This is a genomic window from Paenibacillus sp. S25, from assembly GCF_019454085.1.
GTDB classification, from domain to species: Bacteria; Bacillota; Bacilli; order Paenibacillales; family Paenibacillaceae; genus Paenibacillus; species Paenibacillus polymyxa_B.
This window is the reverse complement of record NZ_CP073683.1, coordinates 2,607,672-2,665,342: the sequence shown is the minus strand read 5'-3', so window position 1 is coordinate 2,665,342 and position 57,671 is coordinate 2,607,672. Positions and strand designations below refer to the sequence as shown.

Genomic DNA, 57,671 nt, shown 5'->3' with positions numbered 1-57,671 from the left:
AGTCCTTTGTATCATATGTAATGATGAGATCAGGATCATACTTCATAATTTCCTCAGTTTCCCACTTTTCAATATTGGGGATGTCGTTAAACTTATCGTAAAAAGGCATCGTTTCTTGTTTCCACCCCATTACTGCGGCCGGTTTAATTCCTAATGTAAATACATCGCCAACATACCAGTTCACTACTACCCGTTGAGGATTAGCGGGTACCTTCACATCTCCTTTTACCGTAGAGACTGTACGCGTATCAGAATCACTACTTACCTCTTCCTTCGTGGACGACGCGGGTTTAGCAGATGAATCAGAGGAACTGCCAGCATTCCCACAACCTGAAATAACGAAAATCACTACGAATAATGCACATAAAATCATGTGAAACTTCTTGTTCATCATACGATGCATGTTGTAAATCTCCTTTGAAATATAGTAAGTGCAGAACATCCTTAAAATTAGTGATATTGATAATCATTATCACTAATATAAAAGTGTAAATTTTATATTAGTGATTGTCAACTGTTTCTTTATTTTTTTGTTTTACTTTAATGGGTTCTCCAGTGCTCCCCTTCGATTCGCTTCATGCCATTCCTGATAGATTCCTCCAATTTCATAAAATGCTTTGTTCATTGCAGTTGTCAGTTCCTTCGTGATCTCTTTGGTATATTTTAAATGAGTATTTATGTTATCCACTTTATATTTGCGAAGCAGATTCAGATGAGCAATGATGTGAATTGTATCTTCGATGATCCAATAAATCACATCCTCTTCCTCTTTCGTAAGCTTGTTCAGCATCTGTATGCCTCTTTCATACATCTGGAGCGTATAACCCCGCTTGCCCACTTGCACATACGGGCTCAGATCATCATAAAAATCCGTACGGAAAGGTCGTCTTACATATTGCTCATACTGCTCTTCATATATTGAAGTTTGTTCAAGCAGTTTAATAGTCATATCTATGAGTTCTTGTTCGCTATATATTTTTTTCATCAGATTTTCCCTTCCCTTTCTCTACTAAATAAATTCAAGTCGTAATCATGTTAGATCACAAGTGATGCAATAAGAAGTCAAACTCTTTTTTTACCAACCATTAACAATTCTGTTTGATGCAAACGATAATTAGAATAGAGGGAATTCCCTCAAAATATCCAACTGAAGGAGACAGGCGAATGAATAGAGTATGGACGAAAGCATCGGCTATTCTATTGGTAGTGGTATCCCTGATGTTCAATGGAACGTACGCGCTCGCAGCTTCAGCAACATCAACGTATATCGTAACGTTTCAACAAGCAACCTTGGTATCCAACGATCACGTAGGCAACGAATGGGCCATTGCTGCCAAGGTGGCAGGTCAATCCATTAGTGAAGGTAACAGTGTAAAGGTGAAGGTCAAATCGGGTGGCAGCATAAAGCTGTATGCGTACGCTGAGGAACAAGACAAAATTCCTGATGAAGGCGAAGCCACCAAGAATGTAAAGGTCTCCTCGGTTTCTGCCAAAGGTTCTACCGTTAAGTTAAGAGTGACGGTTACTGAAAACCGTGGACGTTATTCAGGTCATCAAGCCGTTTGGGAATTTACGTATAAGATTAAGAAACAATAATAGAATGCTAAAAAAAGACCGTCACTCCCCAGGAGCGGCGGTATTCGCTTTTACAAGTCGCTGTAACTGGGCACATACCATTTCGGTATATAGGTTTGAAAGTAATTATACGCTTCCAAAACCTCTTCAGCTCGTTGCACCATATCGTCTACCTCTTCTTTGCCAAATGGAATGGACCAGTGAATCGATGAAAGCTGATTGCTTGCAATATACAGAGCCATTAATCTAAAAAATAAATCAGGTACATGGTTATTAAAATAACCGTGGATACGGCCCGAAGCGAATAAAGGACTTAATGCTGCACACCAGGTAATTCTATTGAATTCCTCCCAAGGATCACCATAATCCATTCTATTAAAATCGATGATACCCAGTTCACCAGATGGGGTAACCACCATATTGCCCACATGATAATCCCCATGCTGAAAAGTCTGGGGACGATTTTCTAATAGATGGCGGTTTTTCTCAATAAAGCTTATGGCTTGATCTGCTCCCTTTAGGGGAATACCACATGACTTATAGTTTGTAATATATCTGTTGATTTTGGCATTATAATGTTCAGCCCATGGGACTCGATCTTGCTCCGCATGAATCTCATGCATTTTTTTTAGTGCATCTCCTGCCTGAACTCCGAGTTGATACTGTTGTGCTGCGGTAAACGTGGGGATAATCTCTTCAGCATCTTTCCCTTCGATCCAGGTGAACAGAGAATACACAGATTGACCATCATGACAAATCCCAAATTCAAGCGGCCGGGACATTAACAGATTCTCCACGTGATTCAGCTTTGTTACAGCTTCAAACTCGCGTTTCTTTTTATCATAATGAACCATATTCGCCATTCTTAGCAGCAAGTCCCTACTGTCAGTAGTTTGAATATAATATTTTTTATCACTGGACCAGCCTTTATGAATCTCTTCCACACTGCTCCACGTGCTGGCACCCGGTATTTCACTAAAGAGTTGATTCACGCTCATCCCCCCACGTTAAGATAGCCTTACTTACTACATATGCTTTCCATAGTTTACCTTTGAAATGACAGAGGAATCAATCTTCTTCCAGGAAAAACTCAAATAAAAAAGGCTGAAAAGACAAGTCGTCTCTTCAACCTCAATATTCACTGAGTTGCCATCGTGAACACCCATCACTAGTATTGTCAAATCAGTAAGAATAAGAAAACTCATGTTTAAATTCGTCTACCCGTTGAATGGTTTTCAGAATATTGCGACCTTCACGTGTGCCATCAATAATACGACGAGCTTGTTTACTATCCCCGATATTAATAACTTCTACTTGATGTTCTTTACCATATTCGAGCAAGCTGTCCATCAGCGGACTGTATGAACGCATACCCAAGCATACGAATCCAAGATCAAAAGGAATCTCAAACTCCTGTTCTCCATGCTTTACTTTGAAGCGGTCGCTACACACTTCTGTCAAAGCTGTTTCCGTATGGACGTTCACTTCCCGCTCCTCTACCATTTTCATCATGGAAATGCGAGTAATCATATCCAGGTCTTTACCCAGTAGAGGCATCATCTCAATGATGGAAACCTCTTGTGCTCCACGTTCTGCGTAATATTCGACGACATCCAGTCCCACAGCTCCGCCACCAACTACTGCAATGCGTTTACCTTCAAACTCCTGGAATTTTTCCATGTTGTGCAAAAGATCAAAGATGGAGAACACTTTTGTGCCCGGTTTGCCCAGTTGCTCATGTAAACCTGCAATTGGCGGAAGAAGTGGTGTGGCCCCCGTCGCATTGACAATAATATCAGGATTCAGAGCACTAATCATCGCTAAATCAGCTCGGGTCCCAGTAACAATGTTCAGATTGGTTAACTGCTTGGTGCGTTGAATCAGATAATCAGGGAAATCATTGATGCGTGTTTTGTCCGGCAAGCGGGCAATATCACGAGCCAAGCCGCCCAACTCTGGTTTCTCCTCAAAGAGGGTTACTTTGCAGCCTACTTCGGCTGCCGTACATGCTGCTTCCATGCCAGCAGTGCCCCCACCAATAACAACAACCTGAACATTATTTTTAACACGTTGTTTCCGGTATTCAGCTTCCTTGAACAGATCCGGATTTACCGTACAGCAAATCGGTTTACTTTTGGAGATACGATGATCGGCACAACCAATGTTGCAAGAGATACATTTTCTAAGCAAATGTTCGTAGCCGTTTTGCACTTTAAGCACCCAGTTCGGTTCTGCAATCAACCCTCTACCCATAGCCAGAAGATCAGCATCACCTCTCTCCAAAATATCCTGCGCAGCCTGTGGGCTCCGAATATTACCTGAGGTCATCGTGACCTTCCCGAATTTTTCTTTTACCGCTTTAGCCATATATGAGCGCCAACCATCCGGCAGGTTCATCCCGTCAATCTGGAACTGGATGGAATCATTCAAAGCAGCAGAAACGTTCAGAATATCTACCTCATCATTAAGGTACTCCAATAACTCAAGTGTATCTTCCAGTGTGTTCCCACCTTCTGTGAACTCTTCCGCGCTAAAACGTAAGCAAATAGGGAAAAATGGGCCCACCACTGAACGAATTTCATCAATGACTAATCTGGCAAAACGAGTACGGTTTTCTGCGCTTCCGCCAAATTCATCCGTGCGTTTATTATACATCGGTGAAAGAAACTGACTCAGCAAGTAGGAGTGTCCCGCATGAATTTCAACACAGTCAAATCCTGCTCGTTGCGCTCTTCCCGCTGCTTCTCCGTATTTGCGCACAATGGCGTAAATTTCTTCTTTTTGCAGAGGTCTTGGAATGGCTCCGCCCTTTTTAGAAGGAATATTCGAAGAAGATACAGGCTGAACTCCGTTCAGTCGTCCCGCATAAGCCGAAGCACCCGCATGGTTAATTTGTACAGAAACACAGGCTCCATAAGAGTGCAGGGCTTCTGTTAATCTAAACAGTCCGGGAATAAACTGATCGTTATCCATACGCAACTGGGTTGTTCCGTTTGTACCCATCGGGAAATCCAGACAAACATTTTCTACTGTTATCAAGCCGGTACCACCTTTGGCCCGTTGCACGTAATAGTCAATATGATCCTGAACAAAGCTTCCGTCCATGGCAGCAAAGTTAGTTCCCATCGGGGGCATAACAATCCGATTTTTCAAGGTCATGCGTCGTATGGTTAGAGGTTCAAAGATAGCAGGATAGTAGTTCATTGTTCTTCCTCCTTGCGAGTTTACAAATTTCATGTTCAAGCTTCCATTAAAGCATTCTCATATGTGATTTTTTTCACTTTTGGGAATATCGAGATGTTATTGAGTACGATCATTCCTTATGACTTGATTTTATATCATCTAATCCATAAATTCTAATGCTATTTTATGTATCGAATCATAGTTTCAGTCTATAGATTAACTGGATGTAGACATAAAAAAGGAACAATCCTGTGAGGAATGTTCCTTTAGTGTGAAAAAATCATGCTTATATTCCGGACCATCTACCAATCCGTTCTTTTGAAACCGTTGGGTACACGCTCCAAAATCCCTTCCCTAACATATCTGTCCAGCAGCCCACACATTGTGGCATATCCTTTTTTTCTGAATAATGGTACGTAGGCTGTAGCTTTAGGAGAGGTATTCAGATATTTAAGAAAAAATCCTTCGTCGATCACCCGGGTATCGTAAATATAAGCCTCAATAGATGTATGCCGTTCTGGGTGATGCTCCCCCATATTCATAAACAGACAATGATCACCATGCAAATCAGCTGACCATATTCCATCAATAATCAAGTCTGTTTCTTCCTGTTTCAGCCATTCAAACTGAGTTGGGAACGGATCATACTCAGAAGGTCTGATTTGGTGGGTTTCGATAGCCATTCGTTCACATAAACGCTGAGCAGATAATGTGTATTCGTCCCACAATCCCAGAATAGCCATATCTCTTTCACGCGAGTATTCCCACTCTTGATCTTCTTCTGTCGAAGTTGTGAACTGTGCGAGCGATTGGTCTATACCCTTACTCCTCATTGCTATTTTCCTTCCTCCTATCCAACACTAGAAGTATTCCATTCAGAAACCAAAAATCCCCTGCCCGAAAAGCCGGGTGAGTCCAATGAAAGGAAACACCTCAGCTTGACGTCAAGGGAGACTTGTCTATCCGTATAAAGATTATACTTTTAGATCACCATCATAGGTGGCAATCATATTGTACAGTTCAGGACGACGGTCACGGAAAATGCCCCATTCAATCCGTCCTACTTCCAGCTCATCCAGGTCAAATTCAGCAGTAAGCACTTCCTCATCGGTACGACCCGCTTCTGCGATCTTGTTACCTTGATGCCCGGCAATAAAGGATGAACCGTAGAATGTAATACTGGAGTCCTCGTCTGTTTCAGTTCCGATCCGATTGGAGGCAATGACTGGGATCAGATTGGAAGCAGCATGACCCAGCATGCAAGTCTGCCAGTGATCTTTGGAATCAATGGCAGAATCCTGCGGTTCCGAGCCAATAGCTGTCGGATAGAACAAAAGTTCTGCGCCCATAAGCGCCATACAGCGGGCCGCCTCAGGATACCATTGATCCCAGCACACGCCTACCCCAATTTTGGCATAACGTGTATTCCATACTTTAAAACCGGTATCGCCCGGATTAAAATAAAATTTTTCCTCATACCCAGGACCATCTGGGATATGACTTTTGCGGTATTTACCCAGCACTTCACCGTCTGCATCAATTACAGCAAGACTGTTGTAGCGCGCGTAGTTTTTCTTTTCATAAAAACTGATTGGCAGCACAACCTGTAATTCTTTGGCGATCTTTTTAAAATGGTTAACCGCCTTGTTGTGCTCCAGCTCAGTTGCATATGAATAATAATCAGACTTTTCCTTCTGACAGAAATATGGAGTCTCGAACAACTCCTGCAGTAAAATAATTTGTGCGCCCTGCGCAGCCGCTTCACGTACTAGCTTCTCTGCTTTACTTATATTTTCTTCGATATTGGTAGAGCAGCTCATTTGAGTCGCTGCCACTTTTACTTTTCTCACTTTAGTCCTCCTTTTAGATGTTGTATCGTTCAACGCTTTACAGAAGGCATCTGCTGGGTCGTACAGTGTACGTTACCACCTTCACGGATGACCGCCATACCGTCTACAGTACGAATGGTGCGATCTGGAAATACATTTGCCAGCACTTGCTCAGCTGCAAGATCGCTCTCAGCGGCAGTGCCGCCAAACACTGGCAAAATGATACCGCCATTCACAAAGTAGAAGTTAATATAGCTCAGTGTCAATCGGCTGTCTTCATAATCCACACGCGGCGGCTGACCGATCCGAATCACTTCCAGCTTACGGCCTTGGACATCCGTTGCTTGCTCCAGAATACGCAGATTTTCCTGCGTGATTTCGTAATTTTCATCCTCAGGATCATCACATACTTGCATAATGACCTTGCCAGGAGCTGCAAAGCAAGCAATATTGTCCACATGGCCATCTGTTTCGTCGCCACTAAGACCACGTTTTAGCCAAATTATTTTCTCTACACCTGTATACTCACATACATACCGTTCAATTTCTTCTCTACTTAATTCCGGATTTCGGTTGGAATTGAGCAAACACTCTTCGGTTGTAATCAGTGTGCCTTCGCCATCTACGTGCAGTGAGCCGCCTTCCATCACAAGCGGTGCATCAAACCGTGGAACTCCAAGTTTGTCCAAAATTTGCGGCGCAACCTGGTCATCCAGGTCCCATGGAGCGTATTTACCACCCCAGGCGTTAAACTTCCAGTTTACACCTGCCAGCTGACCACGCTCGTCTGTGAGAAAAGTAGGGCCATTGTCACGCAGCCACGCATCGCTGTGTTCAATCGGCAGCAGTTCTACACGTTCCCCAAGTTCAAGCGTCTTAACGCTCTCCAGATCATCCGGATTTACGACCACAGTAACTGGTTCAAATTCCGCCATGGCGCGTACAATTCCAGCATAGCCCTTGCATACATCAGCATGCATATTCGGGTAAACCATTGAAGATTTTACAGGCCAAGAAATATACGTGCGTTCATGTGGCGCCCATTCAGGCGGCATCTTATAATGTGAATCCTTAATTTGCATGTATTGAAGCTCTCTTTCTTTTTCATAATGTAGACTCCGCTCCTATCATACAATAATATGATCTTTGTCTCAATCGAAGCGGAAAAGTTTTAATCATTTACATTTACATTTGAGAAAATTACTTCGAAAACGTGATTGCTTTCACCGTATTCCCATCAAAATCCTTCACAGTGAAATGTGCTCCCTCCAGTACACCGTAAGAGGATGGATAGTTTTCTTTTGGCAGCGAGATCGAACCGGGGTTCAGTATAAAGACCCCATTTTCCACATCCGCTATCGGAATATGAGTATGTCCCTGGATGAACACATCTCCCGCTTCCAGGGGTGGTAAATTTCCGATACTGAAGCCATGTCCGTGCGTGACATAGATTCTCCGTCCTTCATGGTGCAACAAAGCATAATCACCCATCATAGGAAACTCAAGTAGCATCTGATCCACCTCTGCATCGCAATTCCCGCGCACAGAAACCGCAATATGGGACTTGTACTTATTCAGCAGAGCGGCCACTTCTGCCGGATTATACCCTTCTGGTAACGGATTACGTGGTCCGTGGTACATATAATCTCCGAGCAAGACAAGACGATCGGCTTTCTCCTCCCTGAACTTTTCCAGTGCCAATTGCAACCAGTGCAGCGAGCCGTGAATATCTGAAATAAACATCAATTTCATGATTGTTCTTTCCTTTCTGAATAGGCTAAAAAACATTCCACTTAAGTACATTATTGCATTATTCCCTGAACAAATCTGTGCAAAAATTTTCTCTCGTTTGATAATACTCTTTTAAGAAAATAAACTACAGCTCCGAGTGAGCTGTAGTTTATTGTTAGTTCCTTTTATACTTGTACTTATCATCTTCGGTGATTTTACGGATTACCGTGCAAGGGTTTCCAGCAGCAATCACACCAGAAGGGATATCTTTGGTAACGACACTTCCTGCACCGATAATGGAGTTATCGCCTATAGTAACACCAGGCAGAACGCTGACATTACCACCGATCCACACATTATTGCCGACTGTAATTGGAAATGCAATCTCCAATCCCTCATTACGTTGTTCTACATCAAGAGCATGACCCGCAGTATAAAATCCGCAGTTAGGAGCAACGAACACATGATCACCAAAAACGATTTTTGCCCCATCAAGCATAACTAGATTATGGTTACTATAGAAATTTTCACCGATTTCAATGTTATAGCCATAGTCACATACGAAAGGTTGCTCAATCAAGAATCTATCAGTTGTTTTCCCAAGTAAAGTTTTGATGAGTGTTTCTCGTTCTTCGATATTTTTAGGATGGAGCTGATTATATTCGTGGCAGAGAACTTTAGCGTGTAAACGTTCTTCAATTAACTCTTCATCATAATTAGCATTGTATAGGAGTCCTAGTTGTGATTTTTCTTTTTCTGTCATGTACATCCTCGCTTTGCTTATTTAGTTAGATATCACATAGTTATTATGAGTGTTTTAATAAGCATTAATATAACTCAATGATTAATATTTGTCCAATCTATTCATCATCCATTATCAAAAATATGGCTCATGAATCAATTATGGAAGCTCTGCGTACTAAGCTTGTAGTTTAATTGCTAACTCCCCAAAAAATTAGCGACCGCTTTCTCGTAAAAGAGTAGAAGCGGTCGCTACGTAAAACAAACCTTCATTATATAATTAAAACTTAATCACTTGTTTTTATAAATTAACGTTTCAAGCTTTCACCGTTCGTAGCAATAACTTCTTTGTACCAATGGAACGATTTCTTCGGATATCTTTCAAGTGTACCGCTGCCATCATCATGACGGTCTACGTAAATGTAGCCATAACGTTTTTTAAGCTGAGCGGTCGATGCGCTGACAAGGTCAATACATCCCCAAGACGTATAGCCCAAAACCTCTACTCCGTCCTCAATAGCTTCTCCAACTTGAACCAAATGATCATTCAGGTAGTTGATCCGGTAGTCATCTTCAACCGTTTTTTCGCCTTTTTCATTCGTGATCAGTTCATCAACGGCGCCCAGGCCATTTTCAACGATGAATAGTGGTTTTTGGAAGCGATCATAGAACGTATTCAAGACATAACGCAGACCTTGCGGATCAATTTGCCAGCCCCACTCACTTGCCTCGAGATGCGGATTGATGACACCACCAAGGATGTTACCTTCACCTTTGACTTTTTTAGCTTCGTCAGCTGTCTCACAAGTACTCATATAATAGCTGAACGAGATAAAATCAACGGTATGCTTCAAATCTTCGGCATCACCTGGTTCAAAGTGAATAGAAATTCCGTTTTCTTTAAAGAAACGTTTCATGTAACCTGGGTATTGACCTCTTGCATGAATATCGGCAAATGCCATGTTTCTGTGATCAAATTCCATCGCAGCAATCACATCGTCCGGATTAGGTGTCAGCGGATAAGTAGGCATACTCAGCACCATACAGCCAATTTTGAAATTAGGGTTGATCTGATGACCGATTTTTACCGCTCTTGCACTCGCTACAAGCTCATGGTGAATAGCTTGATAAAGATCTTGCTCACTAAGTTGATCTTTTGGTGTGCTAATTCCTCCACTCATGAATGGTGCTTCAAGAATGGAGTTGATTTCATTGAAAGTCAACCAGTATTTAACTTTATCTTTGTATCGATTAAATACAGTTGTAGCATAGCGCTCATAAAAATCAACAAGCTTACGGTTTACCCAACCATCGTATTCTCTGGACAAATGTAAAGGTGTTTCATAGTGAGATAATGTAACGAGTGGCTCAATTCCATATTTGTGAAGTTCATCAAACAAATCATCATAAAATTGCAAGCCTTTTTCGTTAGGCTCCAGTTCGTCACCTTTAGGGAAAATACGTGACCATGCGATAGAAGTACGGAACACTTTGAAGCCCATTTCCGCAAAAAGTTTGATATCTTCCTTATAATGATGATAAAAATCAATACCGATCAATTTCATGTTATCTTCTGTTGGTACATCCGTAACGGGCCCCCAACCACCACGAGGAGTTACATCCTGAATGGACCAGCCTTTTCCATCTTCTTGATAAGCACCTTCGAGCTGATTAGCAGCAACTGCTCCGCCCCACAGGAAATCTTTTGGAAACTGTGTACTCATATTTTCTCCGCCTTTGCTGATGTTTTTCATTAACTAGGATAGAAATACGTTACCTCTATGCTAATGTGTTATAAATAACTTCTAATTGAATCTTAAGGTTTGTAACGCGTTTCATGTCAAGTATTATTTTAAAAACTTCCAAAGCTTATAGTTGTATTATCTCCAATAATTACTCCCATATTTATAACTCGTCTATTATTGAGTAAATGGCTATTCTTCAAATGGCGGATCTACATGAATATCTTTATCTGGTTCAGTGCTTACCCAGCGTGTAAAGATAACCTGAAAACCGGCTCGAGTCGGCGCGCAGGCAAAAGGACCCGCCTGTTGTCCCGTTTCATAAGGAAAACGTGCTACACGTACGGTGCGCCAGCTTTGATTTTCGGTTCGGGCTCTAATGATAACTGCATCCTGTAGCTGTGAAGCACGAATCGTCACATTTTTCCCTACCCAATCAGGTACAGGAGCTAATGACCAATCGGAATAGCCATCTGTGACTACGACTGCCAGTTGAGGAATTCCATCATTTAATTCGATTCCGGCTTTTATCCACTTTTGCTGTCCTTGATACAGCATTATACCGGCCTGATCGTAGAGCTCCGTAAATGAGCCTAATTGAAACGTGACTTCGATGGCAGAGCCTTCTTCCCAGTCTGTAAGCAGGGAATGTCCGCTACTGCGTTCAAATCCATACAAAGTTTTTTCCCAATAGTCGCTTCCTTCTCTGGTTTCAACTTTAAGGAACTGGTCTTCTTCTATGGATGATACAGGGTGATTAGTCCATGTCCCTGTAGTCCATGCAATCGATTTTTGATTCATTAATCTCATCCTCTCATACTTTATTGAACGATGCCCTATTTCCTTTTCTCCACCAATTGCAAATTGTACGTCAGACTTTCAAGGGTCACCGAAATCAACCCAAACATGTATTCATCATGAGTATCGTTTTTCACAAAAATTTCGGGCATATGTTCTTTGGGTACATCTTTTAGACAGCCGTTATAAATATCGTCCAACAGAGTCGGCTTGGATAACTCTCCAGTTAAAGCGATAGATACAGGGTCTATAATCGCAATAATGGAAGTTATCGTTTTGATTGCCAAAGGAACAAATCCCTCTGTGCTATTTAACTGTTTAAGCTGTTCCTCTCTTGTTAAATCAAAAGGTAAGAAGGAAACCTCCCCCGCAAATTTGGTATTTCCTTTTAACAAATGTCCATCGACAATAAAACCCGCGCCGGGGAAATTGTCTTTGGGAAACGTAACAATAGCAAAGGTTTTATCCTCATCATAATTCTGCATGTTATAAAATCCGTAGACTGTCAAATGCATATCATTTTCAATGGTAACTTCTAATCCGTATTTATCTTGAAGCCGAGGACCTACAGGGACTCCTATGAGCAGGTCGAGATCACAAACATCGATAATCCCTTGATGAACAACCCCAGGGATACCAATCCCAATGGCTTTGACGTTTCCATAGTTGTTAATCAGCTCTCCAATTTGGGTTTCTATGACCTCATAATCAATATGAGGCACATTGGAAGTATTCTCGATGATGATATCACCAAGCAAATTGGCAACAGCATAAGTAAGAGAATGTATACCACCTTCCGTTTTCACATTTAAACAGATAATATAAGAATAGTCAGCGTTATATTTGTAACGTCTAGCCGGACGTCCGCCATTCGACTCTTCCAATTCCGTCTCTAATACTTCCCCGGTTTGAAGAAGCTCATTCAGAATATTTCCGCAGGTTGCCACACTAAGACCTGTGATACTGGCTATGGATGACTTGGTTGCATATTCCTTGGATTTCAGTGTGTTTTTAACTAACTCTACATTAATTTGTTTTACCCGAATGGTATTATTGGAGACTGGTTGTATTTGAATACACTCCTTTTCCAGTATTTATTAAAAGGTTTATAATAAGTTGTAATATAACGCTCTGCCTGCAAAAAGTCAATTTGTACACGTCTTCCTCTTCTCTTCGATCATCATGCTATACTAGAAATAAGAATCAAATTTTTAGTGCGCATCTTTGCGATGAAACTAAGTGAAATTGGGGGGATTCTGTTGTCTGCTATTGAGTATATAGCAATAATCGCATTGCTCCTCTCCGTCATACTTTTAATTAAGGTCTACAGCCTTCAATCTCGGCTTAATGACTTGAAATCCGACGTGGAGCGTCTTGAAAATCGTTCAGGAATACAAGGCACATCGCTGTCAGGTACCATCGCTGCCACTCCTCCACATATTCTAGATGCAGGAGCTTCAGAAGATATCAATGAAAGGTTGCTCCTGCTAATTAGGGAAGGAAAAAAGATTCAAGCCATAAAAGAGCTGAGAACCGCTAAGTATCTTTCCCTTAAGGATGCAAAGGATTATGTCGATCACTTGGAAAAACTCTAAAGAAAGGAAGAAATAAGATGAGTGCCAGCAAAACAAACGCCATGCGCATATTGGACGGGCAACATATACAATACAATATTTTGAGTTATGATCATCAAGATGGAAAAATAGACGGGATGAATGTGGCTGAGAAAATCGAGAGAGCCCCGGAAATGGTTTTCAAAACTTTGGTTGCACATGGCAAACAAAATCTGTTTGTTTTTGTAATTCCTGTACATAAAGAGCTTGATCTCAAAAAAGCAGCCAAATCCGCGGGAGAGAAAAAAATTGAAATGCTTCCAGTTAAGGATTTGCAAAAGTATACGGGATATATTCGCGGTGGCTGCTCCCCCATAGGAATGAAAAAGCTCTACCCTACTTTTATCGACCAGCCTGCATTGGAACTGGAAGCCATCGTTGTGAGCGGTGGGAAAATTGGGACCCAACTGGAGTTGAGTCCACACGATTTAGCTCAAATCATTCAGGCACAGTTTACAGATCTGACGCATACAGCATAAAACTCACCACATGATCATAAAATCTTTATGCGTATTTTCTCTTATCCCATGCTTCATCAAGCTTCAACCTGGAGAGGAAGATCTAATGATGCATAATGATTGCCCGAAAAATACAAGAATCCCCCAACCCATCAGAAGTGATGGTGCTGGGGGTATCGACAAGGGTCCACGTGATGTGATGAGGGATCTACAGAATCCCGATATGCTGGTTCCCCCTGTAACGGACAATGGTCTCATTCCAAATATGAGATTTTCTTTTTCTGATGCTCATATGCAGCTTAATCATGGTGGGTGGTCAAGAGAAGTAACGGTAAGGGAATTACCTATTGCTACTACCCTTGCCGGGGTGAATATGAGTTTGACACCGGGTGGTGTACGTGAGCTTCACTGGCATCAGCAGGCGGAATGGTCATATATGCTGTTGGGAAGTGCTCGCATTACGGCAGTTGACCAAAATGGACGTAATTTTATTGCTGATGTGGGTCCTGGGGATCTCTGGTATTTTCCTCCTGGCATTCCGCACTCTATACAGGGGCTTGAGGATGGGTGCGAATTTTTGCTGGTTTTTGATGATGGCAGTTTCTCCGATCTGAACACCCTATCCATCTCGGATTGGTTCGCACATACTCCCAAAGACGTACTTTCTGCAAATTTTGGTGTACCAGAAGCTGATTTTGCAGCGATTCCTCAAGATCAAGTATACATCTATCAGGATTCCGTTCCCGGTTCAATTCAAAGCCAAGCGGTTCCCTCTCCTTACGGGACATTGCCCCAATCCTTCAAGCATGAATTACTAGCCCAGCCCCCAATCAAAACGCCGGGCGGAAGCGTACGAATCGTTGACTCCTCCAATTTTCCGATTTCCAAAACCATCGCAGCTGCCCTTGTTGAGATTGAGCCCGGAGCCATGCGAGAAATGCACTGGCACCCCAATAATGACGAATGGCAATACTATCTGACAGGGCAAGGACGGATGACTGTCTTTGGTGGTAATGGCGCGGCCCGCACATTTGATTTTAGAGCCGGTGATGTCGGATATGTGCCTTTTGCTTATGGTCATTACATTCAAAATACTGGCTCTAGCTCACTATGGTTTCTTGAAATGTTTAAAAGTGACCGTTTTGCGGATGTTTCCTTGAATCAATGGATGGCTCTCACGCCAACAGAACTGGTTCAGAGTAATTTACATGTAGGTACTGATGTGATCTCTAATTTACGAAAGGTAAAATGGCCCGTCGTCAAATATCCTGGTTATTCTTATGACCCTAAAAATAAATAACCAGGAACGTATCACGCTTGCCACTAGATCAATCAATGAACCCTCTTCTAGAATATGACGGGTTATTCATTTGCCCCTTTCATGATCACTTCCATTTTCACGTATCCTTCTATCCAATCCCGCCAGCATATCTGCATAATCTACAGGCATTCCAGCGTTTTTATTAAAAGTCAAGTCAATTATGAAAAGGTTTGATAATTCAATCCTCTTATAGAATGTGCCACATTTTATATAAGCTCCACTGGACATTTTTGTTTTTTAATGTACCAAAACTTAGAAGACTAGAAGGGGATATCCCTTGCACTTCCACTGGAAGGATTTAGAATATCCATTCAAGTGTGCCTATAACTTCTTTATTCAATTCAATTGATCAGATGTTACTCGATATTGCCAGGACAAGAGGAGCAGCTATGCAATGAATTACTCAAACTTATTGAACCATCGCGTGCAGAAAAAGGCTGCATACAATATAAGCTTCATAAGTCGCTCGAAGAGAAAGGTATATTTGTCTTTTATGAAACTTGGGCTGATGAAAATGCCATCTCCACACATGTAAACACCGAGCATTATCAAACATACCGAAAAAATATTGAAACCATTATCGATACTATGGATGTGTATCATTTGGATAATATGGAATCATAATTGCAAAGCACTTATTTGAGAGCATTTTTTCGTTTTTATTAAGGACATCCGATTCTTAAGTTTGCAGTATGCTCTCACCAAAGTTTCAAAAATAGAAACAATTTCTCTTTATTTGAACTTCAATACTTTCTCACTTAATATTAGCCTACATAAAGGAGGTGAAAGTATGAATTCAAAAATCTTCATAGCTCTAATGTCACTTGCGCTAAGTGCTTTTGCCATTGGAACGACGGAATTTGTTATTGTCGGGATTCTGCAAGAGGTAGCCACAGATCTTGGCATATCTGTAACCCAAGCTGGGACGCTGGTGTCTGGGTATGCAGTGGCCCTTGCCATTGGAACCCCGATCGTCGTAGTTCTAACCGGAAAATTTCCTAAAAAAGGATACTTGGTGTTCCTCATGATCGCGTTCACTGCAGGGAATGCTCTGGCAGCAGTAGCTTCTACCTATTCCATTTTGCTCTTGTCTAGGATAATTACAGCTGTTGCTCATGGCGTATTTTTCGCAGTTGCAGCGACAGTGGCCGCAGATATGGTCCCTGCTAACAAAAAAGGTACCGCCATCTCCATCATGTTCACCGGGCTAACCGTCGCGACCATTCTTGGAGTTCCCCTTGGGACATATATCGGACAGGAGTTTGGTTGGCGGATGTCATTTGCCGTGGTGGCTGTATTGGGGCTGATAGCTTTGTTGGTCAGTCTTGTAGCCGTAGAAAAAGTTCCACGTACATTGCACTCACCGAGCCTTAGAGATGTTGGAAGTTTGATTGTCAACCCTCGGATCATCACTGCACTGCTAATGACGGTAATGGGCTTCGGCGGAACCTTCGCCTTATTTACGTATATCTCCCCTATCCTTAAAGAGATTAGCGGTTACTCAGCCTCGTCTATTTCATGGCTGCTGTTGGTTTACGGTGTTGCTGTGGCAATTGGGAATATTATCGGGGGGAAATTAGCAAATGGGCATCCTGTAAAGGCGCTTCGATTCGTATTCCTGTTTCAGGGCATTGCCCTGCTGTTGCAAATATGGCTACTGCCCAACAAGACGCTCACCATTTTGTCCCTCATATTAATGGGTTTGTTTGCCTTTATGATGTCTCCCGGCGTTCAGGCTTACATTTTAATGCTTGCAGAAAAGCTGGTACCTTCTGCTAAAGATGTCGCTTCTGCATTAAATATATCTGCATTTAATATTGGGATAGCAGCTGGTTCAACATTAGGCGGGCTTGCAGTAGACCATTTGCACATCATGGACACGGCTTGGATCGGCACAATTATGGCAGGATTCGCCTTTTTACTGGCAACTATAAACTTCAGAATGGATAAGAAACAGAATCTTTTTTGTTGAGGTGAGAGAATAAATGGATTTAAAATCATTAGATCTTTTAGAGAAAGAATTGGAATTCACAAGTTTTAGCCATCAAGATGCACTTGCCATCGGCAACCGGATTGTGCAGTATGCTCAAGAAAACAACGTAGCGGTGGCCGTGCATATTGAACGTAATCGAGTGCCCGTGTTTACGCATCTAATGGATGGTACTTCGGAAGAAAACTACGTATGGTTATTTCGCAAAAAACGAATCGTCGATCACTATAACCGCAGTTCTGCCTACATCGACCAGCGCTTTATCCAAAGCGGTGCTTCTCATGCAGAACACTCCCTGCTTTCCACTGAAGAGTATCAAGCGGTTGGCGGATCTATTCCCATCCGTGTCAAAGGTGTTGGCGTAGTCGGGTCTGTAACGGTCGGGGGATTGACAGGCGAGTTGGATCATGCGTACGCAGTTGAGGGCATTCGTCTGTTTTTGAAAGGAGAATAAGTGGTTATGAGCATGAGCATAACCACTTTAATATACATGAGAGGGTTGGGCGTAAAGCTCTTTCCCTCTCTTTTTCATTCGTAATCAGTTAATCAAGAGCTACTTTCGATGTAACCTATACACCCCAATCGTGCATGTACGAGCATGCGTGCCCCTATTTTTGAATCTATCCTTCTACAACAGAATATTCATTGTGATTAGTTGAGGTCCTCTGGCGAAAGACCGAATCTGTACAATTTTACTTCATACAAGTTAAAATGGAATGCAATGGTTTTTATTTATATGTCAATAATTCAATTATAATAAATAATTTCCCGCTTTCAATAAATCTGAAACACATTGATAGTCATTAAGACTAAATTAAAAAGATGTTTAGAGGTGAATCAATGGATCAATATGAGGTTGCAACCTTAAAAAAAGGACTACTCATTCTAGACGCGTTGCAGCAAGGTGAACCCATGAGACTGACTGAGATCATGCACCGGTTTAACCTTAACAAGTCTACAACTTTTCGTCTTCTATATACGCTGGAAATGACAGGTTTTATTCAAAAATATGGTCACACGTACAAAGCTTCTGAATTAAAGGGGCACCATTCATCTTCTGCTAACACTCGACTTAATTGGTTAGTTGTTCCATCCCTGCATCAATTAGCGCAGGAACTTGGCGAAACCGCATATATCGGGGTTTTAGATGGAATGAAAGTCATGACAGCACAAGTGGTAGAGGGCAATCATACCATACGTAGTCATACACGTGTAGGTGATTCCGCTTATGCCCATCTAAGTGCCTTTGGGAAAGTTATCCTGGCGCACCTAAGTGATGAACAACTAAAAAAAATGCTTACACATCTTACCCAGCACAAAGCAACAAAGCATACCTTTGACGACAACCATTTATTAAAAGAGCATCTAAATGTAATCCGTCAACAAGGATACGCCATTGATGATGAAGAAACAGAAGTGGGTTTACGCTGTGTTGCTGCACCAATATTTTATAATGGTAAAGTGATCGCAGCATTGGCTATATCTGGCCCTACCGCACGATTAAGCCGAAAGAAAGACCGTGCGGTAAGCAAAAAATTGAAGGAATGCAGTGCACAGATTTCCGGTCTACTTTGACCCGCTCACAGGCAACCAACCAATCAAAGAAAGGAAGGAGATTTTTTTAATAGGAGAGTGCGGAGCTTTCTTGAATACGTAGTTTTTGGTATTCGTAAAATTCGGTAAGGGGAAGAAAGGGGGTATTATTATTATCTAAAACAATAATTGAAAAACAGCTCTGTACATCCTTGGGCCTTCGATAGAACTGAAACTTTATTGATTGTTGATTTGACAAAGAACCATCACCTCCAGCCCATATAATGTCACACATTGTATTATAGTGCTCATTCTATTAGGTTTTTAGGTGTTTTCCTATATTTCAATATTACTATATTGAACCATTCCCACTTCCAATTCTTCATCAGACAACGAGATATGTTGGATCGATTGGCCTGTTACTTTCCCGATAATCTAAGCCACTCCGCCATAGGTTAGCGACTGAGGTCCGGTGATTACTATACAAAAAAACACCGTATCGAAATACGGTGTTTTTATAAGCTAATCAACAAAGACTATTCCTCAGAGTCTACATTGTGGTAAACCTGCTGAACATCCTCTAAATCTTCTAATGCATCAATCAATTTATCGAATTGAACTTGTGCATCTTCTGGAAGAGAAATATCATTTTGGGCAAGCATAGTGAGCTCCGCAACGGTAAACTCAGTCACTCCTGCTTGTTTGAAAGCTTCCTGCACAGCATGGAATTGATCAGGCTCTGCATATACGATGACGGCTTCATCTTCTTCAATGATATCACGTACCTCTACATCTGCCTCCATCAGCAGCTCCAGCACTTCATCTGCGGTTTTACCCACCAGACCAATAACTGCTGTTGAATCAAACATGTAGGCTACAGATCCGCTCACGCCTAAGCTACCGCCATTTTTAGTAAAAGCAGAACGCACATCTGATGCTGTACGGTTAACGTTATTGGTCAGTGCATCTACAATGACCATGGAACCGTTCGGTCCAAAACCTTCATAACGAAGCTCTACGTAGTTTTCATCGCCAGCACCTTTTGCTTTTTCAATAGCACGGTCAATGATTGCTTTGGGTACATTGTACGTTTTTGCACGTTCTAAAACGACTCTTAATACCCGATTGGATTCAGGATCAGGTTCGCCCTGTTTGGCTGCCACATAAATTTCCACGCCAAATTTAGCATATATACGACTCGTATTAGCATCCTTGGATGCCTTTTTTTCTTTAATGTTATTCCACTTACGTCCCATAATATCCCGCTCTCTTCCTGTATGAATATACACAACGAACTTCATTATATCCTTGTATATTATATCTCCTAAAGGACTTACGAACAAGTTCAAACAACTCCGTTATGGAAAAATAAACAATTCTACCTAATTAGGGATGCTTGGAAATGTGAACTTCAATTCTCCTCATCTATGGACAATCCCCCTATCCATGTCTAAGATGAGGAGGAAGTCTGACTTAAAGGAGATCATTCACTTGGATGTCTTGTACAAAAAGTTGAGCTATAATCATGAAATCACAGTATACGAAACCACCGAGCTATATGGTGAAAAGGGATTATTTCGGGTGATGCAGTTTTCAAATACCGCCGTCCAAGGCGCAGTGGACTTGAACCATCCGCAACGCATTGTGTTCGAATATCCGAGGGCAATCATCCATCTCATGGAGCTGAACGATCCGTCATTTGAAGATGTATTTGTTATTGGGCACGGTATAGGTACAATAGCGGGTCATTTTACAGATAAACGCTTTAAGATTGCCGAGCTGGATGCACAAGTCGTAGAGTTCAGCCGAACATTCTTTGGATACGATCAGGATAATGTGACTGTTGGCGATGGACGACGCATTCTGGAGAAGGAAGCGCCGGATGCTTATGACTATATTATTTTGGACGCCTTCACGGAGCAGGGTACACCCTTGCATTTAATATCCTGGGAATTTTTCAAGATGACCAAAGAAAAGCTGGATTCCGAAGGCTCCCTGATCATGAATTTAATGGGCAAAAGTGAACACGACCACCTGATCAATGCGATTCACACAACGTTGCGTGAAGAATTCGCCTATGTCACAACTTTCTCGCTCCCCTCGGAAGGCGCTGCCGACATTCAAAATATCATTATGATTGGTCGGGACAAGCCCATCCGGTTTCAGGCACGTCAGATGGCGGACTTTCATGAGATTACACTTGGAGAAGGTCATATTCTACGGGATACAGATGCTTAGTGTAGTTCCAATATTCGTCTTTCTACATCTTCGATACGAATCGTCTCTTTGTTGCAGCTTTTTCGTTCCACTAACTCTACTTTCCCGTGTTCGGCATCTTTACCAACGACGATGCGCACGGGAATACCTACTAAATCGGAGTCTTTGAATTTAACCCCGGGCCGTTCCTCCCGATCATCCAGCAGCACCTCGACACCACGATCCTGCAGCTGGTTGTATAATTTCTCGGCTATTTGCATCTGAAGCGTGTCTTTCACAGAAATCGGAATAATATGAACTTGAAATGGGGCCAGCGCATAAGGCCATATCATTCCGTTCTGATCGTGATTTTGCTCTACAATGGCAGAAAGGATCCGGGATACGCCAATGCCATAACAGCCCATAATCATCGCTTGCTCAGTTCCGGAAGCATCCAGAAAAGTCGCACCCAGCTTCTCACTATATTTGGTGCCTAGTTTAAATACGTGTCCGATCTCAATCCCGCGATGCAGTTTCAATTCCCCTTCTTCACATCGAGGACATCTATCCCCTTCTATGACATTCCGCAAGTCAGCTACATGCCGAAGATCTATATCGCGCCTTGGATTCACATGTCGATAATGATAATCCAGTTCGTTCGCGCCCGCGATACCGCTGGACATTTGGACAACGGCGTAATCTACCCACATAGGGATCGTCAATCCGCATGGGCCTATGAACCCCGAGGGGGTTCCAGTCGCCTTTGACACGGTGTCTGCACTTGCTATTTCGAATTTTTCACTACCTAAAATATGTTTAACTTTCACTTCGTTGACCTCATGATCACCCCTGACAACTACAGCAACAGGTTGATCGTCAGCCATATAAATCAGTGTTTTGATGATTTCTTCAGGTTCTATGTGAAGCGATTCAACCAGTTGATCTATTGTACGCAGACCAGGAGTATGGAATTTTTCCATTTTAGCTGTATCGAAAGAAGGATGGCTGACATGTTCATTTTCATCTGAGACTGGAGCTATTTCTATTTTCCCCATCAACCGCGCCACGGCTTTTTCAAGATTAGCTGCATATTCACAGCAGGTACATGCTACAATTGTGTCCTCTCCAATATCAGCTAGAGCCATAAATTCATGGGTTTCACCTTCGCCACCAATGGCACCCGCATCTGCTTCTACAGCACGAAAATTCAGGCCACAGCGGGTGAAAATACGATGATATGCCTGGAACATGGTCCAATAGGTATGATCTAGTCCTTCCCAATGTGCATCAAACGAATAGGCATCTTTCATCAAGAATTCTCTGCTGCGAAGCAGGCCAAATCGAGGACGTCGTTCATCCCGAAATTTGGTTTGAATTTGATACAGCGTTACAGGCAATTTGCGATAAGAATTCACTTCATTTCGTATTAAAGACGTAATGACCTCTTCATGTGTAGGCCCCAAAGCAAACTCCCGATCATGCCGATCTTGCAAACGCATCAGCTCAGGACCGTAAACATCGTATCTCCCTGATTCTTGCCACAGCTCCGTTGGCTGCAATACAGGCATCAGCAGTTCTCCAGCCCCTGCACGATCCATTTCATCTCGTACAATTTGCTCTACTTTTCTGAGCACCCGTCTGCCCAGTGGCATGTAGGTGTACATTCCAGCCGCCAGTTGGCGGATAAATCCTCCCCGCAGCATAAGCTGATGACTGATCACTTCGGCCTCTGCGGGTGCTTCACGCAAGGTTGTCAGTAATAATTGGCTTTGGCGCATGTGTAGCTACCTCCTTGTATAGACGATAAAATGTACGCAAAAAGACACATCCGTCAGGGACGAATGTGTCGTGGTACCACCCTTAATTTGACCGTAACCATACATGGAACGGTCCTTCATCAGATAACGGCGTCTAGCCGGTAACAGTTTATCTTACAAACCGCTACAGCTCGCAAGGCAGGGAAACGTTCATTCGCGGCGAGAAACCTTTCAGCCCATGAGTTTCTTCTCTGTACAGCGGGTATTGAACCTTTGATCCTTGGTCTACACTATTCCTATATATTACAATTTTCACCACTTTACACGAAACGTAAGTTCTAGTCAAGGAGATAATCGTCTATCTGGAGCTGTCCAGGGACATGAACGATATTTAGATTTCAAGATAATCAAATTCCGTTGGTTACCATATTCCATAATGAGCGGCCAGATTTTAGGACGAATACGCCTGCGAAAACCCAGAACAAAGCGGACAAAGCGAGGCGAAATATCCCAAATACGAACTGCTTCCTCCTTTACTCCTTTGGGTAGCTCCCTGGAAAATAAAAAACGGTTAAGCGAACGTGTGATAACACCTGTTATCGCTTCAAGCGTACTAACATCCATCATAATGATCGTATCGGCGCGCTGGAGTCGCTCGGTAAAATAACGTTCATGAAAATTCCCTTCGATGATCCACTCTTCCCTTTGGAGCACTTCACCCAGCTGTCTGAGAAACTGCTCGTCTGTGCTCCGCTTCCACTCCGGCCCCCAATACAAATCATCCAAAGAGATATACGGCAATTGAGTCCACATGGAAAGACGTTTGGCCAAAAAAGTCTTACCGCTTCCCGGAGAGCCGATCACGATAATACGTTTAGCATGCTGCACAGCAAGAAACTCGTTACCCTGTCCTTCCTGTAAGGGCCACATGGAATAGATCAGTCGATAGAGTAAACCTACTACCAAAGATCCTCCCTTTAAAAGCAAATAAAGGAGGCAAAGTGGCAGAAAAACAATTCCGTATTTCACACTGTCCATGAGACAACATGCTCCTTTTACAAATTCAATAATTGAGGCCATTACGTACGTGAAGCTCCAAATACACGCTGTTGTTGGGTAGAGTTCTCTTGATTACTTATGTATCTTTCTTTTTAAAATACACGCCCTTGAAAAACACAAAATTTTGCGAATGTGTGCCATACAACTCCTGAAACCTAGAATGGAGTTTATTCATAGAAAGGGTCTCTGAAACCGTCCGATCCGTTTGCAGGGTCAAGTCGACACAGCTAATTCCAAATTGGCACACTTGCTCCATAGGATAACCTTGGGTAATTCCATAAATCATCCCGGCAATAAAAGCATCATCTGCGCCTGTGACATCAATGACCTCTTGAACGGGATGCATGGGAATTTGTCCATGAGTTCCATCCTGAGAGGCGTACAAAACACGATCAGCACCGCAGATAAAAATGACATTTTGAACCCCAAGTTTGTGAAAAATTCGAGTGGCATCCAACATATGCTGATCATCTGTAAGTTCTAGCCCCAAATAGGCTTCAGCCTCCACCGGTTTACATACCAGCCATTCCACCCCATGCAAATTTCGGGGAAGATTTCTCATCTTGGAGGCTGATACCGAAGAGACGACAATCGGAACCCGATGCTCATGGCAGACATGTATGGTGGCCGCAATTACGTTCATAGAGAAATTAGTGTCCAGGAGAACCAGTCGGGACGAGGCGATTAAAGGAGCATTTTCAAAAATTACTGAAGGACGAATCTGATCATAAATCTCCATTTCTGCTGTCGCTACAATCAGTTCACCACGCTCGTTCAGCAAGGCAGTATAAACCCCAGTTGACGGTTCACCTTTGACTTGCAGAGGAACCACGTGCATGTAACGGCTGGACTGTTCGATAATAAATTCACCTTCCGCATCGTCCCCAACCGCAGTTAGCAGGCTGACCCGCTGGCTCAACCTCCCTAAATTTTCGGCTACATTTCGTGCTACCCCACCGCAAGATTGCAGCCTTGTACTGCTCGGATTGGAAGTATGAAGCTGAAATGTACCTTTAATCATGATTTTACGATCCAGATTGGCCCCCCCGATACATAGTATTGGTTTGCTAGAGGGCCAAGGCTCGTCCCGTTCATTTTTGTGGATTTTTTTTAATTTCATCATTTGACTCCTTTCTCGAGTCTATTCGTTAGAATGATTTAAATTTATACAGAAATAGGCACTATATAAAATTAACACGTTCCAAATGTCATATTCCCAAGAATAATGTCGAGTTCGTTAAAATATCCTAAAGTTACACATGCAAAAAAACACCCTATCGTAAAGATGCCTTCCACTTTTACGATAAGGTGCTTGGGTTGGAACTGCGCATAGTTCTTCCTTACATTATGTTATTCAGGATTTTGCAAAATCCTTTATTTCAAAATAAATAGAGCTGCTCCGTGAGGAGGTAAATCTGCGGACAGTTCTTGTGCTAAAACACCTAAATCTACATGGTTCCATAAATCTCTAGCATTTGGCTGCCCTTCAATACCAAGGTCTTTTAAGGATACACGCACCTTTGAAGCTTCATCTCCAGCATTAAACAAAGCTACATATACATGACCTTCCTCGTTATGTGAAGTCCAAACGATATGTTCATCCTTTCTATACACCTGCCGCGCATTCAAACCGTTGCGATGAGCATTTAACACTTCTTCATTAGTTAGCAAAGAAAGGGTCCATGCATCATTATCCCGTAGTTCCCCCCCGAACATCAGTGGAGATCGGAAAATGCTCCATAAGGTCATCATCGTTAGCTGCTCATCCTTCGTAAAGCGTGTCCATCGGTCATGGCTGCCGGAATCTACCGAATCTACCGAACGAATACCCAGATGACCCAGTGGTAGCATGTCGCAATCCGGCCAGTGACCTGGACCTACATGTTCTTCCCATTTTTCGCAGCGCTCAAACATACCATATAGTAAAGGCCATACATCCCAGAAGTCATCAGTCATACGCCACATATTCGCGTTTGCGATTAAATCGGATGCATGCTCCAGCGGTGCCGGACCAGGCGATAGACTCAACACCATCGGACGTCCGCATTGGGCGATAGCTCGCCTAATCAATTCAATTTCCGCCAAATGAATACCATAGAGACGTGATGCAGCAATGTCATCTACTTTGACAAAATCTACACCCCATTCTGCATACAGGTCAAACAACGAATTATAGTACTCCTGTGCGCCCTCCTTGGATGCATCTACCCCATACATATCTGTGTTCCAAGGACAAATAGAGTTGGGATGCGCAATTTGTCTCGCCGTAACTGTGGTTCCCAAAATCGGGGTATCCTGGTGCACCGCCTGACGGGAGATGCCTCTCATAATATGTATACCAAATTTCAATCCCAGTCCGTGTACATATTCCGCAAGAGCTTGGAAGCCTCGTCTATCTGCTGCCGAAGGAAAACGATTCACTGCTGGAATAAGACGTGAAAATGAATCCATTTCCAATGGGACAAACGGGCGATACTGTGAAGATACTGCTCCTGACTCATACCACTGAATATCCACCACGACATATTCCCAACCATATTCCTTCAGGTGCTCCGCCATATATTGAGCATTTCCACGTACTTCCTCTTCCCGTACTGCTGCACCGTAGCAATCCCAGCTATTCCACCCCATAGGTGGTGTATGCGCTGTCAAATGATGTTTCATTTCATTCATCCTTTCATCTAGTAGAACTCATCCTGCTACTAAAAATCCCCTCATCACTACGTTACTATTATAATGTAAACCCTTACTTTTGTCGCTCGTCATCTTTTCCATTTCCACTTTTTATACATTTAAGTTGACTAACTTAAAGAATGTGGTACATTTAAAATTGCTTGTTAAAAAACTTTGACTTGAATCAGAGGGTGATTTTACGTGTGTGAACATGCTTATCGAATTTTGTTGTTTTACAAATATGTCAACATTGAAGATCCTGCCACCTTTACGGCAGAGCATCTAGCTTACTGCAAGGAGCTGGGCGTCAAGGGAAGAATCTTGATTGCTGCGGAAGGAATCAACGGAACACTGTCTGGTACAGTAGAGCAAACGGAGCAATATATGCGTGATTTGCGCGCCAATCCGAAATTCCACGATATCGTTATTAAAATAGATGAGTCTGACGGTCATGCGTTCAAGAAAATATTTGTACGCCATCGTCAGGAGCTTGTTACGCTGCGTCATGAAGATGAGCTGGACCCTAATGAAATTAGCGGTAAGCGTCTGTCACCAAAGGAGTTTTATGAACAGCTTCAAGATGAAGATGTAGTTGTTCTGGACGGGCGTAATGACTATGAATATGACATCGGTCATTTCCGTGGGGCTATTCGCCCCGAAGTCGAATCGTTCCGTGAATTTCCACAATGGATTCGCGACAATATGACTCAGTTCAAAGACAAGAAAATCCTGACGTACTGCACCGGAGGTATCCGTTGCGAAAAGTTGTCCGGTCTTCTGATCAAAGAAGGATTTAACGATGTAGGCCAGTTGGATGGCGGCATTGTGACTTACAGCAAGGACCCGGAAGTACAAGGACGTCTGTTTGACGGTAAATGCTACGTGTTTGACGAACGAATCTCGATTCCGATCAATCATACGGATGAGGACGTCATTGTCGGCAAGTGCTTCCATTGTGAAACGCCGAACGATCATTATATCAACTGCCCGGTGTGCAATCTCCAGCATATCGTATGTCCGGATTGCGAAGAACAGCATCAGCACTATTGCTCTGACGATTGCCGAACCAAAGCGGAAACCGTGGCTACTGCATAAATCAGCAGCATCATTGGTTTATTATAATAAAGGGGATGCCCTATTAGCCGTTCTTCATGGCTGTGGGCATCCCTTTTGTTGTTTTCACAATAAGTGTCGAAAGCTTCATAGTATATACCTATGACCTTGATTGTATTTTGATCTTGGACGGGCTCGAAAGTAGCGTCTTATAATGGAAAATGTCATTACAGAAAGGATGGGTGGAATTCATGATTCAAATCGTACTTTCAACTCTATTATCCGTTATCGTTCCGCTGTCCATTCCGGTGATCGTCGGATTTTTACTCGGCAAATTCATGAAGCTGGAAACGAAACCGCTCTCGACTTTGTATTTATATTTTTTAAGCCCCGCAATGATTCTGGACACGCTACTCAAAGCACAGCTTTCCTGGCATGATGTGGCGCAGACTGCCGCTTTTTCAATATTGAACCTACTGCTGTTGTGGGGAATTGCACAATTAGCGGGGAAAATCTTTAGACTGAGCACCCCGGAAACGGCTGGACTTACCTTAATCTCCACGCTGACCAATAGTGCAAATTATGGTCTGCCCCTTATTTTACTTGCCTTTGGACAGCTCGGTCTGGATAAAGCCTCCGTGTATGTCGTCATCCAGATGATTATGGTCAATACCATTGGCGTTTACTTTGCAGCTCGCTCTGAATTTTCTGTTCAAAGTGCTGTTAAGTCGGTGTTTTCACTTCCTGCGATCTATGCAGCTCTACTTGCCATGGGATTGCGGTTGCTGGACTGGCATCTTCCCTCAGGGATTCAGTCAGGCGTCTCGATGATTGCTGCTGCCTATTCTCCGGTCGTGCTGGCGATCCTTGGTACCCAGATGGCTTATGTGAAAATATTAAAGCTGGAGTCGTCTATTAAAAAAGCCAGCTACGCTGGACTAACAATTCGGCTACTGATCTCCCCGCTTGCGGCTTGTCTTGCTATGCTGATACTCGGAATTTCAGGCCTTTTGTTCTCCGTTCTCTTCATTCTGGCCTCGATGCCGGTTGCTGTGAATGCTGTCATTTTAGCAGAAAAATTTAATGCATCGCCAAAATTGGTTTCCACCTGCATCCTGTGGAGCACGCTTGCCTCATTCCTGATTTTGCCTATTCTGATTATGTTGGTAGCAGGTTAGCGAGAAAAAAAGACTCTCTACACCATAGAGAGCCATGCGCGATTCTGTCTCCATTCTACTTGCACAGGCGTTTCAAAAAAAGCACTAAGCGTTTCACTGCTTAGAATATCAGTCGTTTTACCTTTGGCAAATACCGTGCCCCGGCGGATTAAAATCGTATGCGTGTACATCGGTAGAATTTCTTCGATATGATGTGTAACATACAGTAAATTCGGCGAAGCCGGCGACTCCGATAACTGGCGAACGCTATCCAGCAATGCTTCCCGGGAGAAAAAGTCCAAACCATTACACGCCTCATCCAAAATCAGTAGTTTGGGCGAGGCCATTAATGCGCGGGCGATAAGCACTTTTTGCTTTTCTCCCTGTGAGCATCCCTGATACAACCGATCCACGAGATGAGCACACCCCAGTTGGGTCATAAGCTGAACGGCCTGTTCATAATCTGTATCCGTCGTCTGATCATAAAGTCCAATGGAGGCAAATTTGCCACTAATGACAACATCCTGCGTACGCTGACTCCCATTAATTCTTTCCTGTAAAGAGGAACTGACCCAACCGATAGATTTGCGCAGTTCCCTCAGATCTACATCTCCAAAGGTATGGCCCAATACACCGACACTACCTGTGGTTGGCCATATGTAACCGTTAATCATATTGAGCATCGTTGTTTTACCTGACCCATTCAAGCCGAGTACAGCCCAGTGCTCTCCCTCAGCTACCTGCCAATTGATTTGGTCCAGTATGGTGCGGTTATCTCTCTTCCAGCTTACATTGTTAAGTTCAATGACAGAATTCATGGCTGTACATCCTTTCTATTCGTCGTATCATCAGATGTTTATACGCATAGTAAAGATCATCGTTAGTACGTCTAGCTTCTCTTTCATGTAAGCATAGCATAGGGAAACAGGTTGTTCAATTTTAAATAACCCACTCCATTGTTCATATAGGAGTGGGCTCAACATGTACTGCACATGTAAATTCTCTCGCTTCACCTACTTTTTCTTACGTTCGCGAAAACGGCGTACTTTCATCAAATTACCACACATTTTATCGTCGCAAAACCGCTTTGACCGATTTCGGGTATCATCGTAAAATACCCATCGGCAATCTTTATTATCGCAAATACGAATTCTGGAGCCGCCGCTATTGACGAATGCCTGGGCAAAATCGGCTACCACCTCTGCCAGCACTTTTTTCCAACCAATTGCCACGGGTTCCAGCACAATCTTGAAATGCTCATCCTGTTGCTTTAATAAGCGAGTAACCGGCCCCCCTTCCATCATCTTCCGGTTAATCTTATCCACTAGATCAGACGTCATTTGTCCGCCGGATGACAGGTGCTCAGCGAAACTGCGCAATTCCCGCCGGAGAATTTGCATTTCTTCGATATCTTCTGCACTGGCTGGGACCGGAGCGGAAAATTGCCACTGTATGAGAAAGTCATTTTGCCATTCCGGCTTCAACAACCGATCTTCTGAACGCCCGCTACCTCTCCAGTCATGCCATTCGCTGTTTACAAAATCAGTCCAAAGTGTATTCAAAAGAGTTCCCCCTACCGCCTGTAACCACTAAAATCATTTTAACTGGTTGCAAATCTTATTTTGTCATGCTACATTATTAATTGTAACGATTTATTCTACATTTAGCTAGTTACATCCCTACAAAAGGAGTTGGGTTAGGTGAGCCGAGATCGAGTAAATATGCTGGTATTGCAAAGAGAAAATTCATGGGATAAGGAAGAATGGATTGTTCCTCTTGCCGCAGCACTTCACGGTGTGAATACACAGGAAGCCACTTGGACACCACCAGGTGGAGGAAACACGATTTGGCAAACGGTTCGTCACATTAATTATTACAATGAGCGTATTTTGAGACGTTTAACTGACCGGCCTGTAAGCTCAACTGGAATAAGCAACGATGAGACATTCGGTCCGGTGGGGAATGCTGAGGACCATGTAGGATGGCAGAAGACACTGAAAGAAGCAGAAGCTCTTGTAAACCAACTGCTTGTGGCCATTACTGCTTTGACTGATGCTGATCTGGATAAGCCTTTCGGTTCCGAAACTCTCGGTGCAGAATTATCGCGGTGGACGCTGCACGATGCATATCATAGTGGACAAATCGTACTTATACGTAAACAACTGGGTACTTGGCGCGTTTAAAAATGAATATCCTAATTAAAAGAACCAGCAGATTTTCATCAGAGTTTTTAGAACAAAAAAGATAAATTTTTTTTAAAAATAGGCAATAAAAAAGGATGAATTATGAAATATTCATCCTTTTTTCTGTATTAGCTGCTGGCAATGAAGCAATCTACTGGTCAAGATATTTTTTCTTTTTTTGAATCTTTAATTTCATTCTTATTTTTATCTTTACTCTTATCTTTATTCTTGTCTTTATTTGTATCTTTGCTTGGGACGGAGACTTTCCTTTTTTCATTAGCCAGTCGCCAATAGCTTAACACTTTACGGTACATGGACTTATCTGTTAATTGGTTAAAAATATATGGGTCCGGCTTCGTATTCACCTCAATAATCCACGGGATAAAGCGATGATCCAGTCCAATATCCACACCAATTTGCCGGAAATTCGGATATGTTTTTTGTAGTTGTTTGGCGATGGTAAGACCAAGTTCATTTAGTTTCTTGACCAGTTCCGCCTGTTTGCTTTGCGATAAATGGGATTTTAGTAACTGCTCCAAGGCCATCGGCTTACCACCACTATGATAGTTAGTCACGATTTTACGGGGATGACCAAGACGTCCAATAATTCCGGTAGACTCCCATAGCCCTTTTTCATTACGCTGCACCATGACCCGAATATCAAAATAACGCATTTGATGGCGTAGTAAATGGATCCCCTTTTGAATGAGATAACTTTTCTTCCCCGTATGTTTCGATAGGCTGGTATATAGTGCATCCAAATGTTTAAATTCTTGACGCGTTTCCTCATATTGATAGGCGAAACGCTGGCCGGCCTCCTGCTCTACTCTCATTACACCTTTACCAAAGGTACCTCGCTCGGGTTTTACATAGACCATACCGTATTTCTCCAGCATTGACTTCAAATTTGCTTTGTTATATTTGCGAGTTTCTGGTACATAAGGTTTGATGCTGCCATGCTGGAGCAACAATTGGGTTTTATGCCATTTGCTGCGCAACGCCTGCGCTTGTGAAGAATTCACTTGCCCCTCTCCTCTCTACTCTCAGGTAGAACGCTCCTGTTAAAAAAGATCAATCTATCGTATGCGCTAACTCCCCATTCGAAGCTTCATCAGCCCTGTCCTGCATAGAAATGGACGTTTGACCTTGCCCGGTCGAAAACGCCTGTCCAAGCATACGATATTGGAGACGCTGGGAGCGTATATTTGCACATATAGGGAGTGAATAACATGTCAGCGCAATCGGATGGGCCACGAGAGGGTTCCCTTACAATCGATGTTCTGATTCCCGCAATTGAAAAAGATATTGCCACACTACCGCTGGTGATTGACAGTCTGCGCCGTCACGTGCAGCACCGAATTGGAACTATTTATATCGTCTCACCGCAAAGCACCGGGATTCGCCGTCTGTGCGTAAACAAGAAATGTACATTTATAGACGAAAAAACGGTGCTGCCCATCACCAAAAAACATATTCATTACGGAACAACGCGCTGGGACCGCTCAGGCTGGCTGTATCAACAATTGCTCAAAATGAATGGCGACAAAATCAGTAAAGCCTCTTTTTTTCTCGTCATTGACGCGGACACGATTTTGATTCGTCCACATACGTTCCGTAAAGACGGAAAAACGATTTTTTACTACCGCAGTTGGAGCCAGCCTGAGTATTTTCGCACCCATCACAAGTTGATGGGCGTTAAAGCGCCCTCACCAAAGTCCTTTGTTACTCACTATATGCTTTTTGAAAAAGCACGGCTTACCCAGCTCAAGCAAGTTATCGAGGCCCGGCATGGAAAACCTTGGTACAACGCAATTATCCACAGTATAGACCGGACAAAACAGTTTGGGTTTTCCGAATATGAAACGTATGCCAACTATTTATACAGCAATCAACCCTCTCGGATGATTTTGCGCAAGTCATTGAATAAAGCGCTTCATAGTCGGGCTTCTTCCCTGTCGCAAAAACAATTGGATGTCTTGGCCAAGAGCTATCGTTCCTTATCTTTTCATCAACGCAAGGTGTACCAGCTTACTCCAAAAACAAAGATTGAATCATCGCTAAAATAGTTCTTAAAATCCTGCAAAATGATGCAGTCCAAATGGATCTGCATTGAAGGAGGAAACGTCCGTGCGCATCGTATTGTTATGCGGTGGTGCCGGAAAACGGCTATGGCCACTATCCAACGAAATCCGGTCGAAGCTGTTTCTCCGGTTGTTGTCCGCTCCTGACGGGCGAAAGGAATCTATGCTCAGCCGGGTGTACCGTCAGCTCACCTTAGCCGGGCTGGATTCCTCAGCCCTGCTTCTGGCTCATCGGAGTCAGGTAAATCTAGCCTTTCGCCATACAGAAGGTCGTCTGCCCGTTCTAGGCGAACCTGCCAAACGGGGAACCTTCACCGCAGCTGCACTGGCGGCTGCTTATTTTCACACCAGAGGCACGGGGCTGGATGAAGTTCTCTGCATTGCTCCAGCGGACATGTTTGCAGGGGAGGATTTCTTCCATAGCATAGCAGCGCTCTCCGGCTTATTGCTTGAGAGCGGAGCCGATCTGGCTATGCTTGGGACAAGGCCTACTCATCCCTCCGACCAATACGGCTATGTCGTTCCGGGTCTGCAAATGATACGGGAAGGGAAAACTTCTTATGCGCAAGTTGCTCGCTTCACAGAAAAACCGGATCTCTCCGGGGCACAACAGCTTATTCATCAGGGTGCGCTGTGGAACTGTGGTGTTTACGCTTTTACATTACGGTATATGCTGTCCTGTATGGAGCGAAGTTATTTGCCGCTGAACGATAAAGCATTATGCGCAATGTATGATAGCCTCCCGGTTCGCAGTTTCGACGAGGAGATTGCAGAGCGTGCCGAACATGCCATCGTCCTGCCCTACGATGGCGAATGGCATGACATCGGCAACTGGCAGGCTCTAACAGAGCAGCTAAGCAGCCAAGTGATCGGGCGTGGACAGATTAGTGGACAGACTCATGGCACGCACATCGTCAATGAGCTACCCTATCCAATTCATGTCATTGGCGTGGAAGATATTATTGCTGCTGCGAGTCCCGACGGCATTCTCATTGCGTCCAAGAGCCATGCCCACGTAATCAAGGAGCAGCTAGGTAAACTTCAACTTCACCCCATGCATGGTGAAACCTCTTGGGGTAGTTACCGGGTGCTGGACGAATTTGATCATCGGAGTCTGAATGATATACTGGCCATACGGCTGACGGTACTGCCAGATCACCGCTTGAATGGCCGTCTTCACGGCAGTGGACTTAAAGTATGGACGATCGTGTCCGGCCGGGGAGAGGTTATGCTGAACGGAGAACGTTTTGCTGCCGCAAGCGGCTCTGTATTTAGCATTCCGGTTGATACGTATCACACAATCCGTGCCGATCTGGATACACCACTGGAGCTGATTGAGGTACGTCTGGGGAACAGCTTGGTGAATGCCTTCTATAAATCCGAGGCCTGACAACACATAGATCAGGATTTTGCAAAATCCTCAGATATAACATCAGCACGCTACGGATTCTGAACGAAGGTCGCACATAAAAAATCGCTCCTGAGCAAGGTGAAAAAATCCTTGCTCCAGAAGCGATTTTATTTTGTAATGCTATATTTTCTTAAGGTAACAGCTCTAACCTTAGCAGATAAATATACCTCGTTGGTCTTGACTATTCCGGCTTCTTTTAAAAAATGCCGGACGATCTCCAACTGATAGTGTATGCGTACTTTTTTGGGCAGGCTCCAACCCGTTTCCACCGTAACCGCACGTGCACCTAAAATACGGGCTGCAGCAGTGCGGGAGGAACCTGGAAGCTCATGCAGCCGAATATTGAAATGTCGGTCGCTCACCTGGATAGAGCGATTCATTCGCTTAATAATCCGACGAACCGTAGGAACCACCGGATTGGCCTTGTTGGTGATTAGCGTTTGACCAAGCACCTTGGCATCCTTTTGTGACAATCCGTTAGCCTCATGCAAGTCGAGATACCATTCAGGTTGATGCTTTTGTGTTAATTTGAATAGAGCAGCGGAAAGTGGTTGTGTTGCCAGCTGCTTTTTTTTGTGCGGAAAGGTTCGATTAAGATCAGGTATTCCTCTAATCCGTTTGCGGTAAGCCTCTTGATTTACAATCGGTACAATTATAAGCTTACCCTGGCTAAATCGCAGTTTTTGCTGATTCAAAAGCTTTACCAGTTTCTCAGCAGCTCGTATGCTTGCTATTTCTTTACCATGTATCCCCGCCACCACCATCACACACGGACCATTCTGTCCCCCTGTAGCTATATAATAAGGAGTTGCCCAAGAGCCCTTTCCGAGCATATATCGTTTGACCTGCATCCCCTTCACCTCCGTATAGACTGCCGTTGTCCTCTCTTTTGTTCTCGCCGACGGATGATTTCACGGTATAGTCTTAAGTAGTTACTGGTCATCTGTTTGTTGGTAAATCTTTGAGTCACATACAAACGCAGCTTCGCTGGTGACGGGTAGTTTTTTTGCTGTGCTTTTCGTGCCATTTGGCTAACCGATTTGCAAATCAACTGTGGAAAGCCCGATAGCACCTCGGGAACGGAGCCGTTTTTTAATGCCAGCACCGGTGTTCCACAAGCCATGGCCTCAACCATAACGAGTCCAAATGGCTCTTCCCACAGTGTCGGGAACAACAGACACTCTGCATGTTTCAGCAATTTCTGTTTCTGTTCGCCTCCAACTGCCCCCACATAGCGTATATTCGGATTGCGCTGAATTCGTTTCTGAATTTCTTTACGGAAAAATTCTGGTGCTTTGATAGGACCTGCAATAAGCAGTTTTTTTCCTGTTCGTTCTGCAACCTGAATGGCCTGCAATACACCTTTATTTCGTATAATTCTGCCCATGAACAGCAAGTAGCCGCGCTTCTCACTGCTGAACTCGTATTCATGTGTGTTGATACCGTTATAGATATAAAACCCTTTGCCCCTGCCCATCAGCTGACGTGCTCGTTTACTGACATATACCGGGTTTTTACCGTGTCTCTTCACTGGAAGATGAACGGTGCATACTGATGGACAAGGCAGCTTCCTACGCCCTACAGCAGAACGAAAGGTATGGTCATGAATGATGTGTGTGTCGGAAGGCATATGCCGGAGTACATATTGGGGGATCTGACTATGTTTCAAACCCTTGGGATAGGTAATCAACCGCGCACTGCTCCTGCTCCCAAGAGCGGCAAAAAGAGATACATGATGCCCTCGTCTCACCAATTCCTCAGTTAATTCATGCACGACCTTTTCCGTTCCGCCCTTGTTGGAGGGTACCGGCTGTGCATCTGGATAGTTGGAAATGACCTGAACAATGGTTAGACGCCGTTTTTTGAGTGCTTTATTCTGCTTTGAAGCCATACGAATTCCCCTTCCTGACCGGAAATACGGTGTGATCCTTACAATGTCAACGGGAATCAGAGCATACTCCCGTACAAGTTATAAATTGTAGTATATAGGTATGTATATTTTGCGTGATTGCTTGTGCCAATCATCTGCAAGTCGCTTTTTGTCATACGAGCCTATCTATAAGTGGAGTCTGTACAATTTGTCAAGCCAAAATTAAGGAGAAAATTCTCATCGTTTTCTAATAAATGACGACAAAGCGTTGGGGTAACAGGTTTGTAACCATGAGTGGTAAATTCCGGATATTTTATTTGTGTTATTGTCATTTCAGGACATCAACACAATACGAATAACGGAGGAATTTATATATGAAACATACTTCTAAAAAATTGTGGATGGGTATTTGCTTTACTATGACTTTGGCATTGAGCGCAGGGAGCTTCGTCGTTGGACCAGCCACCACTCATGCTGCTTCGGCAAGTAAAGCTGATCGGATTATTTCTAAAGGCTCCCAGTTTATGGGCGTGCGTTATGAGCATGGAGCTCCAGCTGGCAATACAAGCTCTTTTGACTGCTCTTCATTCACTCAATATGTATTTGGACAAAATGGTATCAAGCTTCCACGTTCGTCCAGACAGCAATCAACCGTTGGCACTTTCGTACCGCGTAGTCAGCTAAAAAAAGGCGATTTGGTCTTTTTCTATGCACCAATTCATCATGTAGCCATTTACATGGGAAACGGCAAAATTCTGCATACGTATGGTAAAGGCGGCGTAACGGTTACAGATCTAAATTCGGGATGGTGGAGTCGCAATTACACAACAGCACGTCGTGTCCTTTAGCATAAATTTTAGATAATTCCCATCCACCGAATGCTTAACTTACAAGTAACAATAAAAAGGGCTGTTCCGCGAGTAGATATTACTACTCGCGGGACAGCCTTTCCTGTTGTCTTTGGGGCAGCGTGACGTTGACTACTGTTCCTTCTCCTTCTACGCTCTCCATGCGTATCGTACCCTGATGGGCGTCTGTAATTGCCTTGGCAATTGGCAACCCCAGCCCGGTTCCTCCGGTTTTACGATGTCTGGAGCTATCTACCCGATAAAATCGTTCAAAGACCCGCTTGATCTCGCCCTCAGGTACTCCGATCCCATAATCCTTAACCTGGATATACACATCCTTTTCATCTGTAGATAACCCTATTTCGATCTCATCCGAGCTGTATTTTAATGCATTATCCAGCAGGATCACTAGCAACTGCTTCATTTTCGTCAGGTTGGCATCCAGCCAAATTTCTTTCTCTTCTGTTAAAATAGAAATTTGACGATCATGTACAGGCTTGAGATGCGCTACTACCTGTTGACAACAACCGATCATTTCGATCCGCTCATGCGGCTCAGGGTCTTTCTGCTGTGAGGAGGCAAGAGTCAGCAACTGCTGTGTCATCGTACGCATTCGCTGAGTTTCTTCATAGATCGACTCAATGGATTCCTTACGAATCTCCTCATCACGCGTCCCCCAGCGCCGCAGCATGTTGGCATAGCCCTCAATAATCATAAGTGTCGTATTCAGCTCATGTGAGGCATCTGAAACAAACTGCTGCTGACTCTGAAAGCTTTCTTCTAGTCTCTCCATCATTCGGTTAAAAGTAGCGGTCATTTGGGACAATTCATCTTGATTGTGACCACCAACGGGGATTTTTTTAAATTTCAAGCTTCTTTCAATTTCCTGCATCGTTTGAATACTACTGGAAATCGGCAGCAATATGGCATTCGCCAAAATCGTACTCCCTACCAAACTTAGCAACATAGCCCCTACAGTCGATGTGATGAGAATCGTATATAAAATATCAAGATTGGTTTCAAGTGCATCCCATTTTTCCACGATCTCCAGCGTCCCCTTCTGATTGCCCTCCAGAGAAAGCACAGGCAGATGGATAACCAGAATTTTATGGCCCTGTACATCTGTCAGTTGAGAGCTTTGAGAAGTGTTAAAACGTATATCGCCCAGCTTAAAGCGGGACTGGCGACTTACTTCATACAAAAGTCGGGATTGCTGATCAAATACCCTCAGAATAGTATCTCCAGAAAGCTCATCTTTCAGTTTGGGACCCCATGCATTCTTCAGAATCATCGTGGGTCCGGTTTTGGCAATGATTTCAGTCCACTTATTTTGCAGCACTTCTCTTTCATTTCGCGTAGCGATTTTGACGAACAATAGATGAACCGTGACATCCACAAACAGAAGTATTGATATCACTAAAATAGAACTGAGCAGGGTGATTTTGGTCCGCAGCTTCAATGTTCTTCCTCCCTGATGCAGTACCCCACACCACGTACGGTTTTAATCAATTTCTTTTTGTATCCATGATCAATTTTTTTGCGAACATATCGGATATACACATCTACGACATTCGTATCACCGACAAAATCAAACCCCCACACGTTCTGAATCATTTGATCCCTCTGCAATACCTGATTTTTGTGTTCCATCAGATAGAGGAGCAGATCATATTCTTTGGGCGTCAGTTCGATTCGATTTCCTTCGCGCACCACTGACCTGGTCTTGCGTTCCAACACCAGACTATCCACTTGGAGCCTAGACGGCGGCTTATCCTCTTCTTGTAAAGCGGTAGCTGTTGGCTCCATTTGATGCCTCATACTGGCCCGCATCCGCGCTAATAACTCCTCGATCTCAAAAGGTTTCGTAATGTAATCGTTGGCACCTTCATCCAGACCTGAAACCTTGTCAGGAGTCGTGTTACGTGCAGTAACCATAATTACTGGTGTATGATTGTCCACTTTTCGAATCTGCTTCAGTACCTCGACCCCGTTCATCTCCGGCAGCATTACATCCAGTATGATGATATCCCATGTACCTGCTAGAGCTTTTTCCAATCCTTCTCTGCCCGTCTGTGCGATTTCAACTGCATATCCTTCATGGGATAACTCCAACTGAAGCAATCTGGATATCTTCTCTTCATCATCAATGACCAGCACCGACTTTTCCATCGCAAAACCACCTATTTTCTATAGAAAAAACAAATGAGTAATGGGAATGACATTCATTTTTTATTTGATTTTAAGCTTTTATCTGTGTAGTCGCTCTATAATATAACTTTGTTATTCAATTTTTTGATGTTAAGGAGTAATTTATTCATGTTAATTAATGTAGACTATGCTTTATTTCACTGGATCAATGAACTGGCTAATTCCCTCGCCTTTTTGAATGAAACCATGCGTTTCTTGGCGCAATATGCACCATATTTATTCGGAATGGCTTTGCTGATTTACTGGTTCACTTTTAAAATGCCGCATCGGATGATGGTTTTAGAAGCCGTTATAACGGTTTGTATCGGCTTTGTAATTAGTTGGGGCCTTGGACATTTGTTTTACAGAGATCGGCCTTTTGTCGAACATTCAGTCATTCAGCTTATTCATCATGATCCTAATGCTTCATTCCCGAGTAACCATGCACTTGGAGCGTTTGCTCTGGCTGCCATTTTATGGCTTCATCATCAAAAATTTCGTGTTCTCTGGGTTATCTTAGCTGTACTCATCGCAGTATCCCGCGTGTGGACCGGAGTTCATTACCCCTCGGATATTTTGGCAGGTGCGCTTATTGGTGCAGGTTGTGCCGTCGGCGTTCATCAATTCATTCGAAGCCGGAAGCTTCCTGGCATCTTCATGCAGGCGGCTATTATATTTTATGAAAAATGGGAGCAGAAGCTGGGGCTCAAGCCTGGTGAACAGGCCAGAACTAAGATGACTGAACACACTTCCTCTGTCCAAATGAAAAGCAGACGCTAAAGCGTCTGCTTTTTTATAAGCTTCATTATTTATGCTACCTGTTATGTTGTCGATTGGGAGCGAAGTGGCAACATTCGTCGTTCTTCGTACCGCTGATAAAACCAAATACAAGCCGCCATCCAGCAGCCACTCATAAAATATCCACCCACAACGTCGCTCGGATAATGTACGCCCAAATAAATGCGGCTCGTTCCGATTGTTACAATCAGTAGACTGCTGAGCACAATAAGAAGGATACGCCCCAGCCTAGAAGGAACATGCTTCCACACTAAAAATGTCAGCGCAGCGTACATGCTGAAAGCTGTCATGGAATGTCCACTCGGAAAGCTGTATCCATTCTCTTCAATAATACGGTTAATCTCCGGTCTCGCACGCTGAAAAAGCAATTTCAGTATCGTATTCAGCATTACCGATCCCAACACACCAACCGCCAAAAAAAGCAGTTCTCTGCGGTGTCCCAATACTCTATAGAGCACGAACATGACAATTAAAATGATGATCATAACTGGAATCCCGCTGCCGATTATGGTGAAAAATTTCATTAGACGGGTCATAGCGGGCGACTCCATCTGTCCAATAGCCGTAATAATTTTCTGGTCAAAATACCGTATTTGATGGTCGCTCACCCATAATGCGATTAAGCCAAAACCGAGCGCACATACTATACATGTGAGCAGTGCTAAGGAAATGGGCAGCTTTGTTGGTGTTTGCTTCATTTTCTATAGTTCCTCCATAATATTCTTTGCGTGATAAAACAAAGTGTAGCATTAGCTTACGTATATATCTTACTTTACCCATTTTTCTGTTATCATTTCATTCAAAGACTAGGTGCATCCTCCACATATTGAAACTCCTTTTTTAGAAAAGGTCGGGATCGGGCGCCCATGAGGCATCCCTGTTGGTATATAGCCCGGTGCTTTTTGCACGCTTCTCATGCAATAGCATCCGTCCTCCCTTATTGGATTATCATACCATTCTATGGACGTGGTTGGAGTTCTCATAAAGCCTCTCCCAACTTTAAGAATCATTTTATAATATAAGGATTTCATATTGACTACAAAATCACAAGCGGAATGTAGTGAAAAAGCAGTATCAAAAAAGGACGCCATTCTAAGCCTTATAAACGGCTCGAATGACATCCTATGATTACACGTGGCATACTACAAGCGCAATTCCCAAGTTAAACAAATATCATCTTCTATTTAGGTTGGTGTGACTTCTCCAAGTTTAACCTTACTCTCTGCTTCCTCTATTGGATAGCGTCTGCGGAACCACAGCGACTGAAGCAGCAAAAAGGTGCCGCTTACTGTCCAATATAATGGCATGGCAGAAGGGGCATTAAAGGAAAAGACCGCCATCATAATCGGTGAAAGATAGCCCATGATCGCAAATTGCTTGCGCTGGTCAGGCGTCATCTGAAGCTGAGAAAGCTTGGCCTGTGCCAAGTATACAACTGCGACGACGATTGCCAAAATCCAGTCCGGCTGTCCGAGCCGGAACCATAGGAAGGAGTGAGACGCCAGCTCCGGGGTTAAGCGGATTGCAGTGTACATACCGCTCAAGATCGGGAGCTGAATGAGAATAGGCAGACAACCAATATTAAGCGGATTGAATTGATGCTCTTTATAAAGCGACATCATTTCCTGCTGCATACTCTGCTGGCTGGTGGTATCTTTCTTGTTTTCATACTTCTTCTTAATTCGGTCCAAGTCGGGCTGCATGGCGCTCATCTTACGCTTCATCCCCTGCTGGGCACGCGTTTGACGCATCATAAGAGGCAGTAAGGCCAGCCGGACAATGAATGTCAAAGTCATAATCGCCAGCCCAAAGCTTCCACCAAACCATTGCGCCAATTGCTGTATAAGCCAAGAAAGCGGGAACACCACGTAATGATTAAAAAATCCGGGTGTCTGTGCATTTATCTCTGCAGCATTCGCACCACAACCAGACAGTAGCATGACCACCGCCAACGCTACCATTAATCCAAATATCCGTTCTTTTTCACCCCAAAAGGTGAATCCCTTGAATCGTTTCATATGTTCCTCCTCGTTGATTGGCTGTGCCATCGTTCAACGAGGGAGAACAATCGGATGCATCTTCATCCGGCGCTTCCTTACGCCGGATATGTCGGGCCAGCCGGACAGGCATGTCCTGTCCACGGGCAGACATCGGCATCTGTGGAGAAGCATGAGACCTTACGGGCCCACCTTCGACCCAGCATTCGGGTACATTGCCGTGCAAATGAGCGAGATATGTATAAGTCACTGTGCACAGCAAGCCGATTGTAAATAAATAAGGGAGTAGGTCCTGGAGCTCAAACAAGGGATTCACCTCCTTTGGTTTGTTGTTACAATTATAGCACGAAAACCGAACAAGCGACTAATCTTTAATTAGAGATACAAGTTGGAACACAAGCAACTGAATTTAAGTATGTATGCTAAACAATCGAAACGAAAACACAACATGAAACTTTTGGATTCATTTACAGTCTAATCAAAGGTAACTTTCTGTAAAACCTTACCCCCTATTAACCATTAAAGGAGCCAACGCGTATGAGAAAAATGATACACAGCACATTGTTTACAGGATTGGCGTTAGCCAGCATTGGGTTGCCCTTAATCAGCGATGGATTCACTGAAAAGGCAAGTGCAGAGCAATCTGCAGTCTCCATGAGTAACGCCTCTTATAGCACCACAATCCAGGCACCTGTGATCAAACCTTCCTGGTCTTTTCCCGTTATCCCAATCGATAGAAACCGATATCCAGATCAGGCGGTAGCAATAGCGGAAAACGGTAAGGTATTCGCGGTTGACTCGAACCATAGACTGGTTGCCCTTGAGGCCAGTTCGGGTCGGAAATTGTGGCAATATGGTGATCAGCTTACCCCTGTTTTAACATACAACAAAGGTATCATCTACGGAATGACACGAAGCGGTTCTATCTATGCCGTTACAGAAGCTGGCAAGAAAGTGTGGTCCACTCCGCTGGGATTTACTGAAGCATATGGTATTCAGCGCATTGGTCCAACTATATATATTATGCAATCGGTGCAAACGGCTGCCATTGATGCTGTCAGTGGCAAGGTGAAGTGGAAAATCAGTGAGGATAAGAACTCATACAGTGGTTTGGGCGAAATAATGGAAACTGACGGTGTGCTTATCCGCAACTATAATGTACAGGGCAGCCTGACCTTTGAACAGATTAATGCCTATGACGCTAAAACCGGCAAAAAGCTTTGGGACAGCTTCAGAAGTTCTTTTCCGCTGGCCGTTAAAGACGGGATCGTCTACTCTGTTGCCAATACGTTTATGATTGATGATGACCCCGTAAATCATAAAGTTACGATAGCACAATACGACCTCAAAACAGGTAAATCCAAAGGAGATCGTCAGTACCGATGGACTGAGACTGAAAATAAAGATGGCACTTTCCAATCTGGAGGCATATACGGTTCTGCTTTTTTGTACGGAAAAGACCTTTATGTCTTTCAGGGAAAGATACTAGCTTCCTATGACTTCTGGAACTATAAACCAGACAGCAAACCTGCTCGCAAGTGGTCGCAAGATAGCTATGAACAACTCTCCTCTTTATCTTCCATCCATGAAGGTCGCATATTCTATCAAGATTTTAGTACATCCAGACTGACTGCTATGAAGCTGTCCTCAGGTCAATTCATTCATTACGGCGGAGATAATCCGACCGTTCAAGCTGAAGTATTCGGTAAAGGAGTCTATGTCGGGCAATCGGATGGTGTATTCCATGGCTATGACCTGATGACCTTGAAGCCCGTGTTTACTGTCAACACAGGCTCACGTTCCTTCGGTCCGACGCTCAAATCCGGCGGAATGATATTTATTCAAAGCGGAAACCGTCTACATGCTGTTAAGCTCCCTGCTGCTTTAAAATAAGGCCAAAAATTTCAAGCAGCAATCTCTCAGAAAAGGCAAAAGGTTAACGGATAGCAAGCATACGATTCAGTGCCAGTACAGCATCCTGTCTGACCTGAGCATCCACACGAATCACACCCACAGGCTCTCCCCGATCAATCTGCTCCATTGCCCACAGCAAATGCGGAAGATCGATCCGATTCATGGTCAAGCAGGGACACATATCAGGATTGAGTGATTCAATCTGCTGTTCAGGGTACTGCTGCTTGATTCGTTGCACGAGATTCATCTCTGTGCCGACGGCCCATTGGGTCCCCGGCTCTGCCGTGCGAATTGTATCGATGATAAATTTTGTGGAGCCAGCGCAATCTGCGAGCTGCACGACTTCGTAAGAGCATTCGGGGTGAACGATGACCCGGACGTTCTTATCACGCTCACGAACGTTGCGAATATGATCTACCGTGAATTTTTCATGTACTGAACAGTGCCCTTTCCATAAAATAATTTTTACGGTTGCCGGGTCCTGTTCAGTCTCCAGCTGATCGGTCATGGGATTCCACACGGCCATTTCATCCAGCAGAATTCCAAGATCGTAAGCTGTATTGCGGCCCAAATGCTGATCCGGCAAAAACAAAATACGTTCCTTTTGCTTCAGCGCCCATTCCAGCACTTGTTTGGCATTCGAAGAGGTCACGGTAGCCCCGCCATGCCGTCCTACAAAGGCTTTGATCTCTGCTGTGGAGTTTACATACGTTAACGGAATGATCGTATCTCCTACCAACTCCTGTAAATGTTTCCACGCTCGTTCTGTCTGCTCCATGTTCGCCATATCTGCCATTGAGCAGCCTGCGCGCATATCCGGCAGTACAACGGTTTGTCGATCAGTAGTCAGCATATCCGCTGTCTCCGCCATAAAATGAACCCCACAAAATACAATAAACTCCGCTTCCTGATTTTGTGCAGCCATTTGAGCAAGCTGTAGAGAATCTCCTGTTATATCAGCAAACTGAATAACCTCGTCCTTCTGATAGTGATGGCCCGGTATGAGCAGCTTGGGTCCCCATTTTTGTTTCAGCTCGGCCACTCGCTGCTCCATGTCAGCAACCGTCAGTGTCTTATAATGCTCTGGCATAAGCCCTCGATTTCCTTGTAAAACGTCAAGCATAGACATTAGAATCCCTCCATATTGATGCGGCTGATCGTTCCCGCTCTCACGAACAGATAACCGCTTTGTGTACATACATGTTTACAAGTGTCTTGACACTTATATTTACACATGCCTACAATAATCTCAAGAGTTTTTGAATGGAATTATTTTTAAGCAGGGAGGAATTGCTGTGATTTATCTGGACTATGCCGCTTCCACACCTATGTGTGACGAAGCTTTAAATATGTATAACGTATTAAATAAGGAAATGTTCGGAAATGCCAGCAGCCTCCATGATGCAGGCGGTCAAGCAACCTACGCGCTGGATTACAGCAGGCAACGGATGGCGAATATAATTGGCGGGCAAAAGGAAGGCATCTATTTTACAACCGGGGGAACAGAATCCAATATGTTGATTGTGCAATCGATTTTGAGCGGGTTGCCGCAGCATAAAAAGCATTGGATCATGAGCGCTTTGGAACATCACTCGATGTACAACCTTGCTACTTTGCTGGAACGGCAGGGTTATGAACTGACCATTGTGCAACCGGATCGGGAAGGACGAATGACTCGCGAAGCTCTTTTACCTCACCTGAGAGAAAACACCGGACTTGTATCTGTACAACACGCCAATTCGGAAACGGGACTGGTTCAGGACCTTGCTGCCTTATCTCCCCTGCTACGCGAACGGGGTATTTTGCTGCACAGTGATGCGGTACAGACATTTGGGAATATTCTCGTAGATGTAGAAGCCATGGGAGTAGATGCACTCTCTATATCGAGCCATAAAGTGTATGGCCCCAAAGGTGTCGGTGCTGCATATCTCAAACCCGGAACCCCGTGGCGTCCCGTGTACCCTGATACGCTACATGAAAACGGATTTCGTCCTGGAACGGTTAATGTTCCCGGGATTGCAGCCTTTGTCGCGGCGGCAGAAATGATGACCGAACAGATGGAGTCGCATCAGGAGCGATATGCTAACCTGAGAAGACACTTTATTACGAAAATTCAGGAAAGATCCATTCCGTTACGTTGGGTCGTACAGGAAAGCGAGAATAAAGCTGTGCTTCATCATATAGTAGGATGTTTTTTTCACGGTTACGAGGGACAATATGTTATGCTGGAATGTAATCGCAGAGGTGTCTGTTTATCAACCGGAAGCGCATGTGCTGCCGGACACCACGATCCTTCGCCTGCCTTACAAGCGCTTGGAGCATCCGACCGTGAAGCATTACAATTTATCCGTATTTCTTTCGGAAGGGCAACCACCATCGAGGAATTGAATGTACTGGTAGATATTTTGACAGACCTGACGCATCGACAAGAAAGGAGCTTATCCCGTTGACTGAATCTTTAAAGCGGTCAGGTACGGATCGCCGCGAACAGCTGCTGTTGTGGCTGAAGAGCGAATCACCGCTGACCGGGAGCGAACTGGCACGCAGATCATCCGTTTCCAGACAAGTAATTGTACAGGATATTTCCCTGTTAAAAGCAAGCCAAGAGCCTATCCTTGCAACGAGTCAAGGATATATTTATATGGAGCCTTCGGGTCAGACAGCCCCCTTAGCCTCACGTATTATTGTGTGTAAACATCGACCTGAACAGACAGAAGAGGAACTAAAGCTGATTGTGGACTACGGTGTAAGTGTGCAGGATGTTATTGTTGAGCATCCGGTATACGGGGATCTGACTGCTCCGATACGGGTTGGAACTCGCAAGGAAGTGGATGATTTTATCCGTAAAATCAGTTCCACCCAGGCCACTTATTTGTCCCAGCTGACGGGAGGCATCCACCTGCATACCTTGAATGCCTCGGATGAAGATAAAATTAATGATGCCTGCGCTGCATTGGAGCAAGCAGGCTTCCTGATGACGGACTAACTTAGTGCGCTATAGCGGAGTAAAGAAAATCCTGTCCAGTATGTGGAGTGCAACTGTGCTCCACATGGACGGTATGTAAGTAGCGAGAAATAAAAAAATCCCGGCCCCCTCATATAAGGGAATCGGGAATGAACTATGTGAGCTTAATTTCAAGCAACTCATATTTGATTACAGCCATAGGTGCATCCACATGAATGATACTGCCCACTTCTTTCCCCAAAAGTGCCTTGCCTAAAGGACTCTCATAGGAAATTTTGTTATCCAGGACATCCGCCTCAGCAGGACTTACAATTTTGTATTCCATCTTCTCCGAAAATTCGATGTCATTCAGAATGACAGTCGATCCGATACTAACGGTCCTAAGGTCTAAATTACTCTCGTCCACGACCCGGGCTTTGGTCAGCATCTTCTCCAATATGAGAATGCGGGTTTCCATAAATGCTTGGTCGTCCTTGGCTGAGTGATACTCACTATTTTCCTTCAAATCGCCGTAGCTGATAGCCAACTTAAGCCGTTCGGCTAGCTCCTTACGTTTTACGGTCTTCAGTTCCTTAAGCTCATCCTCCAGCTTGGCCAATCCCTCTTTAGTTAACAATACTTCTTCATTCGACATATTTTATCTACAACTCCTATTTCAGCATTTGCTTAATTCCAATTCAACGCTCAAAAATACAATAAACGAACTAAACCGTTTCGGTCTAAACATTGCTGATTGGAAACGCTCTTGGGATGTATGCAAATTGCTCATTTGGCTTGCTTTATTGTAGTTTACTCTAAATCGGACCAACATGCGAAATAAATTACTGGATAATAGTAGCCAACTACCTTCAGCCAAGGTGATTCTTATAGTAACCAATGCTCTCTTATTCGCATATCGTATGATCATAACGTATATTGATGAGCACGTGTAGTGCCACTGTCCTTGTCCCGAATTTTCATAAAGACCAGGCAAGAACAGTATATGGCGGGAGGAAGATTCGATGGCTTCCTTAGGAAAGAATGGGAATGGGAATGGGAATGGGAATCGTAAATCCAAATCCCCCCCCAACGGTCAAAAGAAAAATGGATTAAACAGTAATTCGGCTATCTTTTCTGCTCTTCAAGGAAAAAATGTGGAGGTCTTAGTGGCAGCCCTCCTACTAACAGGAAAACTAAACGTCGATTCCGTGACTTTATACAGACAAGCAACATTGTTTTTGGGACTCACTGGAAAATACAAAACACTAGCATCTACTCCTTCCAATGTCGATAATATGGTAAAATTTTTAAATGATAATGGAAATATGACACTTGATCAAGTGATACAGGCCTTTTCACAGAAAGTAAACAATTAACAAGTGGCGAAAGGAGATATTTGTGGTGAGTGAGTTTGATGGAGAATATTTTGCAGAGGTTGTCATTATTGTGATTCTAGTTGCCATGTTCTTCTATGGCTCCTCAGATATAGAGGGACTTTCCGCTTCGCCAACCCAATCCTAAATGATAATTCCCGCTTCGTAAAAAATAAAAAAGCATCTATAGACTCTCACGAGGTCAATAGATGCTCTTACTTTTTAACGGCCCATCATTTCTACTTAATGCCCCTTTACTTCCACGCTTATCGTTTGACTACTAACTTCTCCTGAAGCATTGACTAGCTCGGCCCGATACTCGTATGTACCCGGCTTTTGATTTTGGATGTTGGTGACTGCGCTTTGAGCCTGCGGGCTTTGGCTTGGCAGATCCTGGGCGTCGATCAGTTCTCCATTTTCATATAAGTTGTATTTTGTCGCATTCGTGCCCCACCACATGTTCATTGTAAGGGTGTAGGTGCCGTCACCATCCCAATTGTCATCAGACAGCACTGGAATGCCAGGGGAAGCATCGGTCACTTCGACAGTTAACGAGTCGCTGGTCGTTTTACCAGAAGCGTTGATCAGTTCTGCAGTATACGTGTAGGTACCATTGGTCTTGCCTGTAACAGGAATGACTGCATGCTGTGCTCCAGGGGAAGCGGCTTGCAACGATTGGGTGCCAATCAGCTTGTCGTTTTCATACAACTTGAGTTCATCACCATTCGTACCCCACCACAGATTCATGGTGATGTTGTAGTTGCCATCCTTCAGTCCAGTGTCCTGCCCGTTATCATGCGACAGCACAGGTTTTCCCGGCACTTCACCTACAGCAGTCTTTTCGACTCTAACGGTTACAGGATTGGATACCACTGTTTGACCGTCCAAGGTGACGCTGGCTGTAATCTCCGCGCTCCCCTCTTTTAGGGCCTTAAGTTCTCCATACGTATCCAGCGAAACGGATTCATGACTGCTGATATACTGAACAGAAGCGCGGCTTAAATCAGCTTCGCTGCCATCTGTCAGCGTACCCTTGAGATGTGTCGCTGCCGTATCCCCAATGTTGAGGGTCGTTTGATCCAGTGAAAGCTCTACTTCCTGCAAAGCTGCGCCTGCCTGAGCTGAAAAATCATCCAGTCCACGCGGTTTTAACTGATAATTCCCTTTGAAAATCGCCGAAATTCCCTTTAGTTTCACTTGCTGTCCTTCTTGATATGGAAAAGATGTCCGTGTTACGCCTGTACGTGCATCGACGCGCACATGGTGACTTACTTCACCAGATACTGCATCAAATTCAAACGAACCTACGGGAGTCGCGTCTATCACATTACGAATAATTGCCGTTGGAAGCTCAACCAATTGTCCTTGGTTCGCATCACTGAGTTCGGTGACTTGTACAGCTTCTGGAAGTTGTCCTTCTCCCGTTTTTTCAATTACCACTGGATCGGTTAACTCTAGCTCACTATTATACAGTGCCAAGCTTGCTGTAAGCTTTACTCGATCACCTCGGTGAAAGCCACTTTGGTTCTGATATACATAAATCCCACCACTTTCATCCTGCATGTAAAAGGCTTGACCACCGAATGCACCTGGTTCTGTCGTCACAACACCCTCTACGGTTACGGCTTTGCCAGCCGGGAGACTCCGTGCTTCTGCGACACTAATACGAGCTGGAACCGTATTGCCTTCCTCAGGCAATGGCTGGGCCGGGACATCAGCCAGCACGACGGATTGGGTCAGCAGATTGCTGCCGTTTTGCCTCAGTCTAAGATTAGCTGAACCACTGGTTCCCGGCTTGATCCGCACCGTCAAGTCCTTATAGGCATGCCCTTTGCCGTTGGACTCCAGACTAAATGTTCCGCTATAGCCGTATGTGGTTGGCCAGCTTCCATCCGGATTTTGAATCTGGGCTACTTGATTGCCGCCCGCTACGTAAATACCTGTGCTGAATCCGCTAATCGTGCTGTTGGGAGCCAGTTGGTCGGCAGTAACTCGAATTTGAAAAGGCTGTGCATTGGGCAGCTCCTCTTGACGAACGATGCTGTACACTGGTTGCGCACTGTCTGTAGGTCCGCCATAGGACCCTGCTTTGAATGTTTGCTGATCCCACCATTTGTAGCCAGCTGCGGGAGCGGACCAAGGCTCGGCTTGTGGTTCCGTGGAAGCCTGTGGCTCTTCAAAAGGCAGTAATGCCGTCGGCTGGTCCAGTTGTAAGCTGTTCACTTCCGTCAGGCTGGTATACTCCTCCTTGTTGGACAACCAGTCTACGATATTGACCAGTAACACAGCGTCATCTTGCTCCTTAAAGCCGTCATACGTTGTCTTCTTGGTTCCTGTCTCTTCGCGCAAATATTTTGGCGTTGCATCTTCGACAGGAGACGAGTCCCCAATGAAAGCAGCTTTGCCTAGTCCTACTTTCGATACAGCTGCATAAGGTCCTTCTGGAATGCCGCCTCCGTTATAAACGCCCTGATCTACCGCGTTGCCCCAAGCCTGATTGGTTTTAGGAAGATATACGATTCCCTTGGCTTTCGCTGGGTCGATAATCGCGAGTGTTGATCCTGCATGCATTGCCACATTACTCACTCCAGCTGTAATGCCGAACGCCTGCGCTGGCTCGACAATCTGATTGGCTGTGATATCGCCTAATGCATTGTAGCGAAAGCGCACACCAAACTGGCTGCCCAGCCAATCTGAGCTGACTACGCCCTGCATCGCTGCTGAGCTTTTTTCTTCCGCACTCATTCCCTTCGCAGGGTCTTCCCATGCACCACGACGGTAGCCATTAATGCTCTCCGATCCGTCCCAGCGATTCTTGTTGCGGTCCGCGTTATAATGATCTCCAATGAAAAAAATACTATTGCCTGCTTTTACATACTGCTCCATTGCAGCCTGTTCGCTCTGTTTAAAAGGAATATTTGGCTCTGCCGTAACAAATACATCATAATTCTTTAGATCATTGTAAGTAATAGGCGTAGATTGGCGAAGCTCGTGTACATCATAGCCATTGCTCGCGAGGGCTTGGCCGAAGTCTGAAAATCCACCATCAATCACCCAATCTGCTGCGCCAGCTGTCTGTCCATGTGTATTATCAAACAGCACTTTTTTACCAGCGTTCTCATTGACCACTTTCGCAGCAATGAAGGGAGCTGGGTCCGCCGGACCTTCTGCCCGTACCGGTTGTATGCTGCCCGCAACACCAGCGTACAACGATAAAGTGAAAACCATAGCAGTTGCGTATTTGAAGCTACGGGATGTAAAGCGACGAAAGATTCCCATTATTCTCCTCCTGTTTGTTGGTTTAAAGCCCCTCTGGGGGGCATCAGATACAAATTTTAGCATTCATTTATGTTCGAATATGCATTGTTTTGTAAATCTTTAGGAATAATGAATAGGAAGTAAATTCCAATAAAAGAGATACACCGTATGCAGCAATGTGAGTACCGCAAATAGGATTTTCCCAGCAGCCCGGGGTCTCCTTTCCCCTGTAATCAGCTTTGCGCCATTCACGATCAATACCCATACAGCAATGAGAGCTGAAATGAGCGGTAACGTGCAAATTCCCCAGATATACCAGGCGGAATAGCCATACACTATCTGATTGTTACCATAGATGACCTGTACCCCGAGAAAAATCGAATTTAGTGACGCAATGAATGCAAGGTTGGATGAAATGTGATTATTCGTTTTACGGATATCTCTGATCACATATCTTACGATCCAAATCAGCAAAGTTGTGATAAAAAATAAGGAGGCGGCAGCGTAGCTGACAAGCAGAGTCCAGGTACGGTGCCAAAGTGTCGTCTGCTTCATGGTCTTACTATCTGGGGCAACCATCATCCAAGTACCGTTTTCCTGATACAGCAAAATTTTAAGCTGGCCCCCCTTTTCCACAAACAATCCACCACCTGCTGCTTGAAACACTTTGTCTGTTGCTTCATTCTCATTTGGGTGTTTTCCTCTAACAATTAACGTATGATCATTTTGAATTCGCACGGTGTATGTAATGCTTCCCAGTATCCGAATCCATTTTCCCCAACCATGAACAGGATTAGAATCCACCTGATATACGCCCTCGATCTCTGGCGAAAGTTTCACTTGTGTGGAAGAGCGAGCTAGTGACTGCGAAACGGCCTGCGGCTCTGAGGGCAGCATTTGGGCTATCGCATTGATGACTTTTCCATGAAGCAGGGTGTCCGTGTCAGCTGAATTAATGATCACAAAAATACCGATCTTTTGAGACGGAATCAATACCATTTCAGAAATAAAATCATCAATTTCCCCGGTAGCCCACAGCATAGGTACTCCCGTCTCCAAATGACCACGAAAAAATCCGTAGCCCACGCCATCCAGGCGTGCATCGACTGCAAATTGCTGCGCATGCATCACTTTTACCGTATGTGGCTGGAGCACCACTTTGCCCTCATACTTGCCTTCGTTTAAATGAGTGATCAGATAATGGGAAAACTCGTTGGGTGTGACATTCAACGCTCCTGCTCCCGGCAGATTGATATACGACAAAGGCTGTTTCAAATACGCTCCATCCTTCCACTGATACGACTGGGCCATTGCAGGATGATTTAACGGCAATTCCAGTGTCGCGCTGGGCATATTCATCGGCTGGAACAGATGTGTACGGAGATAATCATTCAGGCCCTGACCGCTTACTTGCTCCACGATATTACCGATCAGACCGTAGGCGACATTGCTGTAATCATACTGAATTCCAGGTTTGCGGATGGGAGGCTGATTTTGAAAATACGTGCTGAGATACTGCTCTGTGGGCAAAACGCCTGCCCGAGTCGAGCTGTTAATGTTGTACAGCGCTTCATCCAATCCCGAGGTATGTGTCAAAAGCTGATGCAAATTGAAAGGCTGGTTTTGGTATTGCGTAACTTTATAGCTGTGGAGATAGCTGTTCACGTCTTCATTCAAATCAAGCTTGTTTTGCTCAACCAGCTGCATCGTGGCGCTTGCACTAAATGATTTGGTTAGAGAGCCGACACGAACAATGGTCTTTGCTGGATCGAATGCCGCTTTCCGCTCCAGATCTGCATATCCATAACCTTTACTAAAAAGGATTTGGTTTTCCTGAGTCACGACGACTGCAGCCCCCGGAATATGCAATTTTTCCAATTCTGTACTCATGATATTGTCCACTGTTTTTTCCAATGAATCAGGTGTTATGCTGTCTGTTGCCCATGCCGAAGCAATGAGCAGGTTCGAGAGAAATAACGCTGCTAAAAAAGCGGATAGGTAGCAAATGCCTTTATTCTTCATATTGAAGTACCATCCTTACGTATGAAGTTGATTTAATGATTTGAACCGTGCGGTGATTGCATAGCGAGCAGATATTTATACTCCATATGGAGGCCATCAGCATGGCGCTATGGAATCATCGCACTTCCCATCGCGGGAGTGCACATAATAAAGCGAATCCTGATCGAGTCGCGTAAGCATAAGGCTTCTTACCTGTCGATCAGGATTCATGTGTTACAGATTAAAAATCAGTGATTCAGTTCGTTACATCATCGACCGTAGATTTTCAAGATTTATGATGTGCCAAGTCTTGTGTCATGTCTTTGTCCGTGTTCCGAGTTATCTTTTGTATGGTGGCACGGATACTTTTTACATTTTCCTCGATAAATCCGGGTTCCAGCAGTTCATAATGATTGCCAATCAAGCTATGCTCTTCATAGCTACCTCGTGTAACGTCTTTCCATAAAAGTCGATTATCTCCTGTACCCTTGACCGTTTCCGATCCAACGGCGACAAAGCCGTGAATATTCGCCTGAACGCTCTCTGTATTCACAAGCTGGTTGCCATATACCGCGTAAGCGATCATTTTACGTTGGTACGTTTCATTCAACAGCTCACGGTAGGAGTCGGGAACCTGTTCCAGCATGTCATGAATTTCATGTTCTGTTTCTTCAACTGTGAAGGGCAGGGCTTCCGCCCTTTTGACCGAATCGAGCATAAAAATATCGGATACAGTATGACCTTGACGTTCCAGTGTGTCAGCAACCTTATGCGCCAGATTACCACCTATGGAATAACCAAGCAGCACATACGGACCTTGCGCTTGCGTGTTGACGATCAAATCAACGTAACGTGCCAGCATTGCCTGCTCATCCGCAGCATCATCCACGAACTCCAACCCATACACGACTGCGTCCTGATCCAGTTGTTTCGCAAGCTCCGCGAACGACAGCCCGTATCCAAGCATAGGAGGAAAGCAGAAGATGGAGATCGGACCGTGTTCATTCAACCGAATGATTGGACTATCGGCCTTGTATTCTAGATCGGCTTTCAACAATGTGAGCGCCTGCGCTTCTATAGTCGGGAAGTCCAGAACACTACGGATGGGAAGCTCAATATCTGTAGCAAGGTGAACTTTGCGTATTAGCTCCAGTACTTTCAAGGAATGTCCACCCAACGTGAAAAAGTCATCGTGGATACCCACTTGTGGAATTTCAAGTACTTCCTGCCAAATGGCTGCCAGCAACTGTTCCACATCGGTTCGCGGTGCGACATATTCTATACCCGTGTGCAGCCCTTTGTCCGGCACAGGTAAAGCTTTGCGGTCGATTTTGCCGTTTGTCGTCAGCGGAAACCGATCCAGCTGTACAAATGCGGATGGAATCATATAACTCGGCAGACTGGCCGACATCGCAGCTCGAATCTCACGGATGGTCAGCTGTTCATCGGCAGTGAAGTAAGCACATAATTGCTGCTGACCCGATCCATCCCGCAAAGCGATAACAACGCTATCCCGCACGGACGGTACACTTGCCAGCCGCGCCTCCACCTCGCCCAGCTCAATCCGGTAACCGCGAATTTTAACCTGTTGATCAATCCGTCCAGCGTATTCCAGTATGCCGTCTTCACGCCAGCGAACAAGGTCTCCCGTACAGTACAGACGATCTCCGTCCACCCACGGGTTAGCAAGAAATCTCTCAGCCGTAAGCTCAGAGCGGTTCAGATAACCACGTGCAACTCCGTCTCCGCCGACAACCAGCTCACCCCAAGCTCCAACCGGTTGCAGGTTAAATGACGAATCCACAACATACGCCGTCGAATTACGGATGGGGCGTCCGATCGGCACAGAATCCAGCTGTTCTTCCGTAATGTGATACGTCGTCGAAAAGGTTGTATTTTCCGTTGGCCCATAGCCGTTAATGATGTTGATGTCCGGATTATCGCGCAGGACCCGGTTAATATGGGGTGCAGACAAAACATCACCACCAACCAGCAAATACTTCACATCGCCGAAAAGTTTACTATCCTGCTGTGAAAGCTGATTAAATAACGGAGTGGTCAGCCACATCATGGTGACGCGATGATCCCGTATCGTCTCTTTAAGCTTGGCCGCGTCCAGTAGATCATCCTTATGCACAAGAACAAGCTGACCGCCGTTCAGCAGCGCGCCCCAAATTTCAAACGTAGATACATCAAATACAAACGCGCAAGTCTGCAGCATTCGGGTCGATTCATCAAATGGCACATAATCCGTATTGCGGACAAGGCGCACGACACTTTGATGCTCAACAACGACACCCTTAGGCTTACCTGTTGAACCTGAGGTATAAATGACATAAGCAGCATGATTACCCGCTCCATCTATACCCAGATTGGAAGCATCTGCACTGTAGGACGTATCCTCATTCAGATTGACAATCTGTCCGTCAAAATAGCAACGATCTAGTAAATCCTGCTGAGCCAGCAGCAGCTTAGCTCCCGAGTCCTCCAGCATATAACGGATACGGTCCTCCGGATATTGAGGGTCTACCGGCACATACGCGCCACCAGCCTTCAAAATAGCGAGTGTTCCCGTAATCATATCCAGTGAGCGCTCCGTCAAAATACCCACAGGTTCATCGGATTTCACTCCTGCATCACGCAGCGTATGCGCTAAACGGTTGGCCATCTCATTGAGTTCCCGATAGGTCAATGATTGATGACCCAAAGCTACGGCAATATGATCCGGCGTGCGCTCTGCCTGCTCCTCAAACAGTTTTTGGATCGTGTGATTGCTTGGATATGCAGAGGCAGTGTCATTAAACTCTCCTGTAATTTGTTGTTTTTCCGCCGCTGTAACCAGTTCCAGCTCTTCTACGCAAACATTCGGGTTAAGCAAAACTTGCTCCAACAGGTTCACAAAATGTCCATGCAGACGCTCAATGCCTGTTTGTTCATAACTTAACGCGTTATACATAAAACGAATCTTGATGCATTCTCCAGGCATAACGACTAAGCTCAGATCATAGTTAGTCTGCTCTGCAGCCACCACGTTGGAAATCGGGAATGTATCCTGCCCGTCACTTCCCAGTTCCTCGACCTGCTCATCTACTGGATAATTTTCAAACACCATAATATGGTTAATTAAATCCTGTTTCTGGTCGGTCAATGCCTGGATCTCAAACAGTGGATACGTATCATATGCATGAGAAGCCAGCGCATGCTCCTGCGTTTTCTTCATAACTTCTGCAAAAGATTCCCCTGCCTCACTAAGAATGCGAACGGGAATGGTATTAATGAACAAGCCGATAATATCCTCTACCCCGATAATATCTGATGGACGACCTGAGACGACACTGCCAAATACGACATCACTGTGGTTGTTATATTTTTGCAGCACAATCCCCCATGCGGTTTGTAATAACGTATTCATGGTCACTTGATATCGCTTAGCCGTCTCCTCCACCCGGAGGGTCAAATCACGTTCCAAAACCGTCACCCAATCACTAGCCGTGTTGCCTTCACTCTTGCGACCGGATTTTACAGCTGGTAATGCTGTTTGCTGCTCATACCCGGATAAATAGCTGCTCCAGTAGTCGGTTGCCGCCTTGCGATCCTGTGCTTCCAGCCATTCAATAAAGCGGCTGTACGGCACTGCCGGTGCCAGCTCTGGTACTCTGCCCTCCTGAAGTGCTGCATAGCTTTCAAAGACTTCTTTATTTATAAGGGACAGACACCAGCCGTCCATGACGATATGATGAAAGCTCCATACAAAATGATAGCTGTCTTCTCCGGTACGTAAAATCGCTACACGCAGCAAGACATCCCGACGCAGATCAAAGCCCCGTGCTTTATCTTGTAGCTTGAAATTTTTCACCCAGGTACCTTTTGCATCCTCATCTAGATGGTGTAAATCTTCATATTGAAAGCCGCAATCCCGATTTCGATACACCACCTGCAACGGTTCCGTATCCCTGCCAAAATAAAAATGTGTACGCAGCGCCTCATGTCGCCGAACCAGAATATTCAGGCTTTCTGCAAAAGCCCGAATGTCCATCTGACCTCGCATATCATAAGAAACCTGCTCAAAATACGCGTCATTCGCGGCTGCTTGACTATCTAGCTGGCTGTGAAACAGCATCCCTTTCTGCATTGGGGTCAGTGCATATACATTGTCGATCTCACCCGCAGCACCCATTTCAGATAAGAGGCTGTCCAAGCCTTCCACACTCATTCCTTTATAGGAAATGTCACTTGGGGTAAGCTCCGGGTGTTCTTTATGGATGCAATGCGCCAAAATTTCACGCAGGCTCGATTCCAGTAATTTCGCCAATCGCTCGATCGTCTCCGGTCTATAGCTGGTACGGCTATAACTAATTGTCAGACCCAGTTGGCCTCCCGAAATGATGCCGCCAAAA

General features: G+C 44.4%; 52 protein-coding genes (2 of these 52 cut by a window edge). 20 read left to right on the top strand and 32 right to left on the bottom strand.

The features are described 5' to 3' along the window. Together KAI37_RS11735 and KAI37_RS11730 are read right to left on the bottom strand one after the other, a co-directional pair. Positions 1–403, bottom strand: partial view of an ABC transporter substrate-binding protein gene (locus KAI37_RS11735; RefSeq protein ID WP_104495717.1) — the start only. It extends 581 nt beyond the left edge of the window; the window shows 403 of its 984 coding nt (coding positions 1–403); it begins with the start codon at positions 401–403; the stop codon falls past the left edge of the window. A gap of 132 nt (positions 404–535) precedes the next feature. After that, positions 536–985, bottom strand: a complete 450-nt coding sequence (locus KAI37_RS11730) for an Imm63 family immunity protein (protein WP_025721071.1) — start codon at positions 983–985, stop codon at positions 536–538. Between the two features lie 179 nt (positions 986–1,164). On the opposite strand from KAI37_RS11730, the gene KAI37_RS11725 reads away from it, so the two are divergent. Further along, the gene (locus KAI37_RS11725) at positions 1,165–1,596 is read left to right on the top strand and encodes a hypothetical protein (protein WP_220031316.1); all 432 of its coding nucleotides are present in this window, start codon (positions 1,165–1,167) and stop codon (positions 1,594–1,596) included. A gap of 50 nt (positions 1,597–1,646) precedes the next feature. Here KAI37_RS11725 and KAI37_RS11720 read toward each other — a convergent pair whose 3' ends face one another. The 10 genes from KAI37_RS11720 to KAI37_RS11675 form a co-directional block, all read right to left on the bottom strand. Continuing rightward, on the bottom strand, positions 1,647–2,567 hold the full coding sequence (locus tag KAI37_RS11720; protein ID WP_220031315.1) for an aminoglycoside phosphotransferase family protein: 921 nt from the start codon (positions 2,565–2,567) through the stop codon (positions 1,647–1,649). Positions 2,568–2,757: 190 nt separating this feature from the next. Beyond that, entirely contained in the window at positions 2,758–4,779 is a 2,022-nt protein-coding gene (locus KAI37_RS11715; RefSeq protein WP_220031314.1) for an NAD(P)/FAD-dependent oxidoreductase, read from the bottom strand. Between the two features lie 281 nt (positions 4,780–5,060). Further along, complete coding sequence (locus tag KAI37_RS11710; protein ID WP_220031313.1) at positions 5,061–5,591, bottom strand: hypothetical protein; 531 nt, start codon at positions 5,589–5,591, stop codon at positions 5,061–5,063. Positions 5,592–5,732: 141 nt separating this feature from the next. Continuing rightward, positions 5,733–6,608: an N-carbamoylputrescine amidase gene (gene aguB, locus KAI37_RS11705; protein ID WP_025721082.1), complete on the bottom strand. Its 876-nt coding sequence runs from the start codon at positions 6,606–6,608 to the stop codon at positions 5,733–5,735. A gap of 29 nt (positions 6,609–6,637) precedes the next feature. Next, a complete protein-coding gene (locus tag KAI37_RS11700) occupies positions 6,638–7,669 on the bottom strand; it encodes an agmatine deiminase family protein (RefSeq protein ID WP_220031312.1) in 1,032 nt (343 codons plus the stop codon). Positions 7,670–7,787: 118 nt separating this feature from the next. Further along, a complete protein-coding gene (yfcE, locus tag KAI37_RS11695; RefSeq protein WP_104495711.1) occupies positions 7,788–8,339 on the bottom strand; it encodes a phosphodiesterase in 552 nt (183 codons plus the stop codon). 154 nt (positions 8,340–8,493) lie between these two features. Further along, on the bottom strand, positions 8,494–9,081 hold the full coding sequence (locus tag KAI37_RS11690) for a sugar O-acetyltransferase (RefSeq protein WP_220031311.1): 588 nt from the start codon (positions 9,079–9,081) through the stop codon (positions 8,494–8,496). A gap of 286 nt (positions 9,082–9,367) precedes the next feature. Beyond that, positions 9,368–10,783 (bottom strand): glycoside hydrolase family 1 protein, encoded by a 1,416-nt coding sequence (locus KAI37_RS11685; protein WP_076294619.1) that lies wholly within the window; start codon positions 10,781–10,783, stop codon positions 9,368–9,370. Positions 10,784–10,993: 210 nt separating this feature from the next. After that, on the bottom strand, positions 10,994–11,602 hold the full coding sequence (locus tag KAI37_RS11680) for a DUF1349 domain-containing protein (RefSeq protein ID WP_220031310.1): 609 nt from the start codon (positions 11,600–11,602) through the stop codon (positions 10,994–10,996). A 35-nt stretch (positions 11,603–11,637) separates the two neighbouring features. Next, positions 11,638–12,546 carry an ROK family protein gene (locus KAI37_RS11675; RefSeq protein ID WP_220031309.1) on the bottom strand — a complete coding sequence of 303 codons (909 nt, stop codon included), beginning with the start codon at positions 12,544–12,546 and terminating at the stop codon, positions 11,638–11,640. Positions 12,547–12,828: 282 nt separating this feature from the next. Here KAI37_RS11675 and KAI37_RS11670 point away from each other — a divergent pair, with 282 nt between their 5' ends. The 7 genes from KAI37_RS11670 (at position 12,829) to KAI37_RS11640 (ending at position 18,556) form a co-directional block, all read left to right on the top strand. Beyond that, a complete protein-coding gene (locus KAI37_RS11670; RefSeq protein WP_481856603.1) occupies positions 12,829–13,194 on the top strand; it encodes a hypothetical protein in 366 nt (121 codons plus the stop codon). 17 nt (positions 13,195–13,211) lie between these two features. Then, positions 13,212–13,691 carry a Cys-tRNA(Pro) deacylase gene (gene ybaK, locus KAI37_RS11665; RefSeq protein ID WP_076294590.1) on the top strand — a complete coding sequence of 160 codons (480 nt, stop codon included), beginning with the start codon at positions 13,212–13,214 and terminating at the stop codon, positions 13,689–13,691. An 88-nt stretch (positions 13,692–13,779) separates the two neighbouring features. After that, a complete protein-coding gene (locus KAI37_RS11660; protein WP_220031468.1) occupies positions 13,780–14,970 on the top strand; it encodes an oxalate decarboxylase family bicupin in 1,191 nt (396 codons plus the stop codon). A gap of 387 nt (positions 14,971–15,357) precedes the next feature. After that, positions 15,358–15,615: a putative quinol monooxygenase gene (locus KAI37_RS11655; RefSeq protein WP_258383070.1), complete on the top strand. Its 258-nt coding sequence runs from the start codon at positions 15,358–15,360 to the stop codon at positions 15,613–15,615. A 166-nt stretch (positions 15,616–15,781) separates the two neighbouring features. After that, positions 15,782–16,963 (top strand): MFS transporter, encoded by a 1,182-nt coding sequence (locus KAI37_RS11650; RefSeq protein WP_081396607.1) that lies wholly within the window; start codon positions 15,782–15,784, stop codon positions 16,961–16,963. Positions 16,964–16,976: 13 nt separating this feature from the next. After that, positions 16,977–17,435, top strand: coding sequence for a heme-binding protein (locus KAI37_RS11645; protein WP_076294592.1), 459 nt, complete (start codon positions 16,977–16,979; stop codon positions 17,433–17,435). 386 nt (positions 17,436–17,821) lie between these two features. Continuing rightward, the gene (locus tag KAI37_RS11640) at positions 17,822–18,556 is read left to right on the top strand and encodes an IclR family transcriptional regulator (RefSeq protein ID WP_076294593.1); all 735 of its coding nucleotides are present in this window, start codon (positions 17,822–17,824) and stop codon (positions 18,554–18,556) included. A 494-nt stretch (positions 18,557–19,050) separates the two neighbouring features. Here the strand turns inward: KAI37_RS11640 and KAI37_RS11635 are convergent, their stop codons facing one another. Beyond that, positions 19,051–19,770, bottom strand: a complete 720-nt coding sequence (locus tag KAI37_RS11635) for a YebC/PmpR family DNA-binding transcriptional regulator (RefSeq protein WP_013310214.1) — start codon at positions 19,768–19,770, stop codon at positions 19,051–19,053. 199 nt (positions 19,771–19,969) lie between these two features. On the opposite strand from KAI37_RS11635, the gene KAI37_RS11630 reads away from it, so the two are divergent. Next, positions 19,970–20,752: a spermidine synthase gene (locus KAI37_RS11630; protein WP_220031466.1), complete on the top strand. Its 783-nt coding sequence runs from the start codon at positions 19,970–19,972 to the stop codon at positions 20,750–20,752. Here KAI37_RS11630 and KAI37_RS11625 read toward each other — a convergent pair. The 4 genes from KAI37_RS11625 to KAI37_RS11610 form a co-directional block, all read right to left on the bottom strand. Then, complete coding sequence (locus tag KAI37_RS11625; RefSeq protein ID WP_220031307.1) at positions 20,749–22,488, bottom strand: proline--tRNA ligase; 1,740 nt, start codon at positions 22,486–22,488, stop codon at positions 20,749–20,751. The genes KAI37_RS11630 and KAI37_RS11625 overlap by 4 nt on opposite strands. Before the next feature lie 321 nt (positions 22,489–22,809). Beyond that, positions 22,810–23,505, bottom strand: coding sequence for a P-loop NTPase family protein (locus tag KAI37_RS11620; RefSeq protein WP_076294596.1), 696 nt, complete (start codon positions 23,503–23,505; stop codon positions 22,810–22,812). A gap of 97 nt (positions 23,506–23,602) precedes the next feature. After that, the gene (locus tag KAI37_RS11615) at positions 23,603–24,646 is read right to left on the bottom strand and encodes a carbohydrate kinase family protein (protein WP_220031465.1); all 1,044 of its coding nucleotides are present in this window, start codon (positions 24,644–24,646) and stop codon (positions 23,603–23,605) included. A gap of 254 nt (positions 24,647–24,900) precedes the next feature. After that, positions 24,901–26,190, bottom strand: a complete 1,290-nt coding sequence (locus tag KAI37_RS11610; protein WP_076294598.1) for a glycoside hydrolase family 27 protein — start codon at positions 26,188–26,190, stop codon at positions 24,901–24,903. A gap of 210 nt (positions 26,191–26,400) precedes the next feature. Between KAI37_RS11610 and trhO the strand changes: the two genes are divergently transcribed. Together trhO and KAI37_RS11600 are read left to right on the top strand one after the other, a co-directional pair. Continuing rightward, on the top strand, positions 26,401–27,294 hold the full coding sequence (gene trhO, locus KAI37_RS11605; protein WP_220031306.1) for an oxygen-dependent tRNA uridine(34) hydroxylase TrhO: 894 nt from the start codon (positions 26,401–26,403) through the stop codon (positions 27,292–27,294). Positions 27,295–27,503: 209 nt separating this feature from the next. Then, positions 27,504–28,430: an AEC family transporter gene (locus KAI37_RS11600; RefSeq protein ID WP_076294600.1), complete on the top strand. Its 927-nt coding sequence runs from the start codon at positions 27,504–27,506 to the stop codon at positions 28,428–28,430. Between the two features lie 17 nt (positions 28,431–28,447). On the opposite strand, the gene KAI37_RS11595 is transcribed toward KAI37_RS11600, so the two are convergent. Next, complete coding sequence (locus tag KAI37_RS11595) at positions 28,448–29,227, bottom strand: ABC transporter ATP-binding protein (RefSeq protein WP_023988473.1); 780 nt, start codon at positions 29,225–29,227, stop codon at positions 28,448–28,450. Between the two features lie 195 nt (positions 29,228–29,422). Further along, on the bottom strand, positions 29,423–29,971 hold the full coding sequence (locus KAI37_RS11590; protein WP_076294601.1) for a CGNR zinc finger domain-containing protein: 549 nt from the start codon (positions 29,969–29,971) through the stop codon (positions 29,423–29,425). A 138-nt stretch (positions 29,972–30,109) separates the two neighbouring features. Between KAI37_RS11590 and KAI37_RS11585 the strand changes: the two genes are divergently transcribed. Then, positions 30,110–30,592 (top strand): DinB family protein, encoded by a 483-nt coding sequence (locus tag KAI37_RS11585; RefSeq protein WP_076294602.1) that lies wholly within the window; start codon positions 30,110–30,112, stop codon positions 30,590–30,592. Between the two features lie 158 nt (positions 30,593–30,750). On the opposite strand, the gene KAI37_RS11580 is transcribed toward KAI37_RS11585, so the two are convergent. Continuing rightward, positions 30,751–31,614: a YheC/YheD family protein gene (locus tag KAI37_RS11580; RefSeq protein WP_220031305.1), complete on the bottom strand. Its 864-nt coding sequence runs from the start codon at positions 31,612–31,614 to the stop codon at positions 30,751–30,753. Positions 31,615–31,821: 207 nt separating this feature from the next. Here KAI37_RS11580 and KAI37_RS11575 point away from each other — a divergent pair, with 207 nt between their 5' ends. Together KAI37_RS11575 and KAI37_RS11570 are read left to right on the top strand one after the other, a co-directional pair. Beyond that, complete coding sequence (locus tag KAI37_RS11575; RefSeq protein WP_076294603.1) at positions 31,822–32,658, top strand: DUF6492 family protein; 837 nt, start codon at positions 31,822–31,824, stop codon at positions 32,656–32,658. Positions 32,659–32,719: 61 nt separating this feature from the next. After that, on the top strand, positions 32,720–34,063 hold the full coding sequence (locus tag KAI37_RS11570) for a sugar phosphate nucleotidyltransferase (RefSeq protein WP_220031304.1): 1,344 nt from the start codon (positions 32,720–32,722) through the stop codon (positions 34,061–34,063). A gap of 128 nt (positions 34,064–34,191) precedes the next feature. Here the strand turns inward: KAI37_RS11570 and KAI37_RS11565 are convergent, their stop codons facing one another. Together KAI37_RS11565 and KAI37_RS11560 are read right to left on the bottom strand one after the other, a co-directional pair. Continuing rightward, positions 34,192–34,935, bottom strand: a complete 744-nt coding sequence (locus tag KAI37_RS11565; RefSeq protein WP_220031303.1) for a succinylglutamate desuccinylase/aspartoacylase family protein — start codon at positions 34,933–34,935, stop codon at positions 34,192–34,194. Between the two features lie 5 nt (positions 34,936–34,940). Then, on the bottom strand, positions 34,941–35,975 hold the full coding sequence (locus tag KAI37_RS11560; protein WP_076294606.1) for a glycosyltransferase family 4 protein: 1,035 nt from the start codon (positions 35,973–35,975) through the stop codon (positions 34,941–34,943). Positions 35,976–36,328: 353 nt separating this feature from the next. On the opposite strand from KAI37_RS11560, the gene KAI37_RS11555 reads away from it, so the two are divergent. Further along, positions 36,329–36,802 carry a C40 family peptidase gene (locus tag KAI37_RS11555; RefSeq protein WP_025721127.1) on the top strand — a complete coding sequence of 158 codons (474 nt, stop codon included), beginning with the start codon at positions 36,329–36,331 and terminating at the stop codon, positions 36,800–36,802. 82 nt (positions 36,803–36,884) lie between these two features. Here the strand turns inward: KAI37_RS11555 and KAI37_RS11550 are convergent, their stop codons facing one another. Then, positions 36,885–38,261 carry a sensor histidine kinase gene (locus tag KAI37_RS11550; RefSeq protein ID WP_220031302.1) on the bottom strand — a complete coding sequence of 459 codons (1,377 nt, stop codon included), beginning with the start codon at positions 38,259–38,261 and terminating at the stop codon, positions 36,885–36,887. Further along, positions 38,258–38,971, bottom strand: a complete 714-nt coding sequence (locus KAI37_RS11545; RefSeq protein ID WP_076294608.1) for a response regulator transcription factor — start codon at positions 38,969–38,971, stop codon at positions 38,258–38,260. The genes KAI37_RS11550 and KAI37_RS11545 overlap by 4 nt, the downstream gene beginning before the upstream one ends. A gap of 108 nt (positions 38,972–39,079) precedes the next feature. Here KAI37_RS11545 and KAI37_RS11540 point away from each other — a divergent pair, with 108 nt between their 5' ends. Beyond that, positions 39,080–39,769, top strand: coding sequence for an undecaprenyl-diphosphatase (locus tag KAI37_RS11540; RefSeq protein WP_481856602.1), 690 nt, complete (start codon positions 39,080–39,082; stop codon positions 39,767–39,769). 41 nt (positions 39,770–39,810) lie between these two features. Here the strand turns inward: KAI37_RS11540 and KAI37_RS11535 are convergent, their stop codons facing one another. The 3 genes from KAI37_RS11535 to KAI37_RS11525 all read right to left on the bottom strand — a co-directional run bounded on the left by KAI37_RS11535 (position 39,811) and on the right by KAI37_RS11525 (position 42,100). Next, positions 39,811–40,485 (bottom strand): phosphatase PAP2 family protein, encoded by a 675-nt coding sequence (locus tag KAI37_RS11535; protein WP_220031300.1) that lies wholly within the window; start codon positions 40,483–40,485, stop codon positions 39,811–39,813. 486 nt (positions 40,486–40,971) lie between these two features. Then, entirely contained in the window at positions 40,972–41,805 is an 834-nt protein-coding gene (gene yidC / locus KAI37_RS11530; protein ID WP_220031299.1) for a membrane protein insertase YidC, read from the bottom strand. Continuing rightward, positions 41,771–42,100: a hypothetical protein gene (locus KAI37_RS11525; protein WP_223830783.1), complete on the bottom strand. Its 330-nt coding sequence runs from the start codon at positions 42,098–42,100 to the stop codon at positions 41,771–41,773. Before KAI37_RS11525 ends, yidC begins: the two co-directional genes overlap by 35 nt. A 221-nt stretch (positions 42,101–42,321) precedes the next feature. Here KAI37_RS11525 and KAI37_RS11520 point away from each other — a divergent pair, with 221 nt between their 5' ends. Beyond that, positions 42,322–43,677, top strand: coding sequence for an outer membrane protein assembly factor BamB family protein (locus KAI37_RS11520; protein WP_220031298.1), 1,356 nt, complete (start codon positions 42,322–42,324; stop codon positions 43,675–43,677). Between the two features lie 43 nt (positions 43,678–43,720). On the opposite strand, the gene nadA is transcribed toward KAI37_RS11520, so the two are convergent. Then, positions 43,721–44,827: a quinolinate synthase NadA gene (nadA, locus tag KAI37_RS11515; protein WP_220031297.1), complete on the bottom strand. Its 1,107-nt coding sequence runs from the start codon at positions 44,825–44,827 to the stop codon at positions 43,721–43,723. A gap of 166 nt (positions 44,828–44,993) precedes the next feature. On the opposite strand from nadA, the gene KAI37_RS11510 reads away from it, so the two are divergent. Both KAI37_RS11510 and KAI37_RS11505 read left to right on the top strand, forming a co-directional pair. Beyond that, positions 44,994–46,148 carry an IscS subfamily cysteine desulfurase gene (locus KAI37_RS11510; RefSeq protein WP_220031296.1) on the top strand — a complete coding sequence of 385 codons (1,155 nt, stop codon included), beginning with the start codon at positions 44,994–44,996 and terminating at the stop codon, positions 46,146–46,148. Then, positions 46,145–46,684: a transcription repressor NadR gene (locus KAI37_RS11505; protein WP_220031295.1), complete on the top strand. Its 540-nt coding sequence runs from the start codon at positions 46,145–46,147 to the stop codon at positions 46,682–46,684. Before KAI37_RS11510 ends, KAI37_RS11505 begins: the two co-directional genes overlap by 4 nt. 133 nt (positions 46,685–46,817) lie before the next feature. Here the strand turns inward: KAI37_RS11505 and greA are convergent, their stop codons facing one another. Next, entirely contained in the window at positions 46,818–47,297 is a 480-nt protein-coding gene (gene greA, locus KAI37_RS11500) for a transcription elongation factor GreA (RefSeq protein WP_013310174.1), read from the bottom strand. Positions 47,298–47,664: 367 nt separating this feature from the next. Between greA and KAI37_RS11495 the strand changes: the two genes are divergently transcribed. After that, positions 47,665–48,018: a hypothetical protein gene (locus KAI37_RS11495; RefSeq protein ID WP_220031294.1), complete on the top strand. Its 354-nt coding sequence runs from the start codon at positions 47,665–47,667 to the stop codon at positions 48,016–48,018. A 240-nt stretch (positions 48,019–48,258) separates the two neighbouring features. On the opposite strand, the gene KAI37_RS11490 is transcribed toward KAI37_RS11495, so the two are convergent. From KAI37_RS11490 to KAI37_RS11480, 3 genes are all read right to left on the bottom strand, one after another. Next, positions 48,259–51,294 carry an endonuclease gene (locus KAI37_RS11490; RefSeq protein ID WP_220031293.1) on the bottom strand — a complete coding sequence of 1,012 codons (3,036 nt, stop codon included), beginning with the start codon at positions 51,292–51,294 and terminating at the stop codon, positions 48,259–48,261. Positions 51,295–51,393: 99 nt separating this feature from the next. Beyond that, complete coding sequence (locus tag KAI37_RS11485; protein ID WP_220031292.1) at positions 51,394–53,295, bottom strand: serine hydrolase domain-containing protein; 1,902 nt, start codon at positions 53,293–53,295, stop codon at positions 51,394–51,396. Positions 53,296–53,560: 265 nt separating this feature from the next. Next, positions 53,561–57,671, bottom strand: the final stretch of a protein-coding gene (locus tag KAI37_RS11480) for a non-ribosomal peptide synthetase (RefSeq protein WP_220031291.1). It continues 7,103 nt past the right edge of the window; only the last 4,111 of its 11,214 coding nucleotides appear in the window; its start codon lies beyond the right edge, outside the window; the stop codon is at positions 53,561–53,563.

What these genes read in the sequence shown, in the direction of transcription:
- KAI37_RS11730 (WP_025721071.1), bottom strand. Translation starts at nt 985, where the DNA reads ATGAAAAAAATATATAGCGAACAAGAACTCATAGATATGACTATTAAA.
- KAI37_RS11725 (WP_220031316.1), top strand. Translation starts at nt 1,165, where the DNA reads ATGAATAGAGTATGGACGAAAGCATCGGCTATTCTATTGGTAGTGGTA.
- KAI37_RS11715 (WP_220031314.1), bottom strand. Translation starts at nt 4,779, where the DNA reads ATGAACTACTATCCTGCTATCTTTGAACCTCTAACCATACGACGCATG.
- KAI37_RS11710 (WP_220031313.1), bottom strand. Translation starts at nt 5,591, where the DNA reads ATGAGGAGTAAGGGTATAGACCAATCGCTCGCACAGTTCACAACTTCG.
- KAI37_RS11700 (WP_220031312.1), bottom strand. Translation starts at nt 7,669, where the DNA reads ATGCAAATTAAGGATTCACATTATAAGATGCCGCCTGAATGGGCGCCA.
- yfcE (WP_104495711.1), bottom strand. Translation starts at nt 8,339, where the DNA reads ATGAAATTGATGTTTATTTCAGATATTCACGGCTCGCTGCACTGGTTG.
- KAI37_RS11690 (WP_220031311.1), bottom strand. Translation starts at nt 9,081, where the DNA reads ATGACAGAAAAAGAAAAATCACAACTAGGACTCCTATACAATGCTAAT.
- KAI37_RS11685 (WP_076294619.1), bottom strand. Translation starts at nt 10,783, where the DNA reads ATGAGTACACAGTTTCCAAAAGATTTCCTGTGGGGCGGAGCAGTTGCT.
- KAI37_RS11680 (WP_220031310.1), bottom strand. Translation starts at nt 11,602, where the DNA reads ATGAATCAAAAATCGATTGCATGGACTACAGGGACATGGACTAATCAC.
- KAI37_RS11670 (WP_481856603.1), top strand. Translation starts at nt 12,829, where the DNA reads ATGAAACTAAGTGAAATTGGGGGGATTCTGTTGTCTGCTATTGAGTAT.
- ybaK (WP_076294590.1), top strand. Translation starts at nt 13,212, where the DNA reads ATGAGTGCCAGCAAAACAAACGCCATGCGCATATTGGACGGGCAACAT.
- KAI37_RS11660 (WP_220031468.1), top strand. Translation starts at nt 13,780, where the DNA reads ATGCATAATGATTGCCCGAAAAATACAAGAATCCCCCAACCCATCAGA.
- KAI37_RS11650 (WP_081396607.1), top strand. Translation starts at nt 15,782, where the DNA reads ATGAATTCAAAAATCTTCATAGCTCTAATGTCACTTGCGCTAAGTGCT.
- KAI37_RS11645 (WP_076294592.1), top strand. Translation starts at nt 16,977, where the DNA reads ATGGATTTAAAATCATTAGATCTTTTAGAGAAAGAATTGGAATTCACA.
- KAI37_RS11640 (WP_076294593.1), top strand. Translation starts at nt 17,822, where the DNA reads ATGGATCAATATGAGGTTGCAACCTTAAAAAAAGGACTACTCATTCTA.
- KAI37_RS11635 (WP_013310214.1), bottom strand. Translation starts at nt 19,770, where the DNA reads ATGGGACGTAAGTGGAATAACATTAAAGAAAAAAAGGCATCCAAGGAT.
- KAI37_RS11630 (WP_220031466.1), top strand. Translation starts at nt 19,970, where the DNA reads ATGAGGAGGAAGTCTGACTTAAAGGAGATCATTCACTTGGATGTCTTG.
- KAI37_RS11625 (WP_220031307.1), bottom strand. Translation starts at nt 22,488, where the DNA reads ATGCGCCAAAGCCAATTATTACTGACAACCTTGCGTGAAGCACCCGCA.
- KAI37_RS11620 (WP_076294596.1), bottom strand. Translation starts at nt 23,505, where the DNA reads ATGGACAGTGTGAAATACGGAATTGTTTTTCTGCCACTTTGCCTCCTT.
- KAI37_RS11615 (WP_220031465.1), bottom strand. Translation starts at nt 24,646, where the DNA reads ATGAAATTAAAAAAAATCCACAAAAATGAACGGGACGAGCCTTGGCCC.
- KAI37_RS11610 (WP_076294598.1), bottom strand. Translation starts at nt 26,190, where the DNA reads ATGAAACATCATTTGACAGCGCATACACCACCTATGGGGTGGAATAGC.
- KAI37_RS11600 (WP_076294600.1), top strand. Translation starts at nt 27,504, where the DNA reads ATGATTCAAATCGTACTTTCAACTCTATTATCCGTTATCGTTCCGCTG.
- KAI37_RS11595 (WP_023988473.1), bottom strand. Translation starts at nt 29,227, where the DNA reads ATGAATTCTGTCATTGAACTTAACAATGTAAGCTGGAAGAGAGATAAC.
- KAI37_RS11575 (WP_076294603.1), top strand. Translation starts at nt 31,822, where the DNA reads ATGTCAGCGCAATCGGATGGGCCACGAGAGGGTTCCCTTACAATCGAT.
- KAI37_RS11565 (WP_220031303.1), bottom strand. Translation starts at nt 34,935, where the DNA reads ATGCAGGTCAAACGATATATGCTCGGAAAGGGCTCTTGGGCAACTCCT.
- KAI37_RS11560 (WP_076294606.1), bottom strand. Translation starts at nt 35,975, where the DNA reads ATGGCTTCAAAGCAGAATAAAGCACTCAAAAAACGGCGTCTAACCATT.
- KAI37_RS11555 (WP_025721127.1), top strand. Translation starts at nt 36,329, where the DNA reads ATGAAACATACTTCTAAAAAATTGTGGATGGGTATTTGCTTTACTATG.
- KAI37_RS11545 (WP_076294608.1), bottom strand. Translation starts at nt 38,971, where the DNA reads ATGGAAAAGTCGGTGCTGGTCATTGATGATGAAGAGAAGATATCCAGA.
- KAI37_RS11535 (WP_220031300.1), bottom strand. Translation starts at nt 40,485, where the DNA reads ATGAAGCAAACACCAACAAAGCTGCCCATTTCCTTAGCACTGCTCACA.
- yidC (WP_220031299.1), bottom strand. Translation starts at nt 41,805, where the DNA reads ATGAAACGATTCAAGGGATTCACCTTTTGGGGTGAAAAAGAACGGATA.
- KAI37_RS11520 (WP_220031298.1), top strand. Translation starts at nt 42,322, where the DNA reads ATGAGAAAAATGATACACAGCACATTGTTTACAGGATTGGCGTTAGCC.
- nadA (WP_220031297.1), bottom strand. Translation starts at nt 44,827, where the DNA reads ATGTCTATGCTTGACGTTTTACAAGGAAATCGAGGGCTTATGCCAGAG.
- greA (WP_013310174.1), bottom strand. Translation starts at nt 47,297, where the DNA reads ATGTCGAATGAAGAAGTATTGTTAACTAAAGAGGGATTGGCCAAGCTG.
- KAI37_RS11495 (WP_220031294.1), top strand. Translation starts at nt 47,665, where the DNA reads ATGGCTTCCTTAGGAAAGAATGGGAATGGGAATGGGAATGGGAATCGT.
- KAI37_RS11490 (WP_220031293.1), bottom strand. Translation starts at nt 51,294, where the DNA reads ATGGGAATCTTTCGTCGCTTTACATCCCGTAGCTTCAAATACGCAACT.
- KAI37_RS11485 (WP_220031292.1), bottom strand. Translation starts at nt 53,295, where the DNA reads ATGAAGAATAAAGGCATTTGCTACCTATCCGCTTTTTTAGCAGCGTTA.